Source organism: Streptomyces sp. NPDC058257 (genome assembly GCF_042881845.1).
Classification (GTDB): Bacteria; Actinomycetota; Actinomycetes; order Streptomycetales; family Streptomycetaceae; genus Streptomyces.
Map to the genome: position 1 here is coordinate 634,649 of NZ_JBHVXJ010000003.1, position 57,671 is coordinate 692,319.

Annotated in this window: 41 protein-coding genes and 1 riboswitch (2 of these 42 running past the window's edge); of the genes, 14 read left to right on the forward strand and 27 right to left on the reverse strand. The window is 70.8% G+C overall.

All coding sequences use genetic code 11. From position 1 onward, the window contains the following. On the reverse strand, positions 1-242 hold the 5' end (the start) of the coding sequence (gene purN / locus ACFVXC_RS11900; protein WP_389904213.1) for a phosphoribosylglycinamide formyltransferase. 388 nt of this gene lie to the left of the window's left edge; 242 of the gene's 630 nt are visible here — the first part of the coding sequence; it begins with the start codon at positions 240-242; its stop codon lies beyond the left edge, outside the window. A gap of 313 nt (positions 243-555) precedes the next feature. On the opposite strand from purN, the gene ACFVXC_RS11905 reads away from it, so the two are divergent. Further along, complete coding sequence (locus tag ACFVXC_RS11905) at positions 556-1,470, forward strand: hypothetical protein (RefSeq protein WP_389904216.1); 915 nt, start codon at positions 556-558, stop codon at positions 1,468-1,470. A 107-nt stretch (positions 1,471-1,577) separates the two neighbouring features. Here the strand turns inward: ACFVXC_RS11905 and ACFVXC_RS11910 are convergent, their stop codons facing one another. Further along, entirely contained in the window at positions 1,578-3,413 is a 1,836-nt protein-coding gene (locus ACFVXC_RS11910; RefSeq protein WP_389904217.1) for a DUF6350 family protein, read from the reverse strand. Between the two features lie 158 nt (positions 3,414-3,571). Here ACFVXC_RS11910 and ACFVXC_RS11915 point away from each other — a divergent pair, with 158 nt between their 5' ends. After that, positions 3,572-4,876, forward strand: coding sequence for a sigma factor-like helix-turn-helix DNA-binding protein (locus ACFVXC_RS11915; RefSeq protein WP_389904219.1), 1,305 nt, complete (start codon positions 3,572-3,574; stop codon positions 4,874-4,876). Positions 4,877-5,136: 260 nt separating this feature from the next. Here the strand turns inward: ACFVXC_RS11915 and sucD are convergent, their stop codons facing one another. The 5 genes from sucD to ACFVXC_RS11940 all read right to left on the reverse strand — a co-directional run bounded on the left by sucD (position 5,137) and on the right by ACFVXC_RS11940 (position 13,317). Continuing rightward, positions 5,137-6,021: a succinate--CoA ligase subunit alpha gene (gene sucD / locus ACFVXC_RS11920; protein WP_389904221.1), complete on the reverse strand. Its 885-nt coding sequence runs from the start codon at positions 6,019-6,021 to the stop codon at positions 5,137-5,139. 19 nt (positions 6,022-6,040) lie between these two features. After that, the gene (gene sucC / locus ACFVXC_RS11925) at positions 6,041-7,219 is read right to left on the reverse strand and encodes an ADP-forming succinate--CoA ligase subunit beta (RefSeq protein WP_389904222.1); all 1,179 of its coding nucleotides are present in this window, start codon (positions 7,217-7,219) and stop codon (positions 6,041-6,043) included. 372 nt (positions 7,220-7,591) lie between these two features. Continuing rightward, positions 7,592-8,788, reverse strand: coding sequence for a vWA domain-containing protein (locus ACFVXC_RS11930; protein ID WP_389904224.1), 1,197 nt, complete (start codon positions 8,786-8,788; stop codon positions 7,592-7,594). Positions 8,789-9,423: 635 nt separating this feature from the next. Next, complete coding sequence (locus tag ACFVXC_RS11935; protein WP_389904226.1) at positions 9,424-12,063, reverse strand: DUF5682 family protein; 2,640 nt, start codon at positions 12,061-12,063, stop codon at positions 9,424-9,426. A 96-nt stretch (positions 12,064-12,159) separates the two neighbouring features. Continuing rightward, positions 12,160-13,317 carry an AAA family ATPase gene (locus ACFVXC_RS11940; RefSeq protein WP_389904228.1) on the reverse strand — a complete coding sequence of 386 codons (1,158 nt, stop codon included), beginning with the start codon at positions 13,315-13,317 and terminating at the stop codon, positions 12,160-12,162. Positions 13,318-13,472: 155 nt separating this feature from the next. Between ACFVXC_RS11940 and ACFVXC_RS11945 the strand changes: the two genes are divergently transcribed. Continuing rightward, positions 13,473-14,900, forward strand: coding sequence for an SWIM zinc finger family protein (locus ACFVXC_RS11945; protein ID WP_389904229.1), 1,428 nt, complete (start codon positions 13,473-13,475; stop codon positions 14,898-14,900). A gap of 315 nt (positions 14,901-15,215) precedes the next feature. Beyond that, positions 15,216-16,919, forward strand: coding sequence for a DUF5691 domain-containing protein (locus ACFVXC_RS11950; protein ID WP_389904231.1), 1,704 nt, complete (start codon positions 15,216-15,218; stop codon positions 16,917-16,919). A 296-nt stretch (positions 16,920-17,215) separates the two neighbouring features. On the opposite strand, the gene ACFVXC_RS11955 is transcribed toward ACFVXC_RS11950, so the two are convergent. Then, positions 17,216-17,632, reverse strand: a complete 417-nt coding sequence (locus tag ACFVXC_RS11955) for a cobalamin B12-binding domain-containing protein (RefSeq protein WP_249588266.1) — start codon at positions 17,630-17,632, stop codon at positions 17,216-17,218. Positions 17,633-17,803: 171 nt separating this feature from the next. Next, positions 17,804-17,971, reverse strand: coding sequence for a hypothetical protein (locus ACFVXC_RS11960; RefSeq protein WP_389904233.1), 168 nt, complete (start codon positions 17,969-17,971; stop codon positions 17,804-17,806). Positions 17,972-18,036: 65 nt separating this feature from the next. Here ACFVXC_RS11960 and ACFVXC_RS11965 point away from each other — a divergent pair, with 65 nt between their 5' ends. Both ACFVXC_RS11965 and ACFVXC_RS11970 read left to right on the forward strand, forming a co-directional pair. Beyond that, complete coding sequence (locus ACFVXC_RS11965) at positions 18,037-18,891, forward strand: lipase family alpha/beta hydrolase (protein WP_389904234.1); 855 nt, start codon at positions 18,037-18,039, stop codon at positions 18,889-18,891. A gap of 216 nt (positions 18,892-19,107) precedes the next feature. Beyond that, positions 19,108-20,781 (forward strand): peptidoglycan DD-metalloendopeptidase family protein, encoded by a 1,674-nt coding sequence (locus tag ACFVXC_RS11970; protein ID WP_389904236.1) that lies wholly within the window; start codon positions 19,108-19,110, stop codon positions 20,779-20,781. Positions 20,782-20,801: 20 nt separating this feature from the next. On the opposite strand, the gene ACFVXC_RS11975 is transcribed toward ACFVXC_RS11970, so the two are convergent. Continuing rightward, entirely contained in the window at positions 20,802-23,384 is a 2,583-nt protein-coding gene (locus ACFVXC_RS11975; RefSeq protein WP_389904237.1) for an ATP-dependent DNA helicase, read from the reverse strand. A 257-nt stretch (positions 23,385-23,641) separates the two neighbouring features. Next, positions 23,642-23,799, forward strand: a riboswitch (cyclic di-AMP (ydaO/yuaA leader). A gap of 7 nt (positions 23,800-23,806) precedes the next feature. Here ACFVXC_RS11975 and ACFVXC_RS11980 point away from each other — a divergent pair. Continuing rightward, positions 23,807-25,003, forward strand: coding sequence for an NlpC/P60 family protein (locus tag ACFVXC_RS11980; protein ID WP_389904239.1), 1,197 nt, complete (start codon positions 23,807-23,809; stop codon positions 25,001-25,003). Positions 25,004-25,079: 76 nt separating this feature from the next. Here ACFVXC_RS11980 and ACFVXC_RS11985 read toward each other — a convergent pair whose 3' ends face one another. Then, positions 25,080-25,433: a hypothetical protein gene (locus ACFVXC_RS11985; protein WP_389904241.1), complete on the reverse strand. Its 354-nt coding sequence runs from the start codon at positions 25,431-25,433 to the stop codon at positions 25,080-25,082. Positions 25,434-25,751: 318 nt separating this feature from the next. Here ACFVXC_RS11985 and ACFVXC_RS11990 point away from each other — a divergent pair, with 318 nt between their 5' ends. Then, positions 25,752-26,798: an NlpC/P60 family protein gene (locus tag ACFVXC_RS11990; RefSeq protein WP_389904242.1), complete on the forward strand. Its 1,047-nt coding sequence runs from the start codon at positions 25,752-25,754 to the stop codon at positions 26,796-26,798. Positions 26,799-26,870: 72 nt separating this feature from the next. After that, positions 26,871-27,509: a hypothetical protein gene (locus ACFVXC_RS11995; RefSeq protein ID WP_389904244.1), complete on the forward strand. Its 639-nt coding sequence runs from the start codon at positions 26,871-26,873 to the stop codon at positions 27,507-27,509. A gap of 42 nt (positions 27,510-27,551) precedes the next feature. On the opposite strand, the gene ACFVXC_RS12000 is transcribed toward ACFVXC_RS11995, so the two are convergent. Together ACFVXC_RS12000 and ACFVXC_RS12005 are read right to left on the reverse strand one after the other, a co-directional pair. Next, complete coding sequence (locus tag ACFVXC_RS12000) at positions 27,552-28,388, reverse strand: LuxR C-terminal-related transcriptional regulator (RefSeq protein WP_389904245.1); 837 nt, start codon at positions 28,386-28,388, stop codon at positions 27,552-27,554. Beyond that, entirely contained in the window at positions 28,385-29,674 is a 1,290-nt protein-coding gene (locus ACFVXC_RS12005; protein WP_389904247.1) for a PspC domain-containing protein, read from the reverse strand. The genes ACFVXC_RS12000 and ACFVXC_RS12005 overlap by 4 nt, the downstream gene beginning before the upstream one ends. A gap of 184 nt (positions 29,675-29,858) precedes the next feature. On the opposite strand from ACFVXC_RS12005, the gene ACFVXC_RS12010 reads away from it, so the two are divergent. Beyond that, a complete protein-coding gene (locus ACFVXC_RS12010; RefSeq protein ID WP_389904250.1) occupies positions 29,859-31,193 on the forward strand; it encodes a PspC domain-containing protein in 1,335 nt (444 codons plus the stop codon). Further along, a complete protein-coding gene (locus ACFVXC_RS12015) occupies positions 31,180-31,455 on the forward strand; it encodes a hypothetical protein (protein WP_389904252.1) in 276 nt (91 codons plus the stop codon). The genes ACFVXC_RS12010 and ACFVXC_RS12015 overlap by 14 nt, the downstream gene beginning before the upstream one ends. A gap of 52 nt (positions 31,456-31,507) precedes the next feature. On the opposite strand, the gene ACFVXC_RS12020 is transcribed toward ACFVXC_RS12015, so the two are convergent. The 3 genes from ACFVXC_RS12020 to ACFVXC_RS12030 form a co-directional block, all read right to left on the reverse strand. After that, entirely contained in the window at positions 31,508-32,032 is a 525-nt protein-coding gene (locus tag ACFVXC_RS12020; protein WP_389904253.1) for a DoxX family protein, read from the reverse strand. A gap of 132 nt (positions 32,033-32,164) precedes the next feature. Beyond that, entirely contained in the window at positions 32,165-33,430 is a 1,266-nt protein-coding gene (locus tag ACFVXC_RS12025) for a hypothetical protein (RefSeq protein ID WP_389904467.1), read from the reverse strand. 166 nt (positions 33,431-33,596) lie between these two features. Continuing rightward, a complete protein-coding gene (locus ACFVXC_RS12030) occupies positions 33,597-34,382 on the reverse strand; it encodes a class II aldolase/adducin family protein (protein ID WP_389904255.1) in 786 nt (261 codons plus the stop codon). 163 nt (positions 34,383-34,545) lie between these two features. On the opposite strand from ACFVXC_RS12030, the gene ACFVXC_RS12035 reads away from it, so the two are divergent. Continuing rightward, on the forward strand, positions 34,546-35,025 hold the full coding sequence (locus ACFVXC_RS12035; RefSeq protein WP_389904256.1) for a pyridoxamine 5'-phosphate oxidase family protein: 480 nt from the start codon (positions 34,546-34,548) through the stop codon (positions 35,023-35,025). A 95-nt stretch (positions 35,026-35,120) separates the two neighbouring features. On the opposite strand, the gene guaA is transcribed toward ACFVXC_RS12035, so the two are convergent. Continuing rightward, entirely contained in the window at positions 35,121-36,707 is a 1,587-nt protein-coding gene (gene guaA, locus ACFVXC_RS12040) for a glutamine-hydrolyzing GMP synthase (RefSeq protein ID WP_389904259.1), read from the reverse strand. 535 nt (positions 36,708-37,242) lie between these two features. Here guaA and ACFVXC_RS12045 point away from each other — a divergent pair. After that, positions 37,243-37,530, forward strand: a complete 288-nt coding sequence (locus ACFVXC_RS12045) for a chorismate mutase (RefSeq protein WP_389904261.1) — start codon at positions 37,243-37,245, stop codon at positions 37,528-37,530. Between the two features lie 875 nt (positions 37,531-38,405). Here ACFVXC_RS12045 and ACFVXC_RS12050 read toward each other — a convergent pair. Continuing rightward, positions 38,406-39,170, reverse strand: a complete 765-nt coding sequence (locus ACFVXC_RS12050) for a hypothetical protein (protein ID WP_389904264.1) — start codon at positions 39,168-39,170, stop codon at positions 38,406-38,408. A gap of 40 nt (positions 39,171-39,210) precedes the next feature. Next, complete coding sequence (locus ACFVXC_RS12055) at positions 39,211-39,624, reverse strand: hypothetical protein (RefSeq protein WP_389904266.1); 414 nt, start codon at positions 39,622-39,624, stop codon at positions 39,211-39,213. A 156-nt stretch (positions 39,625-39,780) separates the two neighbouring features. Here ACFVXC_RS12055 and ACFVXC_RS12060 point away from each other — a divergent pair, with 156 nt between their 5' ends. Further along, positions 39,781-40,896 (forward strand): LAETG motif-containing sortase-dependent surface protein, encoded by a 1,116-nt coding sequence (locus ACFVXC_RS12060; RefSeq protein ID WP_389904268.1) that lies wholly within the window; start codon positions 39,781-39,783, stop codon positions 40,894-40,896. A 102-nt stretch (positions 40,897-40,998) separates the two neighbouring features. On the opposite strand, the gene ACFVXC_RS12065 is transcribed toward ACFVXC_RS12060, so the two are convergent. The 8 genes from ACFVXC_RS12065 to ACFVXC_RS12100 form a co-directional block, all read right to left on the reverse strand. Then, positions 40,999-42,840, reverse strand: a complete 1,842-nt coding sequence (locus ACFVXC_RS12065; RefSeq protein ID WP_389904270.1) for a GMC oxidoreductase — start codon at positions 42,838-42,840, stop codon at positions 40,999-41,001. 69 nt (positions 42,841-42,909) lie between these two features. Beyond that, positions 42,910-44,526: a succinic semialdehyde dehydrogenase gene (locus ACFVXC_RS12070; protein WP_389904272.1), complete on the reverse strand. Its 1,617-nt coding sequence runs from the start codon at positions 44,524-44,526 to the stop codon at positions 42,910-42,912. Between the two features lie 185 nt (positions 44,527-44,711). Continuing rightward, positions 44,712-46,640, reverse strand: coding sequence for a protein kinase (locus ACFVXC_RS12075; protein ID WP_389904274.1), 1,929 nt, complete (start codon positions 46,638-46,640; stop codon positions 44,712-44,714). Positions 46,641-46,771: 131 nt separating this feature from the next. Next, positions 46,772-48,415, reverse strand: a complete 1,644-nt coding sequence (locus tag ACFVXC_RS12080) for a protein kinase (protein ID WP_389904276.1) — start codon at positions 48,413-48,415, stop codon at positions 46,772-46,774. Between the two features lie 103 nt (positions 48,416-48,518). Beyond that, a complete protein-coding gene (locus ACFVXC_RS12085; RefSeq protein WP_389904468.1) occupies positions 48,519-50,321 on the reverse strand; it encodes a serine/threonine-protein kinase in 1,803 nt (600 codons plus the stop codon). Positions 50,322-50,698: 377 nt separating this feature from the next. After that, the gene (locus ACFVXC_RS12090; protein WP_389904279.1) at positions 50,699-53,578 is read right to left on the reverse strand and encodes a protein kinase; all 2,880 of its coding nucleotides are present in this window, start codon (positions 53,576-53,578) and stop codon (positions 50,699-50,701) included. A gap of 146 nt (positions 53,579-53,724) precedes the next feature. After that, positions 53,725-55,857, reverse strand: coding sequence for a serine/threonine-protein kinase (locus tag ACFVXC_RS12095; protein ID WP_389904281.1), 2,133 nt, complete (start codon positions 55,855-55,857; stop codon positions 53,725-53,727). 458 nt (positions 55,858-56,315) lie between these two features. Beyond that, positions 56,316-57,671, reverse strand: partial view of a glycerol-3-phosphate dehydrogenase/oxidase gene (locus ACFVXC_RS12100; protein ID WP_389904283.1) — the 3' portion only. Its footprint extends 351 nt past the window's final position; only the last 1,356 of its 1,707 coding nucleotides appear in the window; the start codon falls outside the window, past its right edge — the gene reads right to left on this strand; its stop codon occupies positions 56,316-56,318.

A 57,671-nucleotide genomic window follows, 5' to 3' on the forward strand; every position in this document is an offset into this window, starting at 1 on the left:
AGAGCCGCATCCCACTCGTCACGCGTCGCGTGGTCCTTCACCCGGCAGACGAAGGTGGGAATCCCGGCGCTCTCGGCACGCTCGAGCCCGACGATGCCGTCGCGGTCGGCGCCGACCGCGACGATCTCGGCGCCGTATCCCGCCGCCCCGTCCGTCGCGATCTTGTCGAGCAGAGCCTGCAGATTCGTACCTGATCCGGAGACCAGCACGACGAGGCGCTTGGCCACAGGGCTCTTGGCCACAGCGGGGCCCTTTCTCGGGAGGTGCGTCTTTGTACGGTCGTACGAAAGCTTCATCTCCCGCGATAGGGGAACTCTACGAAGCCGCCGACCGTCAGCAACGATACCGGCACACGGTGCGGCCCCTCACGGGACGGGGGCGCGGCCGGAAGGTAGCGTCTGCACCAAGACGTCACATGACGTCCTACCGTCCAGAACACCGTTCGGGGCTCCGCTCGGGGCTCCGTTCGGGACTTCGTTCGGGACTTCGTTCGGGACTTCGTTCAGAAGCTCGCTCGACCAAAGTTCGCTCGACCAAGGGGAAGACGCACACCTGATGCCGGACCGTAGCCTCCGCCTCCCGCTGTCCTTCGCGTTCGGGTTGACGCACGGAGGGGAGCGCGGCTCGACGCTGCTGCGCGACGGCCGCCCGTCGTCCCCGCCGCAGGACTCCCAGGACTCCGGGAGCTCCGACTCTTCCGGTTCCTCCGACTCTTCTGACTCCTCTGGCTCCTCTGACTCTTCCGGCTCGGGCAGCTCGTCCGGCTCGTCCGGCTCGTCCGGCTCGGGCAGCTCCGGGAAGAAGGACGACAATCCCTTCGCGCCGCCGCCGGAGGGGGCGCCGGACAAGCCGTGGCGGCCCCGCCCCGGCAATGGCGGCGAAGGCTCCGACGACCAGGGCCACTCCCCCTGGGGCAGCCAGTGGAGCGACCGGCAGCCCGGGCGCGCCCAGGGCGGCGGCTTCGGCGAGCGACCCGGCCAGCAGGGCGCGGGCGGGGGGCAGGGGCCCGACGGTCCCGCCGGATCCGGCTCCGGATCCGGCAGCGGCATGCGCTGGGACCCGACCGACCCGGCCCAGCGCCGCGCTCGGTACGCCCTGCTCTCCGGCATGTGGGCCTTCTTCTTCGCGCTCTTCGGCTGGCGGTCCGTCGCCCTGCTCCTGGGCGCGCTCGCGCTGAACTGGGGCATCAGCGCGCTGCGGGCCAAGCCGAAGGAGGCGGACCCGACGGCGCCTGCCGCACAGCAGCCCGCGGCCGACCTCACCAGCGCCAAGCCGCAGAGGACGGCGGCGATCAGCGGCCTGGTGACGGCGTCGCTCGCCCTGGCGATGGTGGCGGCGACGTTCGCGGCGCAGCTGGTGTACAGCGACTACTACACGTGCGCCAGCGACGCGCTCACGACCCAGTCGCAGCAGGAGTGCAACGATCTTCTGCCGAAGCAGCTGCGGCCACTGCTGGGTGAGCAGGACTGACGTTGGGGGGGTGGCGGGGCCTCCTTGGGCTCCGTCCCGCCCCACCCCATCAGGCGCCGTGGCGGGCGCTCCTCGTCAGCCTCGTCCCTCAGGACCGCCCGCCCCGCTCAAGGCGTCGGCGGGCGCTCCTCTTTGCTCGCGTCCCTCAGCGCCGCCCAGCGCGCCTCGCGGGACGCGTCGTCGTACCAGTCCGCCATACCCCAGTCCGCCGTGTCCACCGCCGGTGTGCGCGGCAGGAAGTCGTACGGCTCGAACGGATCCGAGGCCGGAGTCGGCGGCTCCGGAGGCGGTGGACTCTGGCGGCGGCGGGAGAACTGGGGAAGGCGTAGGCGCGGGGCGCGCAGGTGGGGGAGGCGCAGGCGGGGGACGCGCAGGTGCGGGACATGTAGCTGCGGGACACGTAGTAGCTGCGGGATGCGTAGCTGCGGGACGCGTGGTCTCGGCAGCCTGAGCCAGGTCCGGCGCGGGGTGGTCTCGTCGGGCGCGGTTTCGTCGGGCGCGGTCCCGCGTGGTGTGGCCTCGCGCGGTGTGGTTTCGCGCGGTGCGGCCTCGCCCGGTGCGGTCCCGCGTGACGCGGCCTCGCGCGGTGTGGTTTCGCGTGACGCGGCCTCGCCCGGTGCGGTCCCGGTAGTCCCGCGTGCCGCGGTCCGGCGCGTCCGCAAGCGCCAGGCCCGTCCCAGCAGGGCGAACGGCACCCCCAGCGCCGCCGTCCAGCCCAGCGCCGCCGCCCCCGTCTGCCACCACACCGGCCCGAACTCGGCCAGGACGGCCACGCCCATCGGACCGCCCGCCAGCGCCGCGAGCCCCGCCATGGCCACCCCGCACAGCGCCGCCGCCACCACCGCGACCAGCGCCGTCCGCCCCCGTGACCACGCCCCGTCGCGCTTCCCGGAGGCGGGCGCCGCCGCCCCCGCCGTGAACCAGGCGACCGCGATACCCGCCCCCGCGGGCACCGCTCCCGCCGCCCACGTCAGAGGCGACCCCGGCCCGTCCCCCGGCACCGCGGCGAGCAACGGGAACGCCGGCAGCATCGGCCCCGCGCTCACGGCGAGCGGGCCCGCCACACTCCCCGTGCCGAGCGCGAACCCGGGGCCGAGGCTGTACGCGGCGCCCCACACCGCCGCGTTCGGCACCAGCGCCATGGCGAGCAGCAGCACCGCGAAGCGTCCCGACCACACGTCCGTGACCTGCGCGAACGACGCCTTCGCAAGACCGCCGTGCAGTACGAGGGACGCCGCGACAAGGAGCGCTCCGCCGCCGACAAGGACCAGCACCCCGGCCGCCGCGGCCCTCGTGACGGCGCGGATGTATCGGCGTACGAAGAAGGGACGTACCCGCGCGGGCAGCGCACGAAGGCCCGCCCGCACCACGCCCGGCAGCGGGCTCCCGGGCCGTTCGAGCGCCGTCCAGACCCCCACCGCCGCCGCGCCCCCCACGAGCGCCGGCATGTGCAGGGCGGCGCTCGGCCACGACGGCCGCAGCTCACCCCCGGCCGCGTACAGCGTCGCGGCGGCGCCGATCAGCAGATAGCCGCCGACCACCCCGCACCACGCGGTACGCGGCGCCATCCCCCGCTCCTGCGGATCCGCCGCGACCCGCGCCGCCCGATGCGCCAGCCAGCCCGGAAGCACCATCAGGAGCAAGGGCGTGACGCCGAGCGGCGCCGACGCCCCGGAGAGCGTGTCGGTCCTGATCAGCTCCGTGCCGTGGGCGATGAGCCAGACCGCGGCGGCGACATGCAGCGCCCCGCTGGGCCCGCTGTCCGGATAGGGCGAGCTGATCCAGAGGACCATCACCAGGACGGCGATCGAGCCGAGCCCGAGCCCGGCCGCCACGGCCCCTCCGAACAGGCACGTCGCAAGGCCGGGCCGACGGTCGCGCACCCGCTCGATCAGCGGCTTGAGGGGCGGCAACGGTGAGCTGCGGTCGGTGATATGAGTCACGTCGCCATGCTCCCAACGACACGCGCTTTCTCCTCGTAACAGGCGAATACCGGATGTGTCGCTCAATATATGTTTATGTACTTTTTCGTACGACGGATCAGTCACGCCCGGCTACCCGCCGCACGAAGGCCCACGGCCCACGGCGCGGAGAGTCCGACATGACCCAGAGCCATGCCACACCGTTGCCGTCCCCCAAGGAACGGCGACGCCTGCGCGAGGCGAAGTCCCTGAGCCAGGCCGAGATCGCGGCCCGGGTGGGCGTCACCCGGGAGACGGTCCGCTCCTGGGAGTCGGGCCGCTCGGCGCCGCGCGGCCGCAGACGTGAGGTCTACACGAGGCTGCTCGCCGAACTCGCGAACGAACAGACCGTCGCGGGCAAGCCGGGCAAGCGCTCCGCGCGGCGCACCAGCTGGGCCCAGAACCTGCCGCAGCCGCCGGTCGAGGACACCAAGGGCGGCAAGTCTCCATCGCGGATCCCGGTGGGCGCCGCGATAAACGGCCACACGCGGCCCGAGCCGGTGATGCGGGCGACGACGGCCGTCGCTCTGGCCGAGCCGAAACCGAAACCGGGACAGGGGCAGGGACAGGGCCAGAGACAGGGACAGGAGGCCGTGGAGGGGGAGGAGGCCGTGGAGGGGGCAAGGGCGCCGGAGTCCATCGCCGGGGCAACCCCCGCCGAGGCCTTCGACGCGCTCTGCTCGGCCTGCGCCCCCGGCCTCGTACGCCAGACCTACCTGCTCACCGGCCGCCGCACCCTCGCCCAGGAATCCGTGGAGCGCGCCTTCCAGCTCGCCTGGCAGCGCTGGCCCGAGGTCGCCGTCGACCGCGACCCCGCGGGCTGGGTGCGCGCGGCGGCGTACGAATACGCGATGTCCCCCTGGCACCGCCTGCGCCCCGCCCACCGGCACCCGGACGCCCCGCCCGCCGCGCTGGACGACCGCGCGTTCCTCAACGTACTGATGAGCCTGCCGCCCGCGCAGCGCCGCACCCTGCTGCTCTACGACGGCGTCGGGCTCGACCTGCCCGAGACCGCGGCCGAGACGGAGGCGAGCACTCCCGCGGCGGCCAGCCGACTGCTGCACGCCCGCGAGACGATCACCGAGCGGCTCCCCGAACTGGCGGCGACACCCGACGCCCTGCACCAGCGCCTCGGCGAACTGTGCGGGGCGGAGAAGCTGCGGTCCCCGAACGCGGGCCGGGTACGCACCGGGAGCGAACACCGCGCCCGCTTCTGGACCCGGGCGGCGATCGCCTTCACCGCGCTGATCGTCGGCGCGACGGCCCTCACCCTCAGAACGGCCCCCACGCACTACGAGCCACCCCAGTCACCCGGAAAGGCCATCAGCGGCGTACCGCCCAGGATGGGTCCGGGCCGCCTCACGTACGCGGACCAGATCCTCCACAAGAAGCTCCGCGAGGACCTGTCGAACGGCCCGGAGAGGCTGACGCCGCTGCCGAGATGACGAGCGCCCCTTCGTCCTTCAGGGGCGCGGGGAACCGCACGGGGAACCGCGCGAGCAACCGCGCGAGCAACCACGCGAGCAACCACAGTCGGCCCACAGGCAAACCCCGGACAAGCCCCGGACAAACCCTGGATAGGCCTGGATAGGCCCGGATAGGCCCGGATAGGCCCCGGAGACTTCCCGGACACTCCCCGGACAAAAAGGTGGGCCCGCATCTCACACAAGAGATGCGGGCCCACCTTCGACAGCTAGGTCAAGCTTCAGCCGGCCAGGATCGCCCGGGCGAGCTTGGCCGTCTCGGTCGGCGTCTTGCCGACCTTGACGCCCGCGGCCTCAAGGGCCTCCTTCTTGGCCTGCGCGGTACCGGAGGAGCCGGAGACGATGGCGCCGGCGTGGCCCATGGTCTTGCCCTCGGGCGCCGTGAAGCCGGCGACGTAGCCGACGACCGGCTTCGTCACGTTGGCCTTGATGTAGTCCGCCGCACGCTCCTCGGCGTCGCCGCCGATCTCGCCGATCATGACGATCAGGTCGGTCTCGGGGTCGGCCTCGAACGCCTCGAGGGCGTCGATGTGCGTCGTACCGATGACGGGGTCGCCACCGATGCCGACGGCCGAGGAGAAGCCGATGTCACGGAGCTCGTACATCATCTGGTACGTCAGCGTGCCGGACTTCGAGACCAGGCCGATGCGGCCCGGCTTCGTGATGTCGCCCGGGATGATGCCGGCGTTCGACTGGCCCGGGGTGATGAGACCGGGGCAGTTCGGGCCGATGATGCGGGTCTTGTTGCCCTTCGACTTCGCGTACGCCCAGAAGGCGGCTGAGTCGTGGACGGCGATGCCCTCGGTGATGACGACCGCGAGGGGGATCTCGGCGTCGATCGCCTCGACGACGGCGGCCTTGGAGAAGGCCGGCGGCACGAAGAGGACGGAGACGTTGGCGCCCGTCTTCTCCATCGCCTCGGCGACGGAGCCGAAGACCGGTACCTCGGTGCCGTCGAAGTCGACGGACGTGCCGGCCTTGCGCGGGTTCACGCCGCCGACGATGTTCGTGCCGTCGCCCAGCATGAGCTTGGTGTGCTTCATGCCCGTGGCACCGGTCATGCCCTGGACGATGACCTTGCTGTCCTTGGTCAGGAAGATAGCCATGGTGTTCTGACCTGGTCCCTTACTTCGCAGCCGCGAGCTCGGCGGCCTTGTCGGCCGCGCCGTCCATGGTGTCCACGCGCTGTACGAGCGGGTGGTTGGCGTCCGACAGGATCTTGCGACCCAGCTCCGCGTTGTTGCCGTCGAGACGGACGACCAGCGGCTTGGTGACTTCCTCGCCCTTGGACTTGAGGAGCTCCAGCGCCTGGACGATGCCGTTGGCGACCTCGTCGCACGCGGTGATGCCACCGAAGACGTTGACGAAGACGGACTTGACGTCCGGGTCGCCGAGGATGATCTCCAGGCCGTTCGCCATGACCTCGGCCGAAGCGCCGCCGCCGATGTCGAGGAAGTTGGCCGGCTTGACGTTGTTGTGCGCCTCACCGGCGTACGCGACGACGTCGAGGGTGCTCATGACGAGACCCGCGCCGTTGCCGATGATGCCGACCTCGCCGTCCAGCTTGACGTAGTTGAGGTTCTTGGCCTTGGCAGCAGCCTCGAGCGGGTTGGCTGCGTCCTTGTCCTCGAGGGCCTCGTGGTCGGCCTGGCGGAAGTCGGCGTTCTCGTCGAGCGAGACCTTGCCGTCAAGGGCCAGGATGCGGCCGTCCTTGGTCTTCACCAGCGGGTTGACCTCGACGAGGAGCGCGTCCTCGGCGACGAAGGTGTCCCACAGGGTCACCATGGCCTCGGCGACACCCTCGGCCACCTCGGCCGGGAACTTCGCCTGGGCCACGATCTCGCGGGCCTTCTCGATGTCCACGCCGTCCACGGCGTTGACCGGGACCTTCGCGAGGGCCTCGGGAGTCTTCTCCGCGACCTCCTCGATGTCCATGCCGCCCTGCACCGACGCCATGGCGAGGAAGGTGCGGTTGGTGCGGTCGAGGAGGTACGAGACGTAGTACTCCGCCTCGATCTCCGGGGACAGCTCGGCGATCATCACCTTGTGGACCGTGTGGCCCTTGATGTCCATCCCGAGAATGTCCGTCGCGCGAGCGACGGCCTCGTCCGGGGTGGCGGCCAGCTTCACGCCGCCGGCCTTGCCGCGGCCACCGACCTTCACCTGTGCCTTGACGACCGACTTGCCGCCCAGCTTCTCGGTGGCCTCGCGCGCCGCCTCAGGCGTGTCGATGACTTCACCGGCCAGCACCGGTACACCGTGCTTGGCGAAGAGGTCCCTCGCCTGGTACTCGAACAGGTCCACGCGCGTCCGTCCCTTTTCCGTGATCTCGCTGCGATCTCGCTGCTTTGTGGTCAGCTGTCTGCGTGGGCGTGCCGCGGAGGGCAACGTGACTGCGCTGTCACAAGGGAGGCGTAGGACGGAGTCCGGTACGCGGCATGTCCGTCTCGCAGGTTATCGCCGTGGGCCGTAGGTCCCTAAATCGCAGATCACATTTGGGCGGTGATGACTGTCACAGATCGCGGATCCGGGTGCGGGAAGGGCGGCCCCTGTGGTGACAGGGACCACTTCACTTACTCCCATTTGCTTCCGTTTGCTCCTGTGACGCCGTTACCGATGCGTACTCATATCCCGTGTGGATTCATATACCGGTGTTGATTCGTGTCCGGTGTGGATTCATATCCGGTGTTGATTCGTGTCCGGTATGGGAAGAGGGCGCTTCTCGATCGCCGCCGCCATCACCTCGGGGAAGAGGTCCGGGGTGCATGCGAAGGCCGGTGCGTCCAGCGCCGAGAGCGCCGCCGCGTGCTCTCGGTCGTACGCGGGCGTCCCCTCGTCGGAGAGCGCGAGCAACGTCACGAACTGCACCCCGGACGCCTTCATCGCCGCGACCCGCTTCAGCATCTCGTTGCGTATGCCCCCTTCGTAGAGGTCGCTGATGAGCACGACGATGGTGTCGGCGGGCCGGGTGATCTGCGACTGGCAGTACGCGAGCGCGCGGTTGATGTCGGTCCCGCCTCCCAACTGCGTGCCGAACAGGACATCCACCGGGTCGTCGAGCTGATCGGTGAGGTCGACGACATTCGTGTCGAAGACGACGAGCCGCGTGTTGAGCGACCGCATCGAGCCGAGCACGGCGCCGAACACCGAGGCGTAGACGACGGACGCCGCCATCGAACCCGACTGGTCGATGCAGAGGACGACCTCCTTCTTCACGGACTGCGACGCCCGCCCATACCCGATGAGCCGCTCGGGCACGATCGTCTTGTACTCCGGCAGGTAGTTCTTGAGGTTGACGGCGATCGTGCGGTTCCAGTCGATGTCGTGGTGGCGCGGCCTGCTGACGCGGGCGCTGCGGTCGAGCGCGCCGGTGAGAGTGGCGCGGGTCCGCGTGGCGAGCCGCTTCTCCAGGTCCTCGACGACCTTGCGCACGACGGCCCGCGCGGTCTCCTTGGTCGTCTCCGGCATGGCCTTGTTGAGGGAGAGAAGCGTCCCCACCAGATGCACGTCGGCCTCCACGGCCTCCAGCATCTCTGGCTCCAGGAGCAGCGTGGAGAGACCGAGCCGCTCGATGGCGTCGCGCTGCATGAGCTGGACGACGGACGAGGGGAAGTACGTCCGGATGTCCCCGAGCCAGCGCGACACGGACGGCGCGGACGCACCGAGCCCCGCCGAACGGTCCCGCCCCCGGTCCTTCTTCCCCCCGTCCCCTCCCCCGTACAACGCACCGAGCGCCCCGTCCATCGCCGCGTCCCGCCCGACGAGCTCGCACCCTGTGCCGTCCGCCGCGCCCCCACCAAGCACCAGCCGCCACCTCCGCAGCCGCTCCTCCGCGGGATCCAGGACTGGCCCCGACGCCACATCCGGGGCCACCTCCTGCGCCGCTCCTCCGGCCCCGCCGTGCCCTGTTCCCACCTGAGCCGCGGCTGCCGCCCCTGCCCGAACACCGGCTACCGCCCCGGCTACCGCCCCGGAGCGCGTCCCGGCTACCGCCCCCGAGCGCGTCCCGACTACCGCCCCCGAGCTCCCGACTACCGCCCCGGAGCGCGTCGCGGCTTGTGTCGCGGCTTGGGTCGCGGAGCGCGTCGCGGCTTGCGTCGCAGCTCGCCTCGCGGCTTGTGTCGCGGCTTGTTTCGCAGCTCGCCTCGCGGTTTGTGTCGCGGCGCGCGTCGCGGCTTGCGTCGCAGCTCGCGTCAGGACATCAACGACAGCTGCTGGCCCGCCTGCGACTTCGGCACCCGGGTCTCCCTGAGCCGCAATCGCCGACCCGGCTTGAGCAGCGGCTACTGCCCCGTCCTGAGCTGCGGCTGCCGTCATGTTCTGAGGCACTGCTGCCATCCCCCCTTCAGTCACCCCTGCCCTCGCACCCGGCCCCCTGTCCTCCGGAACGCCCACCTGCGCGTGCACTGTCATGCCCTGCGCCGCGCCCGCTTTCCCGCCCGCAGTCACGTCCCCCGCCGCTCCCAGATCGACTCCCAGAGCCACTCCCTCAGTCATGTCCTGCGTCATCAGCCCACCCCCACAAGCTCGTCACCGTCACCGTCACCGTCACCATCACCGCCACCGCCACCGCCACCGCCACCGCCACCGCCACCGAGCCCGACCCAAGCCCCGGCCCCGGCTCCGGGCTCAGACCTGCCCCCGCCCCTGACCCCGGCCCCTGCCCCTGCCCCTGCCCCTGCCCCGAGCAACAGACTCAGCACCGGCAGAACGGCATCCGCGCGCTCAGCATCAAGCTCCGCCCCGAAGCCGGGTATCCCGTCGGCAACACCCGAGCCGCCTCCGCCCGCCGCCTGCCCACGTCTCACCAGCTCGCCCAGAGTCCGCCGCACTCCCGGTTCGTACGCCGAGAAGGTGCGCCGCAGCAGAGGCAGCACGTCGGTGAAGGCCCGGCCAGGAACCCCGCTCAACCAGTCGTCGACAAGCCCGAGCAGCCGCTCGTCGTGCACGAGCAACATGCCACCCCCGGACCCACCGCCCACGAACCCCTCGATCCAGGCGGCGGCTTCAGCGGGTTCGGTCCCCCGGGACAGGGCCAACCCCATGAATCGAGCGGCCTCCTCATCGGCCAACTCCCCGCCGTCCATCAAGATCCGCACACACCGCCCCCGCACCACCCCGGCAACACTGTCCCGCTCCCCCAACACCCTCAACACGGAGAACCACCGCCCCCGCATACGAGCCGCCCCCTCCCCCGAAGACGCGGACGTCGAGGCAGCGGCGGAGGCACGGGCAGGCGCAGACTCAGACTCAGACGCAGGCACAGGCACAGGCACAGGCACAGAGGTAGCCGCAGGCACAGGAGCAGGCGCAGAGGTAGGCGCAGAGCCAGGCGTACGTCCATCGCCCAACTCCCCCAGCAAGCCCACCGCCTGGTGAACCGCGTCCACATGCCCCCGCATCTCCAGCGCCGCATCCTGATCGAGCCCCGCACAGGCAGGAGGCAGCCCGACGAACACCCGCTCGGCAAGCCCCCCGGCCACTTCGCCGAGCGCGGCGGTGTCCGTGCCCCGCACATCCCCGTACCGAAGCGACCGCACCAACGCGGGCAACGCCTGCGCCAGATGCCCGACGTCCGCATCCAGCGCCGCCCGGTCCGCCAGGACCCGCATCACCACCGGCAACGCCTGCGGCAACTCGGCCAGCAGACACCGCTCGGCCAGCGCGGTGACGTCGGCCAGCGCGCTCGCCCCGACGGCATCGGACTCCGCCCGAGCGGTGGCCGCCGACACCACGGTCGTCCCCCACACCCCCGCCTCCGCCACCCGCACGGAGAGCTCCGGCTCCCACCGCAGTCGCCAGGTCTCCCGGAACGTACCCGTGCTCCCCCGCGACGCCACGGGCTCGCCCCAGCCGACCCCGAGCAGCCGGAGCCGATGCAGCAGCCTGCTGCGAGCCGCGTCCGTCTCCTTGCGCAGGTCGAGCTCCAACTCCCGCTCGAAAGCCTCCGGTTTGAGCCGGAGCTTCCGCTGGAGCCGCGTGAGATCGCGCTGCAACGGCACCGCCGGCGCGGAGTCCGGCACCTCCCCGAGCACGTCCCCGACGACGAGCTTGTCGTGCACCAGGGAGAGCGGCACGTCGGAGCCCTCGCACATCACCGCCCGGATCGCGTCCGTCGTCTCGGTGAGTCCCGGCAGCGGACGCCCCCGCATCACGGCGAGCGTCTCCGCGAGCCGTACCGCCTCGATGACATGCGCGGACGACACGAGCCTGTACTCGTCCCGAAGGAGCCGCGCGACCTTGGTCAGCCAGCGCTCGACGGGGCGGTCGGGCGCGCCGAACAGATGCCCGTACCAGCCGGGCGAGGCGATACCCGCCCCGTACCCACTCGCCCGTGAGAGCCGACGGTGCGTCCAGGGCACCCAGGTCATGTCGACCTTCACCTTGGGCAGCCCCTTGAGCAGCGCCCGGTCGGCCGCCACTGTCACCTTCTGCCGCAGCGCGGGCACATGCCAGGCCCCGCACACGACCGCGACGCCGTCCGCTCCGAACTCCCGCTGTGCCGCCCGCACCTGGATCCGCATGTACGCCTCGCGCACCAGGTCACGGTCGTGCCCACCGGTCCCGTACTCCTCGCGCAGCACCCCCATGGCCTCTCCGAGGGCTTCGAACGGCGCGAACGCGTCACCACCCCCGCCCCGGTGCTCGACGACGTCCTCCCACCACCGCTCGGGGTCGTCGTACCCGGCGGTCTCCGCGAGCACCGCAAGAGGATCGATCCGCACCGCGTCCGCGTCCCCCGAAGCTCCGGGGGCCCCGGGCTCCCCGTCCGGCACCTCCTCCGTCTCCTCCGCCCGCGCCAGTGAATGCGCCGCCGGAAGATCGATGAACCGGACCGGAATTCCCGCCCCGGCGGCCCATTTGATCGCCACCCACTCCGGCGAGAACTCGGCCAGCGGCCAGAACGCCGACCGGCCCGGTTCGTCCACGACGTGCGCAAGGAGCGCGACCGGCGGCCGCATCCCCTCGTCCGCCGCGAGCGCCACCAGCGCGTCGGCCTCCGGCGGCCCCTCGATCAGGACCACACGCGGCGCGCCTTCCTCAAGCGCTGCCCGCACCGCACGCGCAGACCCAGGCCCGTGATGCCGCACCCCGAGCAGCAACGGCCCCTCGCCAGCCCGAGTCGCTCCCCGCACCGAGTCGCTCATGTCCGCCCCTCCCCTTCTCCCACGAACCAGCCACCGTCACAGCCGCACCCGCACCTGCACCTGCACCCGCACCCGCACCCGTCACAGCCACACCCATCACACGCTCACCTCACGGCACGCGCGGTAGAAGTCCTTCCAGCCGTCCCGCTCACGGACCACCGCCTCCAGGTACTCCTGCCAGATCACCCGGTCCGCGGCCGGATCGCGGACGACCGCGCCGAGGATGCCCGCGGCGACGTCGCCCGGCCTCAGTACGCCGTCCCCGAAGTGGGCTGCCAGCGCGAGGCCGTTGGTCACGACGGAGATCGCCTCGGCCGTCGAGAGCGTGCCGCTCGGCGACTTCACCTTCGTACGGCCGTCGGCCGTGACCCCGTCCCGCAACTCGCGGAAGACGGTGACGACGCGGCGTATCTCGTCGATCCCCTCCGGCCCGGCGGGCAGATCGAGCGAGCGCCCGATCTGGTCGACGCGGCGCGAGACGATGTCGACCTCGGCCTCGGCGCTCTCCGGCAAAGGGAGGACCACGGTGTTGAATCGGCGGCGCAGCGCGCTCGACAGGTCGTTGACCCCGCGGTCGCGGTTGTTGGCCGTGGCGATCAGATTGAAGCCTCGGACCGCCTGCACCTCCTGCCCCAACTCCGGTATGGGGAGGGTCTTTTCCGACAGGATCGTGATCAGCGTGTCCTGTACGTCGGCGGGGATACGGGTCAGCTCCTCGATCCGCGCCGTCATTCCGTCGGACATGGCCCGCATGACGGGGCTGGGCACGAGCGCGTCGCGGCTGGGGCCGTGCGCGAGCAGCTGCGCGTAGTTCCAGCCGTACCGGATCGCCTCCTCCGGCGTCCCTGCCGTGCCCTGCACGAGCAGCGTCGAGTCTCCGCTCACGGCAGCCGCCAGATGCTCGGACACCCAGGTCTTCGCGGTGCCGGGCACGCCGAGCAGGAGCAGCGCACGGTCCGTGGCGAGGGTGGTGACGGCGACCTCGACGATGCGGCGCGGCCCCACGTACTTCGGCGAGATCACCGTCCCGTCGAGCAATGTCCCACCGAGCAGATACGTCGCGACCGCCCACGGGGAGAGCCGCCAGCGGGCGGGCCGGGGCCGGTCGTCCTGCGCGGCGAGCGCGGCCAGTTCGGCGGCGAAAACGTGCTCGGCGTGCGGACGCAGCACCTCCGCCTCACCCGTCGCCGAAGTCGCCGTCGCGGTCGTCGTCGAGGTCACCGTCGAGGTCGTCGAGCCGATGGACACGGTCATGGAGCGATCCCCCTCCAACTCGTCCGGGCACATCTGGCCCGGATGTGATTCCAACCGTGCACCACGCCACTGACAATTAGCCCCCGCACCCCACTGACCTGCACAGACATCCAGTTCGAGATCGATTGTCAGTGGGGGGACCTACCGTCGGAGACATGACTCAGCAGGGGGTGCGCTGGACGGCGGATCAGGTCCTTGCCTTGGCGCCTGATGCCCCGTCACGCAAGGCGGGAAGCAGACTCGGCGTCGCCGGCCCATGGTCGGAGGCAGGCAGTTCGGGCGAGGGGACGGTGTGGGGACTGTGCAAGGGAAGTGGCAGCAAGCCGTATCAGACGGTCGTCGACATCGCGGACGTCACGGGCGCGGCGGGCCCGGCGTACAAGTGCAGTTGTCCGAGCCGCAAGTTCCCGTGCAAGCACGCGCTCGGGCTGCTGCTGCTCTGGGCGGGTGGCGAGGAGCCTTTCGGTCCGATGCCGGGCGATTCGGCGCCGGATGATTCGGCACCGGACGATTCGGCACCGGACGCACAGCCACCGGCCTGGGCGCAGGAGTGGCTTGTGGGGCGTCGCGAAAGAACGGAGACGAAGCGGACTTCGGACGCGGCTCCGGGCTCGGCGACCGCTGACCCCGAGGCCGCGCGCCGCAGGGCGGAGCGGCGGGCCGAGCGGGTCACGGCGGGGGTGACGGAGCTGGAGCAGCGCCTCTCCGATCTGCTGCGGGGCGGCATGGCCTCCGCCGAACAGTCGGGGTACGCGCTGTGGGAGGAGACGGCGGCCCGCATGGTGGACGCGCAGGCACCCGGGCTCGCCGCGCGCGTGCGGGAGTTGGGCGCCATTCCGTCCTCCGGGCCCGGCTGGCCGATACGGATGCTGGAGGAGTGCGCGCTCCTCCACCTCCTCGGCCAGGGCTGGCTGCACCGCGAGCAACTGCCGGAGGCCCTGGCGACCACGGTCCGCTCCCGCATAGGCCTGCCCACATCGGCGGAGGGCAGGCCGGTGCGGGACCGCTGGCTGGTGCTCGCGCAGTACGACACGGCGGACAGCAAGCTCACCACCCGCCGGATATGGCTCTACGGCGCGGAGTCGGGACGTACGGCCCTGCTCCTGTCGTACGGAGCCGCGGGCCGCGCACCCGCGCTCGCCCTACCGCTCGGCCTCGCGCTCGACGCCGAGCTGACCACGTATCCGGGTGCGGGGCAGCTGCGGGCCGACCTGGGCGAACAGTTCAGCGCTCCCGTACCGACGACGGTCCGGCCGTCGGGCGTAGGGACGGACCAGGCCGCGAAACGCTACGGAGAGGTGCTGCGGGACGACCCCTGGCTGGATTCCTGGCCGGTGACGCTGAGCGAAGTGATACCGACCCCTCACCCGGACCCGGCCTTCGACAGCTGGCAACTGGCGGACGCGGGCGGCGACATGGCCCTGCCCATCACCCCATCAGCGGCGGCCCGAGCGGGCCTGTGGCGCCTGGTGGCACTCTCCGGAGGCGCTCCGGTGACGGTCTTCGGCGAGTGTGGTCACGAGGGCTTCACCCCTCTGACGGCCTGGCCGCGCGGGGTGGGAGAGGCGGTGGCCTTGTGCTGACCACCACGCCTCACCGCCGTCGCACCGCCACCGCCCCGCGAGAACTGATGCGTTCCGGGAGCCGATCCGGGTTCGCGCGGTGCACCGCGGGGTCCACCGAAACCCCGCAGCACCGCAACGCGCACTGAGCGCACCACAAACCAGAGCACCACAACCAGCGCACCACAACGCGCACCGCAGGGATCTCCGACGGATCCGGTCCAGGACGGCCGGTCCAGGACTGCCGGTCCAGGACGGCAGATCCAGCCGAAGGGCCGAGGGATCTTCCAAGGATCCAAGGGATCCGCGGAAGATCCGCCCGAGAGGGGAGTCAACATGACCGCCACCACCGCCACCACCGCTGCCACCGCCACCACCGCACTCACTGAAGCGACCGTCACCCCCTGGGAAGACCTGGTCACCGCCGCGCTCCTCGGCACCGACCGCCGCACACCACCCGTACGCACCCAGGAAAAGGACGCACCGACCGCCCTGCTGGACGCGGCGGCCGTGCAGACCGTCCGGCGCAGAGCCGGTCTGTGCCCCGCGCCCGCCGCGACGCCTCCCGGGCCTGTCGCCGACGACCCCAGGCCCCTGGTGCCGCCCACAGCACGGCAGAGGCTCGCCACGCTGCTCACCGACCACCCCGGCGCGGGCAGCGGCGGACGCCGGGGCGCGGTGCCCGACCTGATGGAACTGCTGCCCCAATGGCTGGCACTGGCCAACGACCGCGGCTTCGCGGCGCCGCCCGAGCTGCTTCCCGCCCTCCTGAACGCGGCCCGCGGGCGCACCGACCTGCGGCCGCAGGCGCTCGCCTTCGCGGGCCCGCGCGCCCTGTGGCTCGCGCGGCTCAACCCGGACTGGAAGTTCGCGCTCCGCTCCACTCCGGGCGGCGGGGTGGCCCTGCCCGCACCGGAGGAGACCGCGCAGGTGCAACAGCTCTGGGAGGAGGGCCTGTTCGCCGAACGCGTCGCACTGCTCGGCGCGGTGCGTGCCCATGACCCGGCCGCCGCGCGGGACCTGCTCGCCGCCACCTGGAGCACGGAGCGGGCCGAGGACCGCCTGATGTTCCTCGATTCCCTGCGCACCCAACTGTCCGACGCCGACGAGCCGTTCCTGGAGCAAGCCCTCACCGACCGCAGCCGCAATGTCCGCGCCACGGCGGCCGAGCTCCTCTCCGCGCTACCTTCATCCGCTCTCGCCGCCCGGATGGCGGACCGCGCGGCCTCGTGCGTGGCCATCGACCACGCGCAGGGCACGAAGAGCATGCCGACGCTCACGGTCGAGGCGCCGCACGAGTGCGACGCCGGTATGGAGCGTGACGGCGTCACCCCGAAGCCGCCCGCCGGCCGGGGCGCGCGTTCCTGGTGGCTGGGTCAGTTGGTGGAGGCCGCCCCGCTCGGCACCTGGCCGCAGCGGCTCGGCGGCCGGACCCCCGTCGAGATCGTGGCGCTGCCCGTGGCCGACGACTGGCAGAGCGAGTTGCACGCCGCGTGGTGCCGCGCGGCGGTGCGGCAGCGCGACGCGGAGTGGTCCCGGGCGCTGCTCGGGTCCCCCTCGTCCCCCGACGCGGCGGGGCCCGGCGCGGCGTCGCTCGCCGAGCGCGCGAAGCTCCTCGCCGCGCTGCCCGCCGGGGAACGGGCCGACTGGGTCGCGGGGTTCATCGCGACGCACGGCCTCTCGGAGGCGTTCCAGTTGCTCGGCGTGTGCGCGCTGCCCTGGTCGGAACCGCTGGGCCGGGCTGTGGTGGATGCGCTGAACATCGCACGGGACGCCGGGAGTTACCCCTGGAGTTTCAGCGGAGTGATGGGCCTGGCAGAGCGCTGCCTCGACCCGGCGGAGGCGGTCCGTCTCGACCTGCTGACCGCGATACCGGACGAACCGGAGGACGCGTCCCCCGGCGCGGGCGGCTACTGGTCGGAGGCGTTCCAGCGCCTGGTCAGTACGTTGCGTCTACGCGCGGCGATGCGTGCGGAGTTGGGCGCGGACCCGGGAGAATCGGGTGCGGCGCCAGAAGATCCGGGGGTGCCGTCATCTTAGGCAACCCCGCTGAGGAGCCGAGGCGCCCGGCTGCCCCCACCGGCAGTTCCACCGGCGTCCCCACCGAGGCGCCCGCCATGAGGCGAAGGCGGCCGGCAGCCCCCACCGCGGCACGAAGCCAACGAGGAGACACCGCCCTGGCGCGGGTGGTCAGGCCGGACACCATCACCTTGGAGCGGGAAAGGCCGAACGCCACCGCCCCGAAGCGAACAAGGCAGCCTGACGCCACCGCCACCGCCACCGCGACCGCCCCGGAGCCAAGGAGGCCGGACGCCTCCACCGCGACGCGGTGTCCGTCAGGTGCCTGCCGGCTGACGGACGTTCGCCCGGACCCAGTCCACGATCGATGCCGTCGTCGCCCCGGGAGTGAAGATCTCCGCGACGCCCTTCTCCTTGAGCGGCGCGATGTCCGCCTCGGGGATGATGCCGCCGCCGAAGACCTTGATGTCCTCCGCGTCGCGCTCCTTGAGGAGCTCGATCACGCGGGCGAAAAGTGTGTTGTGGGCGCCGGAGAGGATGGAGAGACCGATCGCGTCGGCGTCCTCCTGGATCGCGGTGTCCACCACCTGCTCGGGCGTCTGATGCAGGCCGGTGTAGATGACCTCCATCCCCGCGTCACGCAGTGCCCTCGCGATCACCTTCGCGCCGCGATCATGACCGTCGAGACCCGGTTTTGCCACCACCACGCGGATCGGACCGGCTGCCACACCCATCACTGCCTCCATGTACCGATATCCATCTGTCCAAGCACTGGCACCCCGTGCCGCATCGGCAGGGGAAGTGAACGAACGTTATCTCCAGCATCTCGCACCCGGCAGTTTCACGGTGGAGAGCGAGGGGGAAATCACACGATGGGACACGTTCGCTGCGCGCCACCCCCGCATTCAGCGGTCCACGGACCGTTTCCGGGGCGGCGCAAGGGGAGCCGCAACGAGGTCGCCGCGCCACCGCGCCACCAGCCGCGCGCCGTGGTGACGCGGCACATCGGCGATCGCGCCGGCATGCAGGACGCCACCGGCGCCGACCACGCACTGCCGTACGGCCTCCGCCACGCCTCCCCACTACGGGCACACGGGGGACAGAGCCGTCCCCTCCCGTGCCGACCGGGAGGTCGACCATGACCATTACGAGGGTCCTGCCCTTTCGCCCGCCCTGCCTTCTGCTGCCCGCCAGACTGGCGGGGCTCTCCATGGCTCTGCTGAAAGCGACCGCACTCGAGGTGGCGATCCTCGCCGGCCATCTCCTTCTCTACCCCTCGGGCATCGTCCAGGAACGCAGGATCGCCGCCGAACTGCCGTCGCCCGACGCCCCGCGGCTCCCCGCGGAGAGCCGGCCGCCGGTCGTCCTGCTGCACGGCTTCATCGACAACCGCTCGGTCTTCGTCCTGCTGCGCCGCTCCCTGGCCCAGCACGGCGGCCAGCACGTGGAGTCCCTCAACTACTCCCCCCTCACGTGCGACATCCGCACCGCCGCGGAGTTGCTCGGCCGCCACATAGAGGAGATCTGCGAGCGCACCGGCCACCATCAGGTGGACATCGTCGGGCACAGCCTCGGCGGCCTGATAGCCCGCTATTACGCACAGCGCCTTGGCGGCGATGCCCGCGTCCGCACGCTGGTCACCCTCGGTACCCCGCACGAGGGCACGCGGGTTGTGCCGCTGGCCGACGCGCACCCGATCGTGCGCCAGATGCGCCCCGGCTCGGACGTGATCGAGGAGCTGCGCGAGCCCGCGCCGGACTGTCGGACCCGCTTCGTGAGCTTCTGGAGCGACCTGGATCAGCTGATGGCCCCCCTCGAAACGGCCTGCGTCAACCATCCCGACCTGAACGCGCAGAACGTACGTGTCTCCGGTATCGGTCATCTCGCCCTGCCCGTGCACCCCGCGGTCGCCGCCGGAATCCGCCAAGCCCTCGACCGGCCTGATCCGGGTACCCCCGCGACGGGCGTCGAGAACGGACTGACGGTGGCCTGAGGGACAGCTCCGAGCAGCTCACGCACCCCGCGAAGCGGGAATTTTGTCGAACGGATCTCGAACGCAGGGCCAAAGCTGTGCCCGCAGTCCCCCGAAAGACGGCCGAATGCCCGTTTCCTGAGAGCGCGAAACCAGCCGAAGATTGTCGCGCCTGCATACCGCCGGGTACAGTCACCGCACTGCTCTGCCCCTGCTGCCGAGGCGAAAGAGAAGTTGGTGAACGACCGTCACCCGTCGGGGAGCTCAACACCCCCGGCCTCGGCACCAGCCGACTACACGCCCTACGCGGCGTACGACCAGCAGGGCACTCAGCACGGCGCCTATACCGGTTACGACGGCTACTCCACCGGAAGCTTCGACACCACAGGCAGCTATGCGACGGCCGGTCCTGACACCGGAAGCTTCGCGTCCGACCCGCTCTTCGGCGACATGCCCGGCAGTTCGTACGACACCGGCCAGTGGGCGACGACGGGGACGCAGCAGACGCTGAACTACGACCCGTACGCCGCGCAACACCAGGCCGCGTACGACACCAGCGGGTACGAGACCGGCGGTTACGACACCACCGGCATGTGGTCGACCGGCGGTTATCAGCACGTCTCCGCCGACATTCCGGCGCAGGCCGGTCCCGACACCACCCTGGGGGTCCCCCCGGACGGAGTCTGGGGGCGGGACGCGAGCGCCTGGAATCAGCCGCAGCAGACCGGCCAGTGGGAGACGCAGGCCTTCGACACCGGCGCGTACGACGCGACCGCGTGGAACTCCGGCGCCCAGGACATGACGTTCGGGGCCACCGGGACCCACGAGACGTACGGCATCCCGGAGGAACACGGGACGCTCGGGACGCAAGAGGCCCACGGAACGTACGAGGCCCAGGACACGCCCGGAGCGCCCGACACGTACGAGGCGCCCGAAACGTACGAGCATTCGCCTTACGACACCGGGTCCTACGCCTCCGATTCCTGCTCCTCCCCGGCACAGGCCACCGAGGCACAGACTTCCGGGGCCTACGCCCAACCGAGTCCCGCTGAACACGAGTTCACGCCCGACGAGGCTCCCGCCGATTCACTCGGTCCGGTCGAGCCGAGCCGTCACGGCGCCGCCGGTGCCGACGAGCCGCCGGTCATGGACCGCTCGCACGGCTCCCGCTCGCGGGCCCGCCGCCGCACCCCCTCCAAGCGCTCCGCCCTCTTCACCGTCGCCGTGCCGTCCGCCTGCGTGATGGGCGTGGCCGGTATCGCCGCCGCCTCCGTGGGCGGCTTCGGAGGCGACGAGGGCAAGGAGACGCAGGCGGCATCGGCCCCGGACCCCACGTCGGTGCAGCCGTCCGCCGCCAACAACAAGCTCGACACGCAGTTGGCGAACCTCTCGGCGGACGCCGGTGACTTCGCCGACCGCGCGAGCCGCACCCAGGAGCGCATCGACCTCAAGGCGGAGAAGGTCGCCGCCGAGAAGAAAGCCGTAGAGGAAGCCGCGCGCAAGGAGCGTCTGCGCCCCAAGTTCGCACTGCCGGTCAAGCAGCGCGGTCTGAGCGCGTACTACGGACAGGCGGGCGTCAACTGGATGTCCGCGCACTCCGGGATCGACTTCCCGGTGTCGTACGGCACCGAGGTGCTCGCCGCCACCGACGGCGTCGTCTCCACGAAGTGGAACAGCGCCTACGGCAACATGGCGATCGTGACCGCCAAGGACGGCACGGAGACGTGGTACTGCCACCTCTCCACGCACAAGGTCTCCAGCGGCCCCGTCAAGGCGGGCGACCCTATCGCCTTCTCCGGAAACTCCGGAAACTCCACGGGACCGCACCTGCACTTCGAGGTGCGCCCCGGCGGCGGCTCGGCGATCGACCCGCTGCCGTGGCTGCGCAGCCACAACCTCGACCCGACGTAACTCCGGCCGCCGCCCCCGCGTTACAGCTTCTCCACCGGCGCGTACCGCAGCAGGAGCCGCTTCGGCTTGGGCTCTCCGAAGTCCACCGTCGCCTCGGCGTTCGCGCCCGTGCCCTTCACCCCGACCACGGTCCCGAGGCCGAACTGGTCGTGCGTGACCCGGTCCCCGATCGCCAGCGCGACCACCGGCTTCTCCGAGGCGCGGCGCGTGGCGAAACCCTGCGCTCCCCCGGTGCGCGAGCGCGACGACGACAAGGAAGAGGCGATTCCGGCCGCGGGACCTGAGGAAGCGGGCGCGCCTACGGAACCCTTCCGCTTCCAGTCCAGGTGGACCTCCGGGATCTCCTCCAGGAAACGCGACGGAGGGTTGTACGAGGGCTGCCCCCAGGCGCTGCGCATCGAGGCCCGCGTCAGATAGAGCCGTTCACGCGCGCGCGTGATGCCCACGTACGCGAGGCGGCGCTCCTCCTCCAGCTCCTTGACCTGGCCGAGGGAGCGCATGTGCGGGAAGACGCCGTCCTCCATGCCGGTCAGGAAGACGACCGGGAATTCGAGGCCCTTGGCTGTGTGCAGCGTCATCAGCGTGATGACTCCGGAGCCGTCGTCCTCCTCGTCGGGAATCTGGTCCGAGTCGGCGACGAGCGCGACCCGCTCGAGGAACTCGGAGAGCGTGCCCGACACGCTTGTGCCCGCGCCCGCGTCTTCTTCCGCGCCGCCGGTTCCGCCCTCGGCCTCGTCCTCAGCCTCGTCCTCAGCCGCCCCTTCGGCCGCTCCTCCGGCCTCCCCTTCGCCGTCTTCGCCATCCTCGCTGCCGCCACCGCTGTCGTGTTCGAACTCAAGTGCCACGGCGGCGAGTTCCTGGAGGTTCTCGATGCGCGTCTCGTCCTGCGGGTCGGTCGAGGCCTGCAACTCGGCGAGATACCCGGTCCGTTCGAGCACGGCCTCCAGGACGACGGCAGGGCCCGCACCGGACTCGACGATGGTCCGCAGTTCCTCCATCAGCGCGTTGAAGCGCTTGACGGCGTTCGCCGAGCGGGCCGCCATTCCGTACGCCTCGTCGACACGCTGCAGCGCCTTCGGGAAGGAGATCTTCTCGCGCTGCGAGAGCGCGTCGATCATCGCCTCCGCGCGATCGCCGATGCCCCGCTTGGGTACGTTGAGAATGCGCCGCAGCGGTACGGAGTCCTCCGGGTTGGCGAGCACCCGCAGATACGCGAGGACGTCCCGGACCTCCTTGCGCTCGTAGAAGCGGACGCCTCCGACGACCTTGTAGGGCAGGCCGACGCGGATGAAGATCTCTTCGAAGACACGGGACTGTGCGTTCGTCCGGTAGAAGATCGCGACGTCGCCCGCCTTCGCGTCGCCCGCGTCGGTGAGCCGGTCGATCTCGTCGGCGACGAACTGTGCCTCGTCGTGCTCGGTGTCGGCGACATAGCCGGTGATGCCCGCGCCCGCGCCCGCGTTGGTCCACAGATTCTTGGGGCGACGGCTTTCGTTGCGTTCGATGACGGCGTTGGCCGCGGTCAGGATCGTCTGCGAGGAGCGGTAGTTCTGCTCCAGGAGGATCGTCGTCGCGTTCGGGTAGTCCTCCTCGAACTGGAGGATGTTGCGGATCGTGGCGCCGCGGAAGGCGTAGATCGACTGGTCCGCGTCACCCACGACGCACAGCTCGGCGGGGTCGTCCCCCTCGCCTCCGGAGGGGCCGACCAGCTCGCGCACGAGGGCGTACTGGGCGTGGTTGGTGTCCTGGTACTCGTCGACCATCACGTGCCGGAAGCGGCGGCGGTAGTGCTCGGCGACGTCCGGGAACGCGCGGAACATATTGACCGTCGTCATGATCAGGTCGTCGAAGTCGAGGGCGTTCGCCTCGCGCAGCCGCGACTGGTACATCGCGTATGCCTGGGCGAGCGTCTTCTCGAAGCCGTCGGCGGCCTGTCCTGCGAAGGTCTCCTCGTCGATCAGTTCGTTCTTCAGGTTCGAGATCTTGGCGCTGAAGGACTTCGGCGGGAACTTCTTCGGGTCGATGTCCAGGTCACGGCAGACCAGGGCCATCAGGCGCTTGGAGTCGGCGGCATCGTAGATCGAGAAGGAGGAGGTGAAACCGATCGTCTTCGACTCGCGGCGCAGTATGCGCACGCACGCGCTGTGGAAGGTCGACACCCACATCGCGTTGGCCCGCGGCCCGACGAGCTGCTCGACGCGCTCCTTCATCTCGCCCGCGGCCTTGTTCGTGAACGTGATCGCCAGGATCTGCCCCGGGTGCACGTGCCGCTCCGCCAGGAGATACGCGATGCGGTGCGTGAGGACCCGGGTCTTGCCGGAGCCCGCGCCCGCGACGATGAGCAGCGGGGAGTCCGCGTGCACGACGGCCGCGCGCTGGTTCTCGTTAAGACCGTCGAGCAGGGCCGCCGGGTCCAGCACGGGGCGTGGGGCGCCGTCGCGGTAGTGCGCGTCCCGGGGTGCGGGCGCGTCGAACTTCCCGTCGAACAGATCATCCGGAACGGACTCCGGAGCACTGTCCTCGGGCGGCGGCGGGGGCTCTTCCTCCGAAGCCCGCGAGGGCTTGAGGTCCGCCAGGAAGCTGTCATCAAAGAGGCTGCTCATCGCCTCCCGAGTCTAGGCGGCCCCACTGACAACCCGCTCCGGGTTCCGGCCACGTCCACTCACGAACGTCCACTCGCCTACGCCCCGCCCGCGGCCGATCACTCTCCGCCACGGCAAGACGTGTCCGCGTCAAGAGCCTCGTAAAGTCACGAAAACGTATCGGGCATATCGAACATCAACCTTCACACGAGCCACACGAGTTGGCTAGCGTGCTGCGTGGGCTGCTCGTACTCCCACCGGCGAACCCCGCCGGGAACGAGTGGCCTCCGCCGAGTTCGATCTCCTCGGAGCCGGGGACCCACGATGAACTTGGGGTGAATCGGTCCCGTACGAAGTACGGGACTGTAGGGCAACCTTCCGGAACCACCCGCCCGAACCCGACAGCTAACCCGGTAGGCGGTCTACGGAAGGAGTCGCCTCCCTTGGCGTCGCACCGCAAGCCGCGGACCCGCATTGCCGGCCTACGCGTCACCCCCGCCATCGGCATCACGACGGCCGCCCTCACCTCCGTGGCCCTGCTGTCACAGAGCGCGCAGGCGGCACCGTCCGCACCACAGAAGCCCAGCCTCGAAGAGGTCCAGAAGAAGGTCGACGACCTCTACCACCAGGCGGGTGTGGCCACACAGAAGTACAACTCGGCCAAGGAGCGCACCGACAAGCAGCGCGAGAAGGTCGACACCCTTCTCGACGATGTGGCCCAGCGCACCGACAAGCTGAACGAGGCCCGCCAGGAGCTGGGCGCGTTCGCCGCGGCGCAGTACCGCACCGGCGCCGTCTCCGAGACCGCCACGATGATGCTCGCCGACGACCCGCAGGGGTACTTCGACCAGAACCATCTGTCGGACCGGCTGACCGCGCGCCAGAAGAAGGCGGTCGACGACTACCAGACGAAACAGGCCGCGGCGACGAAGCAGCGCACGAAGGCCACCAAGAGCCTTCAGACGCTGAGCGACTCGCGGGACGACCTCAAGACGAGCAAGCGAACCGTCCAGAAGAAGCTGGGCCAGGCGCGCACGATGCTCTCGAAGCTGACGGCCGAGGAGAAGGCGCGGCTCGCGGCGATCGAGAAGAAGAAGGAAGAAGCGGCCAAGCGCAAGGCCGCCGAGCTGGCCCGCAAGCGGGAGGCGGAGGCCAAGCGCAAGGCGGCGGAAGAGGCCGCGGCGAAGGAACGCGAGAAGAACAAGGAGACCCCGGACACCGGTTCCGGCTCCGGTTCCGGTTCCGACGCGGGTTCGGGCTCCGGCTCCGGCAACACGGACAGCGGGTACGCGGCGAAGGCAGCGAAGGTCATCAACTTCGCCGAGGCACAGATCGGCAAACCGTACGTATGGGGCGCCACAGGACCCGACTCCTACGACTGCTCCGGCCTCACCCAGGACGCGTGGAAGGCCGCGGGGATCTCCCTGCCGCGCACGACCTGGGACCAGGTCAAGGTCGGCACGACCGTGAAGACCGCCGACGCCAAGCCCGGTGACCTGGTCTTCTTCTACGACGACATCAGCCACGTAGGTATCTACATCGGCAACGGCAAGATGATCCACGCCCCGAAGCCGGGTGCGAACGTCCGCACCGAGTCGATCTACTACATGCCGATCCACAGCGTGGTACGGCCCGCGTAACCACCGCCCCCCGCTCACGAGAAGACGGCCCTCCACGCGCGCGTGGAGGGCCGTTCTCCGTGAGTGGGGGGCGGGATCAGGTCCACAGCACCGCGATGAAGATGTTCGCGACGGTCAGAAGGCCGACGGCGCCGAACATCCCCTTGTCCACCTTCTCCTCGTCCCGCTTCACGTAGACCAGCGCGAGGATCACGATCAGCACGGCCATCTTGATGCCGATCTTGAGGTTGTTGACCGGGTTGTCGTCCGCCTGGTTGAGACCCACCAGGACGACGCCCGTGACCAGCATCGTCAGCGCGCCGTGCAGCATCGCCGGGTTGAAGCGGGCCGCGCCCTCGCCCATCTGCTTCATCTGAGTGAGGAAGCCGCCCAGGAGGGAGGCGATGCCGATGATGTGCAGGCCGACGAAGAGGTGGGTGAGAACGTCCATGAGCCGGAGCCTAGCCGGGGCCGTATCACCACTCCGTAGCCAGGTGGGCCCCAAGCGCCGCATCGGTCACACGCCTAAGGGAAGGGCGCCCGGTCCGGCCGATCGCACAGCCACATTCGGTCACCGGCGGCACACTTCAGCCAGTTGCGCACATTCCGTCACCATCCCGTGACGGTCAGGTTTAGCGTCCTTCGTCAGGTGTCCGGCTCCCCACCGCCGCTCCGAACAGGGGCGGCAGTCGGACACCACCGCCGAGAATCCGGCGGCGGTCCGCTCCCCCTGTGTGGGCCGCCGCCGGAACCTTAAGGAGCCCCCTACGTGGCAGCGCACCGCAAGCCCAAACAGCGCTCGCTCAGTGGCCATACGGCCCGTACCGCCGCCACCATCGCCCTCGCCGGGGCCGCCACCGCCATCGTCTTCGACGGCACAGGACACGCGGATCCACGGCTCACCCCGGCCGCGGTGAAATCCAAGGTCGACGCGCTCTACCGCGAGGCCGAGGTCGCCACAGAGAAGTACAACGGCGCCAAGGAGAAGGCCGAGAGCGCCGAGAAGTCCCTGGGCGAGCTGCGCGACGAAGCGGCCCGCAAGACGGAGAAGCTCAACTCGGCGCGCGAAGGCCTCGGTGCCATCGCCGCCGCGCAGTACCGCACCGGTGGCATCGACCCGGCCGTCCGGCTCGCGCTCTCCTCCGACCCCGACCAGTACCTCGAGCGTGCCGCGCTCGCCGACCGGGCGGACAGCCGCCAGGCAGCGGCCGTCACCGGCGTGCGGAAGCAGCTCCGGGAGATTGACCAGTTGCGCGGCGAGGCCGACGACACACTCGTGGGCCTCAGGTCCCGTCAGGCGGAGCTGAGGAAGAACAAGAAGACCGTCACCGGAAAACTCGACGCGGCCAAGCGGCTCCTGTCGCAGCTCACCGCCGAGCAGCGCGCGAAGCTCACCGGCGACGGCGACAGGGCCTCCCGCACCGCGGGCCGTGACGGCTCCCTGGGCGTCCCGGCCAAGGCCCCCGACTCCCGCGCCTCAGCGGCTGTCTCGTACGCCTACAAGGCGCTCGGCAGCCCCTACGTATGGGGCGCCACCGGTCCCAACGCCTTCGACTGCTCGGGGCTGACCCAGGCCGCCTACCGGTCCGCGGGGGTCGCCCTGCCGCGCACGACGTACGCGCAGATCAACGAGGGCCAACGGATCCCGCGCTCTCAACTCCGGCCCGGGGACCTGGTCTTCTTCTACCAGGGCATCAGCCATGTCGGGATCTACGTGGGCAACGGCCAGATGGTCCACGCCCCGAACCCGAGCGCACCGGTACGCCTGGCCCCGATCAGCCAGATGCCGTTCGCGGGGGCAGCCCGGGTGGCGTGAGCGGTCTCGGTGGGGGGGCGGGGTCACGGGTGGCCCGAAGGCCCGCGCGGCCCCGCGGGTACTGTCAGGGCCATGCCCCGCCGTACGCTGCCGCCGCCTCCGCCACCCGCCTGTCTGCGCACCTGGCCGGACCGGAACGCGCTGCTGCACGACCGCGGCATGGCGCTCGAAGAGCTGCGCAGGCGGAGCCTGGGCATGCATCGGATCCTGCTGCTCTGGCTGCTCGCGCTCGGCTGCGTCATCGGCTGGGCGCTTGTGACGGTGCCGATCGAGATGATCGAGGACGACGATCCGATGGCCTTCGTCCTGGGCCCGCTCTGCGCGGTCCTGGGCCTCGGAGCTCTCGTTCCCTCGGTGATCGGCGTCTTCGTCGGTATCCGCAGCGACCGCAAGGCCCGCGAACTCACCGAAAGCTGGCTGGCGCTGGACAGCCACCCGGCATCCGACTCCGCTCTCCGCTCCCCCGGGCTCAGCCTCTGCTGGCTCCTCTCGTCCCTCCTCGTCTGTGCGGTCGGCCTGTGGGCGTCCTTCGCGGCCGCCGCCTACGCCGAACCGGGACGGGACTCGTACGGCGACGTCGTGCTCGGCATGGGCACGGGCCTCATCCTGTGGCTGACGGGCCTCGTCGGCATCACCAAGGCGGTGGGCCACTACCGCTGGGCGATACGGAAGTTGGGCCCCGCCCCCGCCGCGAACGACGCGCACCGCTGAGTCAGGGCCGGACCGTCGCCGAAAGCACGGCCGGCCCGACCGTCAGACCAGCCGCCGCGCCGTCGCCCACCGCGTCAGCTCGTGCCGGTTGGACAGCTGGAGCTTCCGCAGCACCGCCGACACATGCGACTCCACCGTCTTCACGGAGATGAAGAGCTGCTTGGCGATCTCCTTGTACGCGTACCCGCGCGCGATGAGCCGCAGCACCTCCCGCTCGCGCTGGGTGAGGCGGTCCAGGTCCTCGTCGACCGGCGGCGCGTCGGTCGACGCGAACGCGTCGAGGACGAAACCGGCGAGGCGCGGCGAGAAGACCGCGTCGCCGTCCTGCACACGGAAGATGGAGTCGACCAGATCGGTGCCGGTGATCGTCTTGGTGACATAGCCGCGGGCACCGCCACGGATGACGCCGATCACGTCCTCGGCGGCATCCGAGACGGAGAGCGCGAGGAACCGCACAGGGCTCTCGGCATCGGACATCAACGGAGCACAGCGGCGCAGCACTTCCACCCCGCCGCCGCCCGGAAGGTGCACGTCGAGGAGCACGACCTCGGGGCGCGTCGTCGTGATGACCGTGACCGCCTGGTCGACGTCCGCGGCCTCGCCGACGACCTCGACACCGGTGATCGCGGTCCTGCCGATCTCCGCCTGGACGCCCGTGCGGAACATCCGGTGGTCGTCGACGAGGACGACGCGCGCTCGGCGCCCCTCCTGGTCACCACCGACGGCGGCACCGGCCGCATCGGCCGTCGCACCGGCGGGCTGAGCCGATCCGGTCGCCCCGGCCGACGTGGTCGACTCGGTCGCCCCGGCCGACGCGATCGGTTCGGCCGCACCTTCTGATCCGCCCCTGGGCCCCACGGGCTCGCTCGCTTCGCTCATGTCGTCGCCGTCCTCTCCATCTCCAGCTCGACTTCCGTGCCGCCCCCCGGCACCGCGCGAAGCCGCGCCGTGCCGCCGTTGCGCTGCATACGGCCGATGATCGATTCTCGTACGCCCATGCGATCGTCCGGCACGGAATCCAGATCGAAGCCGGGGCCGCGGTCCCGGACGGACACGAACACCGTCTGCCCGTCGACTTCGGCGAAGACCTGCACCGCACCGCCGTCGCCACCGTACTTGGCGGCGTTCACCATTGCTTCCCGCGCGGCCTGCGTCTGCGCCGTCAGACGGTCGTCGAGCGGGCAGTCGCCGACTATGACGACCTCGATGGGGACGCCGTGCTTGTCCTCCACCTCCGCGGCGTCACGCCGGACCGCTTCGGCGAGGGTATTGGGCTCGTCCGCCTCGTCCTTGCCCGTGCCCTCGGGTTTGTAGAGCCATTGGCGCAGGTCGCGCTCCTGGGCGCGGGCCAGACGGCGCACCTCTGAGGCGTTCTCGGCGTTGCGCTGGATCAAGGTCAGGGTGTGCAGGACCGAGTCGTGCACATGGGCGGCGACCTCTGCCCGCTCCTGGGCGCGGATACGCATCAGCCGCTCCTCGGAGAGGTCCTGCATCATGCGCACGAGATAGGGGCCGGCGAGCAGCGCGACGCCGACGAGCACGGCGAGCGCGGCCTGCAGCACGGAGCTGAGGTGCGAGGTGGAGCCCTGCAGCACGACGATGCCGGTGACACCGGCGCCCACGAGCAGCACTCCGGCCCCCGCGCGGGCGATGGTCAGGGTGCGCCTGCGGCGGCCAACGGCCATCCAGCGGGCCCGGCGGGCGTTGTCGGCCTGCCGCCAGACCAGCGCGACACCGGCGCCGACGAGCAGGGTCGGCCAGAGGTAGGCCTTGGTGGAGCTGCCCAGATCCACATTGCCGACGAAGACCATGGCGACGATGACCATCGCGAGCAGCGCGACGAGCTGACCCCTGTCCGGCTTGCGGGCCACGAGTCTGCGGCGCCCGTCGGGCGCCGTCTCGCTGGTGACGGCGGAAGGCGGGCGCTGGGCGTCGACCCCGCCGACACCCAGCGGCACGAAGAACCAGAACGCCGCGTACAGCAGAGCGCCGAGTCCGTCCGCCATGAACAGACCCGCGAAGATCAACCGCACCCAGACGACGGGCAGCCCGAGATGACCGGCGAGGCCGCGCGCGACACCGCCGAGCCAACGGCCGTCACCGCTGCGATAGAGCTTTCGCAGCGGCCGCTCGTCTTCGATGGATACTGCTGCGGCTTCCGGCATGCCTCCGATATTCACACGCGTACGCGGGCACGGGCATCAGGGTCGACCCCCGAGACGTCCCTGATCTCCGCCTCGGACGGGGGTGGCGTGGCGGTCGGGGCAGGGACGTGTCAGGGGCGATCTCAGGGTTCGTCCAGGGTTGTCCCGGCTGCCGCGGCGGCCTCCTGCCCGTCACCATGGACACATGACAGACGAGCAGCCCGCCGGGACGGGCCCGCAGACCGCGCCCGATCCCCTGACCGCCACGGCGCAGGAGCCGGGCGGGCCGATGGTCGTGCGGGCCTTCCGCCGCGACCGGCGGCACAAAAGGCTGGGCGGTGTGTGCGCGGGGCTCGGTCAGCACTGCGACATGGACCCGGTGATCTTCCGGATCGGGTTCGCACTCATCTCCGTCACCAGCGGGCTCGGCCTTGTCTTCTACGGCTTCGCGTGGCTGTTCGTCCCCTTCGAGGACGAGGAGGAGAACGAGGCGCGCAGGCTCCTCTCCGGCCGGGTGGACGGCCAGGCCCTGACGGCCGTGCTCTTCGCGCTCGTCGGCTGCGGCGTCTTCCTCTCTTTGCTGAACAACGGCGGGGCACTCGCCTTCGCCGCCGTCCTCTCACTGCTCCTCGCGGGCGCGGGGTACTGGTCGCAGCAGCGCGGTACGACCGACCCCGACCCGGTGGCGGCCCAGGCCGTGGCGGATGCCCCGCCGGAGGCGAAGGCACCTCCGGTGGCCGGTGCCCCGTCGTGGTGGCGGGACCCGATCATCAAGGACGGCACGCACGACGGGATCTCGGGCTATTTCTGGGGGCCCGAGGGAGTGACCGTCCAGTATCAGCCCGACCCCCCGCACGGGCGGATACGGCAGTGGGAGCCCGAGACGGCCCCCCCGTCCAAGCCGCGCGGCCCACGCTGGATCGGCGGCCTCGTCTTCTTGGGGGCGCTGCTCGCCGGCGGTCTCGGCACCGCCCTCACGTGGGAGGAGCAGTCGCTCAGCACCAGCCTGCAGACCGGCCTGGCCCTCGCCCTCGCCGTGTTCGGCGTCGGCATCGCGCTCAGCGCCTTCCTCGGGCGCACCGGCGTGGGCTCGATCGTGCTCGCGGTGATCACGGCCGGGCTGCTCGCGGGCGCCGCCGCACTGCCCAAGGACATCACCACCAGCTGGGGGGAGACGGAGTGGCGACCGACCGCGGCCGAACAGGTCAAGCCCCGGTACGAACTGGGGACGGGCCTCGGCACACTCGACCTGACCCGCGCCGGGCCCGGCAAGGGCCGGACGCTGAGCACGAGTGCCGAGATGGGAGCGGGGCAGCTCAAGGTGGTCCTGCCGAAGGACAGCACGGTGAAGCTGGACATCGAAGTGGGCGTCGGTGACATCCAGTTGCCGGACGGCCATAAGGGAGACGTGGACATCGCTCCGGGCAAGGGGAAGTCGGTGACGCTGGCCCCGCCCGCGGGCAGCAAGAACGGCGGGACGCTCGAGATGCACGTCGAGGTTGGCATCGGACAGGTGGAGGTGGCCCGTGCTACGTCATGAGTTCCATCCCGGCAAGCTGGTCCTTGGCCTGTTCTTGCTGATAGCGGCCATCGCCTATGCGGGCGACGCGGGCGGCATCTGGGACACACCGTGGTTCATGGCGTTCCCGCTCCTCCTTGCGGGGCTGCTCCTCGGAGGCGCGGCGGCAGCCGTGTCCTACGGCATACGCGGCCGATCCTCGGCCCGCACGGCGAACCGCATATCGGACCGCACGACGGACCGCTCGACGGACCGCTCGGCCGACGACTCCACGGACGCCTAGCCCACTGCGGCCCGCCCCAGCCCGGCCTAGCCCGCCCCAGCCCGACCGAGCCTCAGTCGAGCCCCGACGCGTACCTGCGGCGGGCCGTGATCATCGCGTCGGCCGAGAAGACGGACGCCCCGGCGAGGATCAGCGGAAGCCAGGCCATCAGGTAGGCCAGGTCGTTGCCGTAGTAGTAGGGCTCGGTGGACCAGCTCACGGTCAGCCAGAGGCTGAGCGAGATCAGCGCACCGCCGAGCGCGGCGATCCGGGCGAACAGACCGACGAGGGTACCGATGCCGACGGCCAGTTCGCCGAGGGCGATGGCGTAGCCGAAACCGACGGGGCTTTTGAGGGAGAGGTCGACGAGGGCCGGAAAGGCGGAGATGTCGCGGACGCCTTCCATCATGTCGCCGATGGACCCTGAGCCACTGGCCGACATGAAGGCGCTGTCGGTGAGCTTGTCCAGACCCGCGTAGATGAAGGTGACGCCGAGGAAGATCCGGAGCGGTAGCAGGGCATACCGGGAAGCGCTCTCCCGCCAGCCGCTGCTTCTGACGTAGCTGGTGTGGCTGTCGGTACGCATGCCGTGAGCCATCGCTCTCGCCGCCTCTCCCGTTGACCCGCTTCGCCCATGGACCCGTCATCTGACGATACGTACGAACAGGGGGGCCTGCTCAGTGGCTTGCACCGAATTCGCGAGGACCTGCTCGACGGCAAGACGGTGGCTTCAGTCCGTGACGTCGATCGTGCAGCGGTTCGTCTCCACGCCCGCGGCCGTGATCACCTGGACGTCGACGCGCCCCGGCTCCACGTCGACCGGGACGGGGACGGTCAGGGCCGCGTCGGTCGGGTTGGTGAAACCGCCCGGCACGGGGACGAGCGGCACGTGGACGTGCACGGTCCCGATGCGAACGACCATACGGGCGAGACGATCGGCGGTCTGGGCGCCCGGGGGCACGAATCCGGCGCCGCGGATCTCGATGTCGTCGCCCGTGCGGATGGGGGCGTCGAGATCACCGGCCTCGCGGGCGCGCACCACGGAGAGGATCACGGGCCGGCCGCCCTCGGCGTACTTGCCCGCGAGGTATGTCGCCGCCGACACCAGGACGAGGAGTGCCAGGCCCCACGGCAGGTCGGGCAGCTGCTCGGGGCGGCGCGCGAGGCGTACGGCGGCGAAGACCATGGCGACGGCGCCGACCAGGACGTACTGCACGTCCGCGAAGCTGCCGCGGCCCGCGTCGTCGGTGAGCAGGTCGGCGGCCCGGGGGCGGTCGGCGGGCACCTTCTGCAGCCGCTGGCCAAGGACGCGCAGGCCCACCACGCGGCGTACGAGCACGGCGACCCCGCAGACCACCGCGAGGACGGTCACGACGCCGACGGCGCGGGCGAGGTCGAGCCCGGCGATCAGTTCGTCCCGCTCGCGGTGGCCCGAAGCCCCGGCGAGCTCGCCCACGAGGACGAGCACGGAAAAGACGACGAGGAGGACCCAGCAGGCGGCCACCGCACGGGAGGTGGAGAGCCGGTTGTCCTCGCCGATCAACGGCGCGAAGATGCCGCCGCGCGCCCGGTGCGCATATCCGGCGCCGGTCAGCAGGCCGCCGACGACCACGGCCGCGAGTACCCCGGCGCTCCGGGCAAGGGTCCACCCGCTGCCGATCGCGGTGAGCGCCTGGACCAGGAGCAGGACGCCCACGGCCACCCAGACGACGCCGACGGTGCGCGGCCACAGCCGGCCGAGCCAGGCCTCGCCCTCGGCCCGGCCGCGTTCGGCGACGGCGCGTGCGGACTGGGTCAGCTCGTCCGACACCCACTGCCGGGAAGCGCCCGCCGAGTGGGCGACCGCCGCGGGCAGCCCCTGTCCCGCCGCCAGCTCGTCGCGCTTGGCGAGGAATGCGGCCACGGCACGCCGATGCCCCTCCCGCGCACCGTGCGGGCAGTCGCCACATGTGCAGCCGCCCCCATGTGCGCCCCGTCGCGCCTCCTGCACCGCCACCACCGCGTACGCCGCCTTCCCCGCCCTCGTTCGAGCACCGAAACGTGAACTTCCTTGCGATGAAAGGGGATTGTGCCGTACTGGAGGGCGATCGGGTTCCTCGGGTCAGGTCAGCGAGGGTGATTTCCGCTCACCCATGTTGACGGCAGGCGTCACCGGCTCGGCCTCAGGCCAGCAGATCCGGTTCGCTGCGGCTGATGTCCTGCCACAGGGATTGGTAGTTGATCCACGCGACGAGATCGCTGCCGAGCTGCTCGCGCGTCGCCACCGCCTGCTTGTGGCCGATGAGGATCGGGCGGCCCGCAGCCCGCGCGCTCAGCTGGACCTGGCAGGAGCGCTCCATCGTGAGGAACCACCAGGCGGCGGAGTCGACGGAGTCGCCGACGGTGAGCAGCCCGTGGTTGCGCAGGATGACGGCCTTGTGGTCGCCGAGCGCGGTGGCGATGCGGCGGCCCTCGTCCGAGTCCACGACGACGCCCGTGTAGCCGTCGTACAGCGCGTGGCTCTCGTAGAAGGCGCAGGACTCCTGGGTGATCGGGTCGAGGAGTTCGCCGAGCGTGGACAGGGCGCGGCCGTGCAGCGAGTGGCAGTGCGCGACGGCGACGACGTCGGGCCGCGCCAGGTGCGCCTGCGCGTGGACGGTGAAGGCGGCCTGATTGACGTGGTGGCGGCCCTCGACGACCTGCCCCTGCGCGTTGACGAGGACCAGGTCGCCCACGGTGACGTGCTTGAAGGGCATCCCGAAGGGGTTCACCCAGAAACAGTCCTCGAGCTCCGGGTCCCGCGCGGTGATGTGCCCGGACACCCCGTCCTCGTACCCGAGCCGCCCGAAGATCCGCAGCGCCCCGGCGAGCCGTTCCTTGCGGTGCCGCCGTTCGTCCGCCAACGATTCGTGCACCGGCGGCATCGCGAACTGCAACCGCTCGACGGGTATCGGTGTGGGCGCCTGCATGTGTCCTCCATCCCTGGCTGTACGGAGCGGAAGTTACCGTCGGTCAGCGCAGGAAGACAGGGGTGCCCTGTGAAGAGAGTGCGTATGCCGGGCGCGATGCCGGACAGAGGCCGGTGCGTCAAAGCGGACAGCAGGTGTCGGGTATCGGCGGGACACTCGCCGTATGACGACCAACTGGGCAGTCTTCAGCGCGGCGGAACCCACCTTCGCCCGGACCACCGAGGAGCGGTTCGGCCTGTTCACGCACCACGTCCTCGCCACACTCCGCAAGGACGGATCACCGCGCACGACCGGACTCGAAGTCCGTTTCCTGTACGGGGAGTTGTGGCTCGGCATGATGCCGGGCTCGATGAAGGCGCTCGACCTGCGCCGCGATCCGCGCTTCTCGATCCAGGCGAACCCCGGGTCGGGCACGGAGATGGCAGGCGGCGACATCCGGATCTCGGGGCGGGCGATCGAGGTCGAGGATCCCGAGGTCGTCGCGCGGTACGTCGGCGAGGTGGACCCGCCGGACCCGTCCGCCTTCCACCTCTTCCGCACGGAACTGACGGAAGTGGTGCGTACGTACATCGAGGACGAGAAGTATCTGGCGGTGCAGCTGTGGAAGCCGGGTGCACCGGCGCGGACGACCAGGCGGACGTGACGAACGCCCCGGGGGAGGCGAGAAAACGCCGGTGCCGCCGCCCGGCTTCGGGGGACGGCGGCACCGGCGTTCGGACCTGGGTCAGGCCCTGGGGACTACTCCCACTCGATGGTGCCCGGGGGCTTGCTCGTCACGTCGAGGACGACGCGGTTCACGTCGGCGACCTCGTTCGTGATGCGCGTGGAGATCTTCGCGAGGACGTCGTACGGAAGGCGCGACCAGTCGGCGGTCATGGCGTCCTCGGACGACACGGGCCGCAGCACGATCGGGTGGCCGTACGTCCGGCCGTCGCCCTGCACGCCCACGCTGCGCACGTCCGCGAGCAGCACCACGGGGCACTGCCAGATCTCACGGTCGAGACCGGCCGCGGTCAGTTCCTCACGGGCGATCGCGTCGGCGTCGCGGAGCAGGTCCAGACGCTCCTTGGTGACATCGCCGACGATGCGGATACCGAGGCCGGGGCCCGGGAACGGCTGGCGCTGGACGATCTCGTCCGGCAGACCGAGCTCCTGCCCGACCATCCGCACCTCGTCCTTGAAGAGCTGGCGCAGGGGCTCGATCAGCTGGAACTCGAGGTCCTCGGGGAGCCCGCCCACGTTGTGGTGGGACTTGATGTTCGCGGTGCCGGTGCCGCCGCCGGACTCGACGACGTCGGGGTAGAGCGTGCCCTGGACGAGGAACTCGACGGGCTGGTCACCCGGCGCCTCGGCGACGATCTCCGCCTGGGCCTGCTCGAAGACACGGATGAACTCGCGGCCGATGATCTTCCGCTTCTGCTCGGGGTCGGAGACCCCGGCGAGGGCGCTCAGGAAGCGCTCCTGCGCGTCGACGACCTTGAGCTTCACGCCCGTGGCCGCGACGAAGTCCTTCTCGACCTGCTCGGTCTCGCCCTTGCGCATCAGTCCGTGGTCGACATACACGCAGGTCAGCTGCGAACCGATGGCCTTCTGTACGAGGGCGGCGGCCACGGCGGAGTCGACGCCGCCGGACAGACCGCAGATCGCACGCTTGGTGCCGACCTGCTCGCGGATCGCGGCGACCTGCTCCTCGACGATGTTGCCGGTGGTCCAGTCGGGCTTCAGGCCCGCGCCCCGGTAGAGGAAGTGCTCCAGCACCTGCTGGCCGTGTGTGGAGTGCATGACCTCGGGGTGGTACTGCACGCCGTACAGCTTCTTCTCGTCGTCCTCGAAGGCCGCGACCGGCACGACGTCCGTGGACGCGGTGACGGTGAAGCCCTCGGGTGCCGCGCTGCACGCGTCGCCGTGCGACATCCACACGGGCTGCTCGTCCGGGGTCCCCTCGAAGAGGGTCGAGCCGGACTTGGAGACGTGCAGGGGCGTACGGCCGTACTCACGGGCGCCCGTGTTGTCGACGGTGCCGCCGAGGGTGATCGCCATCAGCTGGAAGCCGTAGCACATGCCGAAGACGGGGACGCCCGCCTCGAACAGTGCGCGGTCCACGGAGGGGGCTTCGTCCGCGTACACCGACGAGGGGCCGCCGGAGAGGATGATCGCGGCGGGGTTCTTCGCGAGCATCTCGGAGACCGGCATGGTGCTCGGCACGATCTCGCTGTAGACCCGGGCCTCGCGGACGCGGCGGGCGATGAGCTGGGCGTACTGCGCTCCGAAGTCGACGACCAGAACGGTGTCGGGGGCGGCGGCAGCGGGGGACGCTGATGGCACGGCGGCGGCCTTCCGGCGTTGAGCGTGAGCTTGCGCGTGAGCTGGGGCTCGTGCGTGAGCAGGGGTCTGTTTTGTCGATTCTAACGGGCCCGCGGACACCCCCTTCGTCGCATCCGACGGAGCCCCGCCCCAGGCCCCGCCCCAAGCCCGGTCCCAAGCCCCGCCCCCCTGGCGTCCGAGCATCCGAGCATCCGAGCATCCGAGCATCCGGCGGGGCTCTACCCCGCACACGGCGACACCGGACGGCGTCTCAGCATCCGAGCCGTGGCGGAACCCGTGTTGACCGAGAACACGCACGTGGGGGCATACTGGCCTCGTGACCAAGCACCTGAGCTTCCTCTTTACCTATGGCAACCGGCCCGCCGGCTGCCATGGTCGAGCTGCTTGATCCACTGACAAGCGACTTCCCAGGCGCCCCGGGCCGACAAGGCCCGGGGCGTTCTGTCATTTCCGGGCCTTGTCGCTCCGGGGCACTCCACCGAGATCCACCGAGATCACGTGACCCACGTGATCCACATCCGATGAGGAGCCCCACATGGCCATCGCCACGACCGACAAGACCGGCGCCCGCACCCCCGAGGCCGCCGATGTGATCGAGGGCGCACGCGACCGCATCGACGCACTCGACGATCGGATCATCGGCCTCGTACAGGAACGGATGGCCGTTTCGGCCGTCATCCAGGAGGCCCGGATCGGCTCGGGCGGCCGCCGCGTCAATCTCTCTCGCGAGATGGAGGTACTCGGCCACTACAGGGACGCGCTCGGCAAGCCCGGTACGTCGCTCGCGATGACGCTCCTGGAGCTGTGCCGGGGCCGGGTCTGAACACCACGGCGGCCAGCCTCTCGAAGCACCTCCCGCCCCGGGTCCGCAATCACCTCCCGACCCGGGTCCACAAGCACCTCCCGCCCCACGTCCAAAAGCGGCCTCCCGACCCACATCCGCAAGCGCCCCCGACTCACGTCCACAAGCGCCTCGGTATCCGCCCCCCGCGCCATCGGATCTGAGTTCGGGCCCCGTCTCACCCGTACGGCGCGTGACCGGGCCCTCGGGCTCTTCGTTGGTCCCGATGTCCGTGCCAGCCAGGGGCGGGCACGGAAAAACCACGCGTGGCTCCGCTGGAGCGATGAGGCGTACACCTGGTGTGCGCCGTGGGACCTCGCTCCAGAGACGTGACCGGACGGCAGGGGACAGCAGCCCGGTCACCCAGGGAACGGTCGGCTTCGGGGACGCCCGAAGCCGACCGGCCTCCGTCCCACACCGTCTCTCCAGTTCTCCCGGCCCCACACCGTCTCCAGCCCCCCGGCTCCCCACCGTCTCCAGTCCCCCGGTCCCTCAGCTCCGCAGCTCCTCCGTCCCCGCGGAAAGCCCCAGCTGTCCCCAGCTGTCCCTGTTCGTCTGGATCACGTCGAACCGGTTGCGCGGGTCACGGCGCATCCACCACGATGCCTAGCAGGACAAGCCGCACGCGCGGCACTGCACAACTCAATTGCCATTGGTCGAGACCACTTGTGCGCCCCCCGTGCGCCGGGGCGGCCACCGGCGTCCTCCCGACCCGCGGCGCACTCCCCCGGCGCCGCTCCGTGGCACCGACGCTGCCCTGACGTCGGTGCTGACAGCCAAGGGCCCCGCGGATCCGTCCCGCGGGGCCCTTCGCTCTTCCAGCACTCCAGCTGTTTCGCCTCGGCCAGTCGCCCCAGCTACTTCGCCTCAGCCAGTCGCCCCAGCTTCGCGAGCTGCGCGTCGACGATCGCGTCGGCCACCTTCGGATCGGCCGTCTCCCGGTCACGGAACTTCTCGGGCAGCCCGGCGGCCTCGCCCTCCTTGTCGGCCTTGGCCGACTCCGGGTCGAAGAGGTTCGAGGCACGGAAAGCGATCACCGTCGAGCCGCTGCGCACGACCGAGACGCGGTTCCGGTCGAGGAACTCTCCGGCACGGCTCGCGAGCTTGTACGAGACGGCCTCGTCGCCCCCGACCGGCGCGGGCTGCGGCCTGATTCCGAAGTAGCGGTGGCCGCCGTCCCCGAACGTGACGCACTTCCTCGACTTCGTCGCCGCGCGCAGCGCGTCCATGGTCTTCGCGGCGTCGGCCCGGCCGTACGCGAGCAGGACGACCTCGGTCGTCGTGGTGTTCGCGAGGTCGTTGCCGTTCAGCGTGCGGCTGACGTGGGCGTTCGACTTCGGCGGGGCGACCGCCGCGAGCATCTCGGACAGCGGGCGGCACTCGGCGGGGTTCGCACGCCCGGTGGGAGGCGTGGCCTTGTTCCCGGAACCCGCGGACTCCTTCTCGACCTTGTACTTCCTGACGTCTCCCGGGACGAGAGCCGCCTTCTCCAGTTTTCCCCGCGCGGACACGGACGGCTTCGCGCCCCCGCCGCCAGAACCAGAGTCCTTGCCGTCACTGCCGCTTCCGCTTCCGCTGCACGCCGCCGTAAGGCCCACAACCGCCACGATCGAAACAGCCACCACGCGACGCGACACCGCTGACTTCACTTCCCTGCTCCCCCTACTGCCAGATCCAGAACCGAAACGGGCTCAGGAGCACGATAGCCAGCATCATGCCGCCCACCACGATCACCACGCTCCAGACCCGGCGGCCACGCTCCGAACGCCCGCTGCGACGCGGCCCGGTCGGCCCCGCCCGCCACTCGTCAGGGCGCCACGCCCCGGCGGCGCCCTCCCCCTTCGCCGCCTTGCGCTTCCTGCGCCTGCGGCCCAGGGCCCGGGAGTCCGCCGCCTGTTGGCGCGCCGCCTCCTCATCGAGGCGCCGCAGCCGCTCGGCCACCATGCGCGCCCGCGCGGACGGCTCCTTCGGCGCCGATGAACGGATGTCGCGCAGGCTGTCGCGCTCGAACCGCTCCCACACGTCGTCCGGTATTCGATCGGGTATCTGGTCCGGTATCTCGTCCGGCTCCGCCACGCCGCCCCCTCGCTGCCGCACTTGCTCCCGGCGAATCACCGTAGAGCGGAGGAATTTCTACGGCACTCGGCAATGGACGCACAAGCTGTGTGATCCACGCCACATAAGAATTATGTGAAGTAAAGGACAACCATTCACAGGGGACGCAGGTCATGCATGCGTAACAACGGCCACACCCGCGTCCCCACCGCGGAGGCCTCCACCTCCGTATCGCCCACCAGGTGGTACGCCGGACTGACTGAGGTCTTCATGAAGCTCCGCCGTGTCATGGCTGCCGCGGCCGCGACCGCTGCCATAGCCCCGATCGCGCTCCTCTCCGCCCCTGCCGCCTTCGCGACGGACGGGGACACCACTCCGCCTCCTAGCTCGACGGCCCCCGCGTCCGAGACGCCCCCGAGCACGCCCGACGAGACGCCGCCGACCACACCGGCCGAGACGCCCCCGACCACGCCTGCCGAGACGCCCCCGACCACGCAACCCGGGACGACCCCGCCGATCGAGACGGGCAAGCCCACGACCGAGCCCCCCGAGACGGACGACCCGACCGAGGAGCCCACCGAGGAGCCCTCGCAGTGCCCGGTCGACGAGGACGGCACGGACGCCGACTCGAAGCTGGAGATCGCACTCTCGGGTCTGCCCGGCAAGATCGTCGCAGGCAGTGGCTGGCACCAGTTCAAGCTGACCGCCGCCAACCCGACCGACGAGGACCTCGGCGAGGTCCAGTGGCTCGCCGCCGTGGACAAGTTCACGGACAGCGAGAAGGAGAAGGACTGGCTCGCCAACTACGCGCAGATCCAGTACTTCAACCCCGACTCGAAGGCGTGGGAGTCCATCGCGGACGAGGTCACGGGCGGCCTCTACTTCGGCACCACCGAACTGGGCGCCAAGGACAAGGTCGACATCAAGCTGCGCCTCGACATCAGCGCCAAGGCCCCGACCGGTGACGGCTACGCGCTCGGCCTCGGCGGCTACCTCGACTCCGAGCAGAACTGCGTGCACGAGTCGTTCTCGTACTACGAGTTCACGGTCCTGAAGCCCGGCAGCGACAACGAGGCCCCGGGCAAGGCCGAGGAGAACGAGGGCGACAAGAAGCCCAGCGCCGGCAAGAAGCCCCAGGGCGGCGCCAAGGTGATCCCGACGACCGGCAACCTCGCCGAGACCGGTTCGAGCTCCGCACTGCCGACCATCGGCCTCGTCGGCGGTCTCGCCGTCATCGCCGGTGCGGGCGCGGTCTTCGTCGTCCGCCGCAAGAAGGCCGACGCCACCGCGTAAGCACGCGCGTCAGCGCGCCGGCAGGCAACGGCGCACGAAAGGACCTGCGCTCGGAGGGGGGCGCAGGTCCTTTCGCGTACGCGGATCAGGCCGCGGTCCGGGCTACTTCTTGGCCCGCGGCACCGCGGGCATTCCCAGGAAGGGAAGCTTCAGCGCGCCGAACGCGTCCGCCGGTACCGCCGGGGTCTTCGGCTCGACGGCGGCGAGACGTACGTACCGCGCGCCCTGCGCGGGACGCGTGTCCTCACCACCCTTGTTGGGCCAGAACGACATCGCGCGCTCGGCCTGCGCGGTGATCGTCAGGGAGGGATTGACGCCCAGGTTGGCGGAGACCGCCGCGCCGTCGACGACCGAGATGCCGGGGTGGCCGTAGAGGCGGTGGTAGGGGTCGATGACTCCGGTCTCCGCGGAGTCGCCGATCGGGCAGCCGCCCAGGAAGTGCGCGGTGAGCGGGGTGCCCATCAGCTCGCCGACGTTCGACCCCGCGAAGCCGTTGATCTCGTTGGCGAGCAGCGTCGCCGCCTCGGTGGCCTCGGGGATCTGCGTCGGGTTGGGCGCGCCATGGCCCTGCCGTGCGGTCAGCAGGCCCTTGCCGATTCCCTTCTCCTTGCGGTACGTGGTCAGGGAGTTGTCGAGCGTCTGCATGACGAGGCCGATGATGGTCCGCTCCGACCAGCGCCGGTTGGAGAGCGAACGGACCATCAACCAGGGGTGCTTGGCCACGTTGCCCAGCCATCCCGCGACGCGCGCCTTGCCGCCGCCCTTGATGCTGTACGGCACCTGCAGGATCGTCAGGCCGCCCATCGCGTTGGACTTCTTGCCGTAGCGGACCGGCTCGATGTGCGTGGTGGCGTTCGGGTGGATCGACGAGGTGATCGCGACGCCCTTGGTGAAGTCCGCCTTGTCGATGCCGTGCTGCTTGCGGTAGCGGCGGTCGGTGGTCTGCGAGCCGACCAACGCCTCGGAGTTGGTGCGGGTCAGCGCGCCGAGCCGTCCGGAGATCTGCGGGAGCAGGCCGGTGTCCTTCATGCGGTGCAGGAGCGTCTGCGTGCCGTAGGTCCCCGCGGCGACGACGACCCGGCGCGCCGTGAACGTACGCCCCTTGCCCTTGCGCTTGCTGTCGGTGGGCAGCGTGGCGACGGCGAATCCGCCCCGCGAGTCCTCGGTGACGGTGACGACGGAGGTCATCGGGTGGATGACGGCACCCGCCTTCTCCGCCAGGTAGAGGTAGTTCTCGTTGAGGGTGTTCTTCGCGCCGTGCCGACAGCCCGTCATGCACTCGCCGCATTCGCTGCAGGCCTTGCGCGAGGGGCCCGCGCCTCCGAAATAGGGGTCGGGAACTTCCTGTCCGGGCTTGGCCGTTGAAGTACCCGAGGCGTCCTGCTCGTCGCCGAAGAAGACGCCGACCGGCGCCATGTGGAAGCTGTCGCCCACCCCCATGGCCTGGGCGGTCGCCTTCAGGTGGACGTCTGACGGAGTCGTGGTCGGGTTGAGCCGCACCCCGAGCATGCGCTTGGCCTGCTCGTAGTAGGGACTGAGCTCGTCCTGCCAGTCCGTGATGTCCTTCCACTGCGCGTCCTCGAAGAACGGCGCGGGGGGTACGTAGAGCGTGTTCGCGTAGTTCAGCGAACCTCCGCCGACACCCGCCCCCGCGAGCACCATCACATTGCCGAGCAGGTGGATGCGCTGGATGCCGTAGAGGCCGAGGGCCGGGGCCCAGAGGTAGTTCTTGAGGTCCCAGGAGTTCTTCGGGAGCGTCTGGCGGGTGAAGCGGCGGCCCGCTTCGAGTACGCCTACGCGGTAGCCCTTCTCCGTCAGACGCAGGGCGGAGACGGAGCCGCCGAAGCCCGAACCGACGACGATGACGTCGTAGTCGTACGACGCGTCGTCGTACCCACCCGCCTCATTGTCCGGCTGTTTGTGGACAGAGCTCTCCTGTGACATTGACTCTCCTCATTGAGAACTGACCTCTGGCGCAGGTTGAGAACTGGCCTCTTGCGGATCTCTAGCCCTCTAGCGCAGGCGCAGCGACTTCATGACCTTCAGGCTCAGGCTCATGAACGCCGCGTACTTCTCGTCGTCCATGCCGAAGGACGGCGCGAGCGGCATCAGCCGCTGGTGCGCGACGGTCTGCGCCTCGGTGTACTTCAGGATGCCCTCGGACCCATGCCGTCGGCCCAGGCCCGAGTCCTTCATGCCGCCCATCGGCGACTGCACGCTGCCGTAGGCGGGCGCGAAGCCCTCGTTGACGTTGACCGTGCCGGTGCGCAGGCGGGTCGCGATCTTGCGTCCACGGCTGCCGTCCTTCGTCCAGACCGAGGAGTTCAGGCCGTACGACGTGGAGTTGGCGAGGTCGACCGCTTCGTTCTCGTCGGTGAAGCGGTAGACGGAGACGACCGGACCGAAGGTCTCCTCGCCGCACACCGCCATCGGGGACTCGACGCCGTCCAGGATCGTCGGCTCGAAGAAGAAGGGGCCGATGTCGGGCCGGGCGACACCGCCCGCGATCAGCGTGGCGCCCTTGGCGACCGCCTCGTCGACGTGCCGCTTGGTGGTCTCCAGCTGCCGCTCGCCGACCAGCGAGCCCATCTCCGCGCCGTACGCGAGGGAGCGGCCGAGCCGCATCGCCTTCGTGCGCGTCGCGAAACGCTCGACGAACTCGTCCGCGATCGACTCGTGGACGTACAGCCGCTCGATGGAGATGCACAGCTGGCCCGCCGACGAGAAGCAGGCTCGCACCGCGCCCGCCGCCGCCTTGTCGATGTCGGCGTCGTGCAGGACCAGCATGGCGTTCTTGCCGCCGAGTTCGAGCGAGACGCCGACGAGTCGGCCCGCGGCGCCCTGTGCGACCTCGCGGCCGACGCGCGTGGAGCCGGTGAAGGACACGTAGTCGGCGTGCTTGACGATCTCGGGGCCGATGACGGGACCCTCGCCGAGTACCACCTGGAAGACCTCGGCGGGCAGACCGGCCTCGATGATGAGGTCGCGGGCCCACAGGGCGGTCAGGCAGGTCTCCGTGTCGGGCTTCATCACAAGCGCGTTGCCCGCGACGAGCGCGGGGAGTGCGTCGCCGATGGAGAGTTCAAGGGGGTAGTTCCAGGGCGCGATCTGGCCGACGACACCGCGCGGCTGACGGTTCTCGGTGACCTTCGTGAGGGTCGGTACGACGCCGGTGTGCCGCTTGGGGTTCAGATACGCGGGGGCCTTGCGGCCGTAGTGCCGCGCGGCGACGGCGACTGCCTGCAGCTCCTCGTGCGCGTGCAGCCGGGCCTTGCCGGTCTCCAGCTGGATGAGGTCGAGGACCTCGGCCTGGCGCTGCAGGACCAGGTCGTGGAAGCGGAGCAGGACCGCGGCGCGGCGGCGGACCGGGGTGCGCTCCCAGGCGACCTGGGCCACGCGGGCGCGCTCGAAGGCGGTGGCCACGTCCTCGGGGGTGGACTCGGGCAGGTCGGCCAGCTTCTCGCCGGTGAACGGCGTGTGGTTGGCGGTCCGTCCCGTGCCGATGACGTCCCGGGTGAGCTGCGCGATCAGCTCGGGAGTCACCACGTCGGCGGTGGTGCGCGCGCCTTCGGGAGCGGCTGCTGTCGGGTTCGTTCCGAGGGGCGCTGCGGTCGCCTGCGTGTCCGTCATGGTGGTGAGCGTAGGCCCAGGTCAGGGTTTTGGGTACCCGTCGGTAATCAGCTTTCACCGAGCACACACACCGCGCCAGCGATCGCTGGCGGTAAAGCCCCTGATCAGGGGCTTAGCAGGTGGCCGCAGCGCCCAGAAGGAGTCGGCAGGGGGCGGCAGGAGCCGACGGGAGTCCGCGGGAGGGGTCAGAGCTTGTCGATCTCCAGATTCTCGATGGCGGTCCTGGCCACCTCGCGGCCCCGCTCCGTGAAGTCGCCCTTGCCCGGGTAGTCGATCCACAGCCGGTACATGTTCCCGGAGTCGGTCCGGTAGTAGAGGATCTTGGCCTCGTGCGGCTGCTCGGTCTCCGAGTCGGTGTACTTGACCGTGTTCTCGGCGGCCTTCCGCTCCTTGTACTTGGCGTCGGCCGTCGTTCCGTCCGGAGCCGGATCGCTGGACATGTGGCTGAACGAGGTCTCGCCGCTCGCCTTGAAGTCCTCCATGTCGGCGTACGCCTGGGAGGCGGCGGACCCGAGGATCTCCTGGGAGGTGTCCTTCTTCTCGGCGAGGTCGAGCGTGATGAAGATGGCGCCACTTGGGTCGGTGTACCTGACCCAGGTCTTGTCCGTGTCGGTGTCCTCGGGCTTGCCCTCCACGTAGTGCTCCGGCGCGGAGACCGTGGCGCCGACCGCCTTCGACTCGTGGTCCTTCCAGCCTTCCGCGTCCGAGCCCCCGAAGGGGTTCAGGGCCACAAGCACGCCCGCCGCCACGGCCACGACGGCCACAGCGGCGATGACGGCGAGCGCCTTGCGGCTGAGGAAGACGCCCTTGCCGTTGCCCTCTGCGCCGCCGCGTCCGTCACCGTTGACCGTGACGACCTGCGTGGGCGCCGCCCGCGGCGGCTGTGCCGCCTCCTCCAGGAGGGCGCGGACCTGGGCCGCGCGCGGGCGCTGGCCCGGCTCCTTGACCAGGAGGCCGTTGATCGCCTGGGCGAGCGGGCCCGAGGCCGACGCGGGCGCCGCCGGAGTCGCGTTCAGGACGGACTGAAGGGTCGCGGGAGTGTTGTTGCGACGGAACGGCGACACGCCCTCCGTCGCGGCATAGAGGACCACGCCGAGCGACCAGAGGTCCGACGCGGGTCCTGGCCGCTGGCCCAACACCCGCTCCGGGGCGATGAACTCGGGCGAACCGACGAAGCCGCCCGTGTCCGTCAGATTCGTCTCGCCCTCGATCTGGGCGATGCCGAAGTCGGTGAGGATGACCCGGTCGTGCTGCCCCAGCATCACGTTGTCCGGCTTGACGTCACGGTGCAGGATGCCCGCCTGGTGGGCGGCGTCCAGGGCGCCGAGGACCTCAAGACCGATCCGAGCGGCGTCGCGGGCGCCCAGCGTGCCCTCCTGGAGCGCGGCGCCGAGCGAGCGGCCCTGGACCAGCTCCATGACGATCCACGGCTGGCCGTCCTCCACCGCCACGTCGTGGACGTTGACCACGGCCGGGTGGTCGAGGCGGGCCGCGGCGCGCGCCTCGCGGCGCATCCGCTCGAAGACGTTGGCGCGCTCACGCTCGGGCAGATGGTCGGGGATGCGGGGTTCCTTGACGGCGACCTCGCGGTCCACCGTCTCGTCCTTCGCACGCCAGACCGTGCCCATGCCGCCGTGGCCGAGCTTGGACAGCAGGCGGTAACGGCCCGCGACCAGACGCCCCGCGCCCGGATCCGGCTCGGACGGCTGATTCGGGACCACCTGCGTGGGCTGGGCGTACGGGGAGGGGGGCGGCACCGGCGCGGCGGGGTGCTGCGGGCCCGCGGGGTGCTGCGGACCCGCGGGGTGCTGCGGACCCGCGGGGTGCTGCGGACCCGCGGGGTGCTGCGGGTCTGCGGGGCGCTGCGGACCCGCGGGGTGCTGCGGACCCGCGGGGTGCTGCGGACCCGCGGGGTGCTGCGACGTCTGCTGCTGCGACTGCGGGTACGGCTGCGCCTGCTGCTGTGGCGGCTCCTGGGCGTACGGATCGCCGTCCTGACCGTGCTGCCCACCCTGTCGCTGTTCCCCCTGTCCGGGGACGCCGGGCTGCGGCGGCTGCAGTCCGAAACTGGTGGGTTCGTACGGGCCGTAGGAGGCTCCCCCGTCATTGTTCATGCCCACATCACTACCTTGCCGACGCCTCGGGTTCCACCGAGGTCACCGAGTTGTGACAGGGGTGATGCGCCGCGCCGCAGGGCCGGACCTCAGCGGCGTACGTCCGGACCTCAGCGGCGTACGTCCGGACCTCAGCGGCGCACGAACGAGTCCACCGCCGTGTCGAAATACCGCCTGGCCTCCTTGGTCCTGCCGACCGGCGCCGAGACCCACACGTCGTACATCCGGCCGCCCTCCTCCCAGCACAGGTCGAACGTGTGCCGGTCGCCCTCCGCCGCCGTGAAGCCGTCCCAGCTGAACTGCCAGAGCGCCGCGGGCCGCCCGTTGTGCGAGGTCTCGGTGACCTCGCCGTCCCGGTAACCGGGGTTGTTCTTCGGCCCCTTCTCGTCGGAGCGGCGCTGCACGGCGAGCGGGCCGCCCGGCTCCGTGGCTGAACTCTTGATGCCTATGCGGAAGGTGCCGCCCGGCGACTTGTAGAAGACGCGGGGCCCGTCCACCTCGCGCGTGAAGCCGTCCGGCACGGCGAGCGTGAAGCCCCTGCGGTCCGGCGTGACGCGGTAGCCGTCGGGGGCCTCGGGCGTCGAGGGCTTCGGGGTGCGGGAGCCGCGCGTCACCGTCACCGTCGGGGTCGGCGAAGGCGAGGAACTCCCCGTCGGCGTCTGCCCGGTCTGCGAACTCTGCGAGGCGGGCGTCGACGGCGTACCGCCGCCCCTGCCACCGTCCCTGCTCAGCAAGAGCACGGCGGACACCCCTGCCCCTGCCACCGCGGCCACGAGCGCGGCGGCGATCAGCATCGCGCGGCGACGGCGGCGCGATGGCTCCGCCGCTTGGCCTGGCGGACGGGTGGGCAGGTCACGGTAGGTGGGCGTGTAGCCGCCGTGCCGCCCGCCCGGCAGCGCCGAAGGCTGCCCGCCGGCCCGGCCCGCGGGTGTCGACGGCATCCGTCCCGTCTCGACGTACGTCCGCAGCAGCCGCTCGGCACCGTCCACGCCGAGCCGCCGGTCCGGGTCACGTTCGAGGAGACCGAGGATGACGGGCAGCAGCGGTGCGGCGGCGGGTGGCGGGCGGATCTCGTCGAAGACGACGGCGTGCAGCACCTGGCTGATCGAGTCCCGGCGGAAAGGCGACTCGCCGGTCACGGCGGCGACGAGGAGCGCGCCGAGCGACCAGAGGTCGGACTCGGGCCCTGTCCGCTCGCCCGACATCCGCTCGGGCGCCGTGTACTCGGGAGAGCCCACGAAGGACCCGATCTCCGTGAGCGTCGTCGCCCCGCTGACCTGCGCGATCCCGAAGTCGGTGAGGACGACACGCCCGGTCGCCTCCTCCATGAGGACGTTGGCGGGCTTGATGTCGCGGTGCAGTACCCCGGCGGCGTGCGCGACGCGCAGCGCCCCGAGCAGATCGATGCCCATCCGGGCTACCGCCCGCGCGGGCATCGGACCCGAGCGCGAGATCCGCCCGGCCAGCGAACCGCCCTCGATCAACTCCATGACGATGTACGGATGGTCGCTCTGTACGACGACATCGTGGACGACGATGATGTGCGGATGCTGGAGCTGCGCCGCCGCACGCGCCTCGCGCAGGGTGCGTTCGACCTGCTGTAACGCGTCGGATTCGGAGAGCGTGTCGTCGAGCGCCAGTTCCTTGACGGCGACCCGGCGGCCGAGGAACTGATCCGTGGCCTGCCAGACCACGCCCATGCCACCCCTGCCGAGCCGCACATCCAGGCGGTAACGGCCAGCTATGATCCGGGCGTTGTCCCCCACGCTCCCCATGCGGCCATCATGCCCCACAGGTGTGCGGACGGACCCTGCGGGCCCGCGCGGCGGACTGGTTCCGGCCGCTTGTCCCAGCCGCCCCGGGTGCGGACGGTTGTGTTCAGCCCTCCCGCCAGCCCAGGAGTATCGCGTCGAACCGCTGCCGCGCCTTGTCCCAGTCGGCGGCGGGGGACGACATGTAAATCACGTACTCGACGCCGTCACGGCTGATATAGCTCTGCGAGATGGCGCGGCGCGGGCCCGCGGTCGTGTCGTTCGCGCCCGCCGTCCAGCTGAACTCCCAGAGCGCGCCCTGCCGGTCGCGGTAGGTGTTCTGGTCCAGTTGCAGCCGCTTGTAGTTGGGCAGCTTGGGCCGCAGGTTCTTCTCCAGCTCCAGCTGATGCCTGTAGGGGCTCTCGAACGTCGTGTTGCGGTCGACGCTGATGCGTACGAAGTGCCGTCCGTGGTCGGGGGTGTAGTCGATCTGGCTGCCGTTGGCCTCGCGCTCCCAGCCCTTGGGAAGCATGAGGCTGAAGCCCCCGGCGTCCGTCACCCGGTGCCAGCCGTCGGGTATGCCGCCGACGGCCTCGCCCGGCTTTGAGTCGCCGCTGGACTGCGGCGTACCGCCGTTGTCCCCGTTCTCGAAGTACAGGTAGCCGGCGGTTCCGCCGCCGAGCAGCACGACCAGCGCGGCCACGGTGAGGATCGCGGGCCACTTACGGCGCTTCGGGGCCTTGTACGGGGGCTGGTGGGCGCCGTGGACGACGGTGCCGGAGTGGTGGGGTGCGGAGTTGGGGCCAGTGCCTGTGCCGGTCGCCGTTCCGACTCCGGTGTTGTTTCCGGAGTCGTACCCGGTGTTGTTCCCGGAGCCGTACCCGGTGTTGTTCCCGGAGCCGTAGCCGGTGTTGTTCCCGGAGCCGTAGCCGTTGCTGCCGCCGGAGTCGTAGCCGGTTCCGGTTCCCTGGGCGACGGTGCCGGGCTGCGGCGTCTGCGCGTACGGCTGTTGCTGGGACTGCGGCTGCGGCTGCGGCTGCGACTGGGCCTGGGCCTGCGGCTGCCCGGACGTGGCGTGGACCTGCGTCGGCACGTACGCGGGGCCGGAGCTCGGCTGCCGCCCTTCCGCGGCCTCGGCGAGCATCAGCTCGGCCACTTCCGCGGTCGGCCGGGTGTCCGGGTCCTTGCGCAGGAACGCGCTGATGACAGTGGCGAGCGCCCCCGCGTGCTCGGGCGGCGCGGGCTCCTCCGCGACCACGGCCTGCATCGTGCCGATCGGCGACGTGCGGCGGAACGGGGAGTTCCCCTCGACCGCCGTGTACAGCGTGGCGCCGAGTGCCCACAGGTCCGACGCGGGCCCGGGGTTGGCGCCGCTGACCCGCTCGGGCGCCAGATAGTCGACGGAGCCGACGACCTCGCCGGTCCGCGTGATCGTCGAGTCCCCCTCGATCGCGGCGATCCCGAAGTCGGTGAGCAGGATGCGCCCGTCGTTCGACAGGAGGACGTTGCCGGGCTTGACGTCGCGGTGCAGTACCCCGGCGGCGTGGGCGGCGCGCAGGGCCTTCAGCGTCCACAGGCCGATACGGGCGGCCTCGACGGGCTCGATGCGGCCCCGGTCCTTGACGGCGTCCGCCAGCGAACAGCCCTCGACGAGCTCCATCACGATCCAGGGCCTGGCGTCGTACTCCAGGACGTCGTGGACGGTGACGACCGCGGGGTGGTTGATCCTGGCGGCGGCCCGCGCCTCCGCGTGCGTGCGCGCGAAAAGGACCGCGCGGTCGGCCTCCTGCACGAACTGCGCGGCCGTCAGCTCCTTGACGGCGACAGTGCGGTGCAGCACCTCGTCGTGCGCCCGCCACACTCGTCCCATGCCACCGCGGCCTATGGACTCACCGAGCCGGTAGCGGCCCGCGAGGAGCAGGCCTTGCATCTGATTCACGATCCCCCGCAATGGTTCTGACATGGCCCAGGTTAGGGAGCGGGAGGCGTACGGGGAACCTCCGGGGGTGCTCAGAGACCTCACTGTGACGCGTGACGCAGCTAAACGGGGCGTTCCGGGACACCAACTACCGCTGATCAGAGGGCTAATTCAGCATCCATGAATGTTTACGAACATCCATGACCATCTAAGAACACCTGTGAAAATTAATGAACGTATGTGAAATTCTAGGGCCGTTCATGACCGCGAAGGGCGCAGAAAGAACGCGGGAAAGAGGCGGGGAGGACCCACGAACGACCCGTGCTCGACCCGCGAACGAACGCGAGCGAACCGCGAGCGAACCGCCATCGAACCGCGAACGATCCGTCTCAGTCGGCCTGATACGTGGCCGAAGCCTGCTCGAAAAGACGCGACACCTCGTCACGCTCGGCTTCCGGCCCCCGGATCTGCACCACGTGGTACTTCCCGCCGACGGGCATCGCGAGATTCCGTACGAAGGTCTCGCGTCCGTCCGCATCCTGCCAGGTGAACTGCCCCTCGGCCATGGTCCGCCCGCCGACCTCCACCGTGCGCATCCCGCTGGACGTGGCCCAGGTCGAGTCGCGGAACGGCTGCAGCTCGCGCTCGTGCTCGCGCTGATACTTCATCGGGTCCTTGCCGTACTCGTCCGTGCCGTCCCGCCCCGGCACGACGATCAGCTCGAAGTCTCCGTGCGAGTAGACGACCTGCCCCCGGCCGTTCTTGGGCCGGCGGTCCCAGCCGCTCGCGACAGCGACCCGGAAGCCCGCCGCGTCCTTGCGGAGCGTGAAGCCGCGCGGCAGATCGGGCCCGCCGGTCTGCGTCTTCTCCGATTCCGGGCTCTTCTCGGGTTTGTCGCTCGGCCGGTCGGACTTGCCGTCCTCGCTGGGCCGGGCGCTGGGACTGCTGCCGGGTTCGGACGCCTGGCTGCTGCCGGGGTTCCCCGCGGTGCCCGCCCGGTCGCTGCCCTCGGTCTTCCCCGACTTGGGCATGAAGACCACGGCGTACGCGATCGCCGCGACGAGCCCGACCAGGACGATGATGAGCAGGAGCCGCCCCAGCGAGCGCGGCCGCCCCGACCCGCTCTGCTTGGGCACGCCGCTCCGCTTCGGCGCGTCGCTCCGCTTCGGCCTGGGCCCGGGCTTCGGCCTGGGTGCGTCGCCGCGCCTGGGCGGGGGTGCGGCGACGGGCGACACGGACGCCATCCTGGCTTCCCGCTCCCGCTCCCGCCCCCGCTTGGGCTGCTTGTGCTTGTGCCGCCCGTTCTGCCGGTTCGACGTCGGATTGGCGGCGGGCGCGGAGGCGCCCCGCTTGTCGGGTGTACGCCGCTTCCTGCGACGTACGAGATCACCGCGACGGCGTACGACGGGCAGCCGCCTGGCGTCGAACGGCGGCGCGGGCACGACGTTCACGCCGGCTTCCGGCTCGGGCGCCGAGCGGACCAGCGAACGCAGCCAGCCGTTCAGCTCCTCGAAGTCGAGCCGCTCGGTGGGGTCCTGCCGCAGCAACGACTCGACGACGGGCCGCAGCGGCCCGCACTCCTCCGCGTAGGCGGGCGGCTCGGCGCACACCAGCTGGACGAGCTCGAAGGTGCTCTCCTCCGGGTAGGGCGCGTGGCCCTGTACGGCCCGGAACAGCAGGGCGCCCAGCGCCCAGAGGTCGGTCGCGGGTCCGATGGGCGGGGCGAGCTGCCAGTTCTCGTGCACGGGCCCGGCCTGCTCAGGCGCCCACCGCTCGGTCACGCCTCCGACCACGGTCATCCGCGCGTGCCGGGCCCGCTCCGCGGCGAGAGCGGTGGCGGGGCCACGCCGGCCGCCGCTCCGCTCGGCGACGAGGGCGTCCCAGTAACTGTGGCCGGATGCGGAGGGGTCGGCGGCGGGCACAGGAGTGGCGGGGGCAGGAGCAGCGGGGGCGGGAATGGAGCCGGGGCCGCCTCTGCTGACCGCGGAGCCTGGGGCGTCGTTACGCGACGTGGGACCGGACCCGACCCCGCCGTGTCCAGACCCGACCCCGCCGTGTCCAGACCCGCCCCCGCCGTGCTCGAGCCCGCCCCCGCCGTGCTCGAGCCCGCCCCCGCCGTGCTCGAGCCCGCCCCCGCCGTGTCCGGGCCCGCCGCCGTTGTGTCCGGAAGCGCCGCCGCCGTTCCCCGCGCCGGAGCCCGGCGCACCGGCACTCGACGCCCCCGCGCCCGCGCTCCCGCTCCTCGGCACGGCTCCGTGCCACTGCTTCGTACCCCCGACGCCGTACGGATCCAGGATCCGCCCGGCGACCTCGGTCTCGGCCGCACCCCCGCTGCCGTCCTCCGCGCCGTACCCGCGCGGCCCTTCCTCGTCGCTCGCCCCGCCGTCCCTGGGGCCCGGCACCTCTGCGCCCCGCGTCGCGGCCCGCGCCCCCGCGCGATACGCGGCTATCGCGCTGGACCGTGCCGCCCGTGTGTCACCCTCGGGCTCCATGGCCGGGGCCGCCTCGATCGCGGCATGCCCACGCGAACCGTCAGCCTCATCAATCTCGTAGACCTCAGCAGGCTCGTCTGCCTCGGGCTCATCACCAGCACCACCGGCATGGCCGTCGGCCCCGTCCTCAAAGCCCGCGAAGTACTCCTCGGGCCGAGGGTCGTACCCGCACAACGCCTCTTCCGCCGCGCCCGCCGCCAGGCCCGTGAGGACCACCCTGCCGTCGTCGCAGACCAGGACCGTGCGAGCGGTGATGTTCCGGTGGACCCAGCCGTGCGCGTGCAGCACCCGCAGCGCCGTCACCACGTCCGACGCTATCTCCGCCGCCCGATACGGACTTAACGGCCGGTCCGCGAGCAGCGCGGCCAGCGGCCTCGCCGCCACCAACTCGCTGACTATCCACAGCGAACCGCCCTCGGCGAACACGTCGAAGACCTGGTCGAGCCGAGGGTGGTCGGGGATCTGCGCCGCGGCCTGTGCCGCCTCTATCGCGCGCCGCACCGCCGGGTCCGAGGGCCTGCGCGTCGTACGCGCCGAGGGCCGCCGCACCGCCCCCGCGCTCACGAACCCCGCCGGAAGCTCTCCCTCCGGGATGTCACGCTCATCGAGCTCAAGCACTTCCGCATCGACGACTTCCGGCAACGGGACCTGCCTGACCAGGACTTCCTGCCCGCTGTACGTATCGAAGGCCCTCGTCTCGGCGAGTTCGTACTCGTCCGCGGGAGGCAGCGGGAGGCGATAGCGGTCGGCGAGCACCCGCCCCGCGTATTCGTCCACGACGCCTCCCCGCATCCGCCCGGTGGTCAAATCCGTTCGTGTTACGCCTTGTTGCGGCTGCGTACGGTCCGCAAGCACTCACGATACGTGCCGGAGGCAAACCACATTGAGGGGATTCCAGATCTCACCGAGACCCGTTCCGCGAACTACTTCTTCGGCTTGAACGACTTCGTGAAGGTCCCCCACGCGTCCTTGCGCTCGGCGCTGTCCCACTTGTCGGCCTTGGCCGTGTACATCATTCCGTAGCCCAGACCGCCGTTGACGACGAACCCGCGGTCTATCGAGCGGAACTTCGTGCCTCCGTCGACGTACGTGAACTCCCAGTCGGCCGTGTTCCAGCCGCGGTAGTCGGCCTTCTCTATCCGGATCCGCTTGTACTGCGACCGGACCATGTACGACTCCTGCTTCTTCCAGTCGCTCACGGGGTCGGACTTGGGGGTGGAAGTCCAGCCGATCAGCAGCTTCTGCCCGTCCGGCCCGGAGAAACGCGCGCCCGCGGCAGCCGTGGACTGGTACTTCCAGCCCTTGGGCAGACCCACCGAGAACCCTTGGGAGTGCTTGTACGTCGACTCGACGCCGTCATCCGGCTTCTTGCCGGAGTCGTCCTTGCTGCCGTCGCCGCTCTCGCTCTGGCCCTTGCCCGAACCGGAGCTCTCGTCCGAGCCCGCGCCCGTGCCTGCCGCGTCCTTGCCCTTGCCCTTGTCGGCACCGCCGTCCTGCCCGGCGCCCTTGTCCGTCTCCTTGTCCTTCTCGGCGCCGCCCGCGGTCGCCCCGCTGGACGTGGTCTTGTCGCCGCCGTTCTTGCTGTCCCCCGCACCGCTCTCGTCCCCGCCGCTCAGCGAGAAGGCAAGGACGGTCCCGAGCACCGCGATCGCGAGAGCCACCGAGAAGATCACGAGCGTGCGCCGAGGCACGACGTCGGTGATCGAGGCCTTGGGAGGCGTCGCACGCGGCGGCGTCGCGGGAGCGGAAGGAGCCGAGGGAGCACCGGAGCCCTCAGCAGAAGCAACGGTCCCGGAGGCCGCCCCGGCCCCCGTGCCCGCACCCCGCGCGGTGGCCGCAGCCGCCGCCTTGCGCACCGACCGGAGCGCACCCTTCAGCCGGTCAGCGGTCTCCTCGCCCTTACCGACACCGGAGCCCGCACCGGAGTTCACGTCCGATTTCACGCCCGAGTCCGCGCCCGAGTTCGCGGAGGACCCCGCGGTCTCGGAGGCCCCGACCGTCTCGGAGGCAGCCGCGCCCGCGGACACAGCCGCCGCACCGGCGGCACCCGCGGCCACGCCACCAGCCGCCGCACCCGACTTGCCCTTGCCTTTGCCCTTGCCCTTGCCCTTGCTCTTGCCGAAGCGCTTGCCCAAGGACGGCGGCACCGGAGGCAGCGGCACGACCTTCGTCGCGTCGACCGGCTCCGGCTCGTCCTTGACCTCGGGCGCGTGGATCACGTCGAGCAGGAACGCCCGCGCCCCCGCGTCGTCGAGCCGCTGCTCGGGGTCCTTGGCGAGCAGGCCGTAGATGACCTTCTCCAACGGCCCGGCGTTCGTCGGCTGTTCGACGTCCTCGGTCATGACCGCGGTCAGGGTCGCGATCGCCGACCCCTTGTCGTACGGAGGCACGCCCTCCACAGCCGCGTACAGCAGCCCGCCCAGCGACCACAGGTCGGCCGCCGGACCCGGCTTGTGCCCACGGGCCCGCTCGGGCGAGATGTACGAGGGGGCGCCGACGAGCATGCCGGTGGACGTGATCGACGGGTCGCCCTCGACCTGCGCGATACCGAAGTCCGTGAGGACGACGCGCCCGTCCTCGGCGATCAGCACGTTGGACGGCTTCACGTCACGGTGCAAAATCCCCTCGCGGTGCGCGGAACGCAGCACATCGAGCACCGCGAGGCCGACCTCGGCCGCGCGCCTCGGCGTGAGCAGCCCGTCCTCGCGCAGGGCCTCGGCGAGCGACTTGCCCTCGACGAGCTCCATCACGATCCACGGCCGGTCGTCCTCGTCGACCACGTCGTACACGGTCACCGCGCTGGTGTTGCGGATCCGTGCGATCGCCTTGGCCTCACGCAACGTACGCGTGATGAGCCGCCGCTTCTCTTCCTCGTCGATGCTCGAGGGAAAGCGGAGTTCCTTCACCGCGACCGTACGGCCGAGCGTCTCGTCCTTGGCGCGCCAGACGGTTCCCATTCCGCCGCGGCCGAGCACCTCGCCCAGCCGGTAGCGCCCGGAGAGGAGACGTTCGCTCTTGTCCTGACGGGACTGACCCGTCTTCTCCGCGTCCGACATGCGTCCCCTCTGCTGCTACCGCTGCTACCCGCGCAACCCGCCCTGACAGAGCCTCCATTGTCCCTTACTTCGGGACTGGTCTACGCCCAGGGTCCAACGTCCCTCATGATGGGCTCCGCGCAAGGAGAGACCGCCGCGCCCATTCCACGGGCGCTGCTGGCCGTAACCCTTGCGGCGACCCCCATCGGCCCGGCTTCCGCCAGTGCGCCGCGGCCGCGAAACCGGCCGCGGACGCCACTCTTCCGTTGCTCGTCACCCGAAGCAAGGCCTCGCCGCGGCACTGTTGCCCCGCGAAGCCCTATGGTCACGGCACAAGTCTCCACCCGCAGAAGCGGCCTCGCGGCGCCACGGCCCGGGGCCGCACCGGTAAGGCAGCGGGCCCGGCCCTTGAACGCGAGCTCCTGGCGGCTGAGTTCTGCCGGTGGGGCTTCGCGTCGACCGGGCCCCGCAGGGGTGCTCTAGAGCGGGACGATGTCCGGTGCCCCCAGCCGCGCCGCGTCCGCCGTCAGGTCGTCCGGCTGCCGCTGCGACTCCCGCTCCGCCTCCACCCGCTTCTCGTAGTGCTGTACCTCCCGCTCCACCTGGTCCTTGTCCCAGCCGAGGACCGATGCCATCAGCTCCGCGCACACCCGCGCGCTGCGCGTGCCCCGGTCGAACGTCTCGATCGAGATGCGCGTGCGCCGGGTCAGCACGTCGTCCAGATGCCGTGCGCCCTCGTGCGACGCGGCGTAGACGATCTCGGCGCGCAGATAGTCGTCAGCGGCCGGCAACGGCTCGCCCAGCGTGGGATCGGCCGTGATGAGCGCCAGGACCTCCTCCGCAAGCGATCCGTACCGGTTCAACAGGTGCTCCACGCGCACCACATGAAGACCCGTGCGGGCCGCGATCCTGGCGCGCGCGTTCCACAGCGCCTTGTACCCCTCGGCGCCGACCAGCGGAATGTCCTCGGTGACACAGTCGGCGACCCGCTGGTCGAGGCCGTGCACCGCCTCGTCCACGGCGTCCTTGGCCATCACGCGGTACGTCGTGTATTTGCCGCCCGCGATGACCACGAGGCCCGGCGCCGGATGAGCCACCGTGTGCTCGCGCGACAGCTTGCTCGTGGCGTCCGACTCACCGGCGAGCAGCGGCCGGAGCCCCGCGTACACCCCTTGGACGTCGTCCCGTGAGAGGGGCACCCCGAGCACCGAGTTCACATGCTCCAGGAGATAGTCGATGTCGGCGCTGGACGCCGCCGGGTGTGCCTTGTCCAGGTCCCATTCGGTGTCGGTCGTCCCCACGATCCAGTGGCGGCCCCACGGGATGACGAAGAGGACGCTCTTCTCCGTCCGCAGGATGAGACCGGTCGTCGAGTTGATCCGGTCCTTCGGTACGACCAGATGGATGCCTTTGGACGCCCGGACGTGGAACTGGCCGCGCTCCCCGACCATCGCCTGCGTGTCGTCCGTCCACACACCGGTGGCGTTGACCACCTGCTTGGCCCGGACCTCGTACTCCCCGCCGCCCTCCACGTCCTGCACCGTGGCGCCGACGACGCGTTCGCCCTCGCGCAGGAAGCCGGTCACGCGGGCGCGGTTGGCGACCTTGGCGCCGTACGCCGCCGCTGTGCGCACCAGCGTGGCCACGTAGCGCGCGTCGTCCATCTGCGCGTCGTAGTACTGCATGGCGCCCACCAGCGCGTCCTTCTTCAGACACGGGGCGACGCGCAGGGCGTGACGCCGGGTCAGGTGGCGGTGCATGGGGAGGCCGCGGCCGTGTCCACGCGACATCGACATGGCGTCGTACAACGCGACGCCCGACCCGGCATAGATCCG

Excerpts from the sequence above, each read along its gene's own strand:
- ACFVXC_RS12080 (WP_389904276.1), bottom strand. The coding sequence starts at position 48,415 with ATGGGGAGCGTGGGGGACAACGCCCGGATCATAGCTGGCCGTTACCGC.
- ACFVXC_RS12060 (WP_389904268.1), top strand. The coding sequence starts at position 39,781 with ATGCGTAACAACGGCCACACCCGCGTCCCCACCGCGGAGGCCTCCACC.
- ACFVXC_RS12070 (WP_389904272.1), bottom strand. The coding sequence starts at position 44,526 with ATGACGGACACGCAGGCGACCGCAGCGCCCCTCGGAACGAACCCGACA.
- ACFVXC_RS11915 (WP_389904219.1), top strand. The coding sequence starts at position 3,572 with ATGACCCAGAGCCATGCCACACCGTTGCCGTCCCCCAAGGAACGGCGA.
- ACFVXC_RS12030 (WP_389904255.1), bottom strand. The coding sequence starts at position 34,382 with ATGCAGGCGCCCACACCGATACCCGTCGAGCGGTTGCAGTTCGCGATG.
- ACFVXC_RS11950 (WP_389904231.1), top strand. The coding sequence starts at position 15,216 with ATGACCGCCACCACCGCCACCACCGCTGCCACCGCCACCACCGCACTC.
- ACFVXC_RS12045 (WP_389904261.1), top strand. The coding sequence starts at position 37,243 with ATGGCCATCGCCACGACCGACAAGACCGGCGCCCGCACCCCCGAGGCC.
- ACFVXC_RS12035 (WP_389904256.1), top strand. The coding sequence starts at position 34,546 with ATGACGACCAACTGGGCAGTCTTCAGCGCGGCGGAACCCACCTTCGCC.
- ACFVXC_RS11955 (WP_249588266.1), bottom strand. The coding sequence starts at position 17,632 with ATGGGTGTGGCAGCCGGTCCGATCCGCGTGGTGGTGGCAAAACCGGGT.
- ACFVXC_RS12010 (WP_389904250.1), top strand. The coding sequence starts at position 29,859 with ATGACAGACGAGCAGCCCGCCGGGACGGGCCCGCAGACCGCGCCCGAT.
- ACFVXC_RS11945 (WP_389904229.1), top strand. The coding sequence starts at position 13,473 with ATGACTCAGCAGGGGGTGCGCTGGACGGCGGATCAGGTCCTTGCCTTG.
- ACFVXC_RS12020 (WP_389904253.1), bottom strand. The coding sequence starts at position 32,032 with ATGGCTCACGGCATGCGTACCGACAGCCACACCAGCTACGTCAGAAGC.
- ACFVXC_RS11935 (WP_389904226.1), bottom strand. The coding sequence starts at position 12,063 with ATGAGCGACTCGGTGCGGGGAGCGACTCGGGCTGGCGAGGGGCCGTTG.
- ACFVXC_RS11995 (WP_389904244.1), top strand. The coding sequence starts at position 26,871 with ATGCCCCGCCGTACGCTGCCGCCGCCTCCGCCACCCGCCTGTCTGCGC.
- ACFVXC_RS11940 (WP_389904228.1), bottom strand. The coding sequence starts at position 13,317 with ATGACCGTGTCCATCGGCTCGACGACCTCGACGGTGACCTCGACGACG.
- ACFVXC_RS12085 (WP_389904468.1), bottom strand. The coding sequence starts at position 50,321 with ATGCAAGGCCTGCTCCTCGCGGGCCGCTACCGGCTCGGTGAGTCCATA.
- ACFVXC_RS12005 (WP_389904247.1), bottom strand. The coding sequence starts at position 29,674 with ATGCCGGAAGCCGCAGCAGTATCCATCGAAGACGAGCGGCCGCTGCGA.
- ACFVXC_RS12065 (WP_389904270.1), bottom strand. The coding sequence starts at position 42,840 with ATGTCACAGGAGAGCTCTGTCCACAAACAGCCGGACAATGAGGCGGGT.
- ACFVXC_RS12075 (WP_389904274.1), bottom strand. The coding sequence starts at position 46,640 with ATGAACAATGACGGGGGAGCCTCCTACGGCCCGTACGAACCCACCAGT.
- ACFVXC_RS11975 (WP_389904237.1), bottom strand. The coding sequence starts at position 23,384 with ATGAGCAGCCTCTTTGATGACAGCTTCCTGGCGGACCTCAAGCCCTCG.
- ACFVXC_RS12000 (WP_389904245.1), bottom strand. The coding sequence starts at position 28,388 with ATGAGCGAAGCGAGCGAGCCCGTGGGGCCCAGGGGCGGATCAGAAGGT.
- ACFVXC_RS11965 (WP_389904234.1), top strand. The coding sequence starts at position 18,037 with ATGACCATTACGAGGGTCCTGCCCTTTCGCCCGCCCTGCCTTCTGCTG.
- ACFVXC_RS12095 (WP_389904281.1), bottom strand. The coding sequence starts at position 55,857 with ATGTCGGACGCGGAGAAGACGGGTCAGTCCCGTCAGGACAAGAGCGAA.
- sucD (WP_389904221.1), bottom strand. The coding sequence starts at position 6,021 with ATGGCTATCTTCCTGACCAAGGACAGCAAGGTCATCGTCCAGGGCATG.
- ACFVXC_RS11985 (WP_389904241.1), bottom strand. The coding sequence starts at position 25,433 with ATGGACGTTCTCACCCACCTCTTCGTCGGCCTGCACATCATCGGCATC.
- ACFVXC_RS11905 (WP_389904216.1), top strand. The coding sequence starts at position 556 with ATGCCGGACCGTAGCCTCCGCCTCCCGCTGTCCTTCGCGTTCGGGTTG.